Below are 40,616 nucleotides of genomic sequence, written 5' to 3'. Positions count from 1 at the left end.
GTGGAATTTAGGGCTAATCTACGTCAGCCCCAAAAAGAAAACCATACACGCTTCAATAACAAAAAGATGCCGGATTGGGAAAATCCAGTTGGTTACAAAAAATTAATAAAAATATCCATATCCAATTGGCTTAACTTTAAAATAAAATATATGCCGTCTGAAAATTAAAAAGAATAAGGAAATGCAATATGTGGAATCTAATCAACGCCCCCGAAACTGAAATCTTCGGCATTGCCATTGCGCTGATGGTTTTGCTCGGTGTATTTGAAATCATTTCCATGCTGGCAGGCGGTATCAGCGACTGGTTGGACAACCTGTTGCCCGACAGTCTGACCGAAACTGCGCACGCCGAGGTCGGATTGGATGTGGCGGACGCAGGCATATTCGTGCGTTTCCTGAGCTGGCTGTATGTCGGACGTATCCCGGTATTGATGTTGATGGTGGTGTTTCTTGCCGTATACGGATTGACGGGTTATCTGTTTCAGACGGCCTTTGCCACTGTATTCGGCAGTTATCTGAATGGCACGCTGGCAGCAGTCATCGTTTGGTTTCTTTCCCTACCCTTGGTACGCGTAACGGCTGGCGGTTTGTACAAAATTATGCCGAAAGATGAAACCACTGCCGTTTCGCAGGAAAGTTTAATCGGCCGCGTCGGCACAGTGGTGCTGGGCGAAGCTCGGGTAGGCAATGCGGCACAGGTGCGCGTGAAAGATGCTTACGGCCAACAGCATTATGTGATGGTAGAGCCTGACTCTGATGATGTATTGAAACAAGGCGATGCAGTATTGCTGGTGTCGTTGGACGGAAATACATTTAAAGCAATTTTAAATCCGAGCGGAAGCTTGGTGGATTGAGGCCGTCTGAAACTGCTGATTTATCGATACGGGAAAAATAGATACTTTACTGCCCTATCCTCACCATCTGGAAATTTGAAATAACAATTAGAAAAACAACCACCCTATTATTTCAACCCATATTTTTAACCCTTTCAGACGGCCTCTTTCCCTCAAAGCCTTCTGAATCCACCGCCCCCAAAGGCATATTAACAAGAAGAAAGGAAAAACCATGAACTTGGTCTCCATCGGCACCATCGCCGGCGTCATACTCGTCGCGCTAATTGTACTCGGCCTCATCCTGACCCGTCTGTACCGCCGCGCCAGCAAAGAAGTCTCATTTGTCCGTACCGGTTTCGGTGGCGAAAAAGTCATCATGAACGGCGGCGCGATGGTGCTGCCCGTGCTACACGAAATCATCCCCGTCAACATGAATACACTGCGCCTTGAAGTGCGCCGCGCGGCGCAGCAGGCGCTGATTACCCGCGACCGTATGCGCGTTGACGTAATGGCTGAATTTTACGTCCGCGTCAAACCCAGCGCCGAGAGCATTGCGACCGCCGCACAAACGCTGGGTATGAAAACCATGTCCCCCGATGAGCTGAAAGACCTCGTCGAAGGTAAATTCGTTGATGCCTTGCGTGCCGTTGCCGCCGAAATGGCGATGGAAGAGCTGCATGAGAAACGTGTTGATTTCGTTCAGAAAGTACAACAAGTCGTGAGTGAAGACTTGTTCAAAAACGGTCTCGAACTTGAAACCGTTTCCCTGACCGGCCTCGACCAAACCAGCTTTGAGTTCTTCAACCCGCAAAACGCGTTTGACGCGGAAGGTTTGACCAAACTGACCGAAACCATCGAAGGCCGCCGCAAAAAACGTAACGAAATCGAACAAGATACCGACTTGGCGATTAAAACCAAAAACCTCGAAGCCGAGCAGCAACGCCTAAAAATCTCGCGCGAAGAAGAATACGCCAAACTCGAACAAGAGCGTGAGATTGCCGTCCGCCGCGCCGAACAAGAGGCCAGCATTGCCGAACAAGAATCTCAGAAAAAACGTGAGGCGGAAGAAGCAAAAATTGCCGCAGAACGCGAAGTGGATTTGAAACGCATTGCCGCCGAACGCGACATTAAAAACGAAGACATCCGCAAAGCCCAAGCCGTTGAACAGGCAGAGGTTGAACGCCGCAAAGCCATCGAATTGGCCGAGCAAGACCGTGCCATCGCCGTTGCCGAGAAATCGCGTGCCGAATCCGAAGCCAAAGCCGAGGCCGACAAAGCCCGCGCCGCCGCTGTTCGCGAAGAAGAGAGCGTGATTACCGTACGCGAAACCGAACGCGCCGAACGTGCCAAAGCGGTTGAATTGATTGCCGCCGAAGAAGCCGCACAAAAAGACGCGATTTCGCTCACTGTCGCCGCTGAGGCTGAAAAACAAGCTGCACAAGACCGCGCCGAAGCCGTGCGCATTGCCGCTGAAGCAGAAGCTGAGAAACAACGCCTGCAAGCCAAAGGTGAAGCCGATGCCAAAATTCTGTTGGCGCAAGCGCAAGAGCAACAATACAAGGTTGACGCCGAAGGTACCCGCGCCGTCAACGAAGCTGCCAACGTGCTGAGTGTCGAGCAGGTTGAAATGCAAGTCCGCCTTGCCCTCTTGAAACACCTGCCCGACATCATTCGCGAATCCGTCCGCCCAATGGAAAAAATCGAAGACATCAAGATTTTGCAAGTCAATGGTCTGGGTGGTTTTGCCGGTGGTGCAAACGGCGCGGAAGGTGCTTCAGACGGCCAAACCACACAAGCCAGCCTTGCAGACCAAATGGTCAACAGCGCCCTGCGCTACCGCAGCCAAGCCCCGTTGGTTGACGGTCTATTGAAAGAGTTAGGACTGAATGGTGGCGACATCAACGGTCTGACCCAAGGGTTGGATAAAAGCATCGACCAATCATAAACAGATACTGTCATAATGGTTTAAAGGCCGTCTGAAACTTTTCAGACGGCCTTTTGTTTATACAAGAGCTTCCACAAATTCTAATATTTTCAATACTCACCAATTCAGCTCTGTTGCGGTTGCAATAAATTTTAGGAATTATCCACCCTGCTTTTTGTGGTTAAAAAAGATTGAGTGGGTTATTCTTAGCCAAATAACAAGGCTAACTGCTTTGACAATGATCCACCAACAATTGAGTCATAAAAACTGATTCTACCGTTTCGATTTCAAACTTGCCATCTACTCGTCTATCGGTATTTTAATATCAAGCTACTTATCTTCAAGAAAATAAAAAAGCACAACATTTTGTTGTGCTTTTTCTTGATGAACCCACATTACTTGTTTTTTTGCGAACGAAGGTAGTCCAAAGTTTTCAGCTGGGCAATGGCTGCTGCCAATGCTTTGTGCGCTTCGGCCAGAGATTTATCATCTTTGGCTGCCGAAACACCTGCCTCGGCTGCTTTTTTAGCTTCTTCAGCACGCGCCTGATCCATTTCGGTACTGCGGACAGCAACGTCTGCCAATACAGTAATCTTATCAGGCTGTACTTCTAAAACACCGCCGGAAACAGCAACCAGCACTTCTTCAGCTTCACCCGGAACAGTCAAACGCAATGCGCCGGGGCGTACCAAACTCATAATCGGCTCGTGTCGTGGATAAATACCAAGCTCACCTTGAACGGTCGGAACCACCACAAAGCTGGCTTCGCCCGAATAGATGTTTTGCTCGCTACTGACCACTTCAACTTGCATGACGCTCATGCCGACCTCCTTAGTTTAAGGTTTTCGCTTTCTCAACTGCTTCTTCGATGCCGCCTACCATGTAGAACGCTTGTTCAGGCAGATGGTCGTATTCGCCGTTCAAGATGGCTTTAAAGCCGGCAATGGTATCGCGCAGGGCAACATACTTGCCTGGAGAACCTGTAAACACTTCTGCAACGTGGAACGGTTGAGACAGGAAGCGTTGGATTTTACGGGCACGCATTACAGTCAGTTTGTCTTCGTCAGACAATTCGTCCATACCCAGAATGGCGATAATGTCGCGCAATTCTTTGTATTTTTGCAGAGTGGACTGTACACCGCGCGCTACGTCGTAGTGCTCTTGACCCAATACCATCGGATCCAATTGGCGTGAAGTAGAATCAAGCGGGTCAACTGCCGGGTAAATACCCAAAGAGGCAATATCACGGCTCAATACGACGGTTGCGTCCAAGTGGGCGAAAGTTGTCGCTGGAGACGGGTCAGTCAAGTCATCCGCAGGTACATATACGGCTTGGATGGAAGTAATGGAACCGGTTTGGGTAGAGGTAATACGCTCTTGCAAACGACCCATTTCTTCAGCCAATGTCGGTTGGTAACCCACTGCAGAAGGCATACGGCCCAACAGTGCAGATACTTCAGTACCGGCCAGAGTGTAACGGTAGATGTTGTCAACGAAGAACAATACGTCGCGGCCTTTACCGTTTTCGTCTTTTTCGTCACGGAAGTATTCGGCCATAGTCAAACCGGTCAAAGCAACGCGCAGACGGTTGCCCGGAGGTTCGTTCATTTGGCCATACACCATGGCTACTTTATCCAATACGTTGGAATCTTTCATCTCGTGGTAGAAGTCGTTACCTTCACGGGTACGCTCACCCACACCTGCGAACACGGACAGACCGCTGTGCGCTTTGGCGATGTTGTTAATTAATTCCATCATGTTCACGGTTTTGCCCACACCGGCACCACCGAACAGACCTACTTTACCGCCCTTAGCAAACGGACACAGCAAGTCGATCACTTTAATACCGGTTTCCAGCAATTCGGTAGTTGAAGACAACTCGTCGAATTTCGGAGCAGTTTGGTGAATGGCGCGGCTCTTGTCGGTATCGATCGGACCTGCTTCATCAACAGGCGTACCCAATACGTCGACAATACGACCCAATGTACCTTTACCTACCGGCACAGTGATTGGCGCACCAGTATTGCTTACAGACATGCCGCGTTTCAGGCCGTCTGAACTACCCATTGCAATAGTACGGACAACGCCGTCACCCAGAAGCTGTTGAACTTCCAGAGTCAGACCGTTCTCGTCCAATTTCAGGGCATCGTAAACATGCGGGATAGCGTCGCGTGGAAATTCCACGTCAACCACCGCACCAATAACTTGTACGATTTTGCCTTGGCTCATTATCGTATCCTAATTTCCTGTTCAGGCTTCAGACGGCATTAAACTGCCGCTGCACCTGCTACAATTTCTGACAATTCTGTGGTAATCGCGGCTTGACGCGATTTGTTGTACACCAAGCGCAATTCTTTGATGGCATTACCTGCGTTGTCGGTTGCGGCTTTCATCGCTACCATACGCGCGGCTTGTTCAGATGCCATGTTGTCGCTCAATGCCTGATAAACCACAGACTCTAAATAGCGGCGAACCAAATATTCCAATACGGCGATAGGGCTCGGCTCGTAGAGGTATTCCCAAGTAAATGAAGAATGACCTGTTCCGTCGTCAATAACGTTTTCACCGATAGGCAGCAAAACTTCCATACGCGGCTCTTGGCGCATTGTGTTGATAAAACGTGAGTAAACCATATGGATACGGTCTAATTCATGTCTCTCATAACGTTGGAAGATTTCGGTCAAAGGGCCAAGCAACGCTTCCATTTTCGGGGTATCGCCCAAATTGGTTGCACTGGCAATAACGTTCAAACCGATGCTTTGGCATGCAGCCAAACCTTTACTACCCAGGCACACGACTTCGACTTCGATGCCTTGTTCCTGATACTCTTGAACTTGCGCCAAAAACTTTTTCAGTACGTTTGCGTTCAAGCCGCCGCACAAACCTTTATCCGAGGTAATCAAAATGAAACCGGCACGACGCACTTCGCGGTGTGGCTCCAACAATTTGATACCATGATCGGCATTGGTCTGTGCAAGATGGCTCATCACTGTACGCACTTTTTCGGCGTACGGACGCGCTAAGCGCATCCGGTCTTGAGTCTTCCGCATTTTAGAGGTCGACACCATTTGCATCGCTTTAGTGATCTTTTGGGTATTTTGAACACTACGGATTTTGGTGAGAATCTCTTTTCCGACTGCCATTTCAGACTCCTTTCATCTCAATACTTATGCTTGGTAAGCGTAAGAAGATTTGAAAGATTTCATGGCTTCGGTCAATGCTTTTTCGCTTTCGTCAGACATTGCGCCTGATGCATTAATCGCATCCAGAACCTCAGGATGTTGCGTACGTACGAAACTCAGGAATTCTGCTTCGAAAGCCAAGGCTTTGGATACCGGAACATCTGCGTAAGAACCGTTGTTGATCGCCCACAAAGTCAATGCCATTTCGGCAGTGTTCAATGTGCTGAATTGTTTTTGTTTCATCAATTCAGTAACCACTTCACCGTGTTGCAGCTGTTTGCGTGTTGCTTCGTCCAAATCGGAAGCAAATTGGGAGAACGCCGCCAATTCACGGTACTGCGCCAACGCCAAACGGATACCGCCACCCAGTTTTTTGATGACTTTGGTTTGTGCCGCACCACCTACGCGCGATACGGAAATACCGGCATTGATTGCAGGACGGATACCGGCGTTGAACAAGTCGGTTTCCAAGAAGATTTGGCCGTCTGTAATCGAAATTACGTTGGTTGGTACGAATGCTGATACGTCACCGGCTTGGGTTTCAATAATCGGCAACGCAGTCAGAGAACCGGTTTTGCCTTTTACTTCGCCATTGGTCAGTTTTTCAACTTCGTTTTCGCTGACGCGGGCTGCACGTTCCAACAGACGGGAGTGCAGGTAGAATACGTCGCCAGGATAGGCTTCACGACCAGGTGGACGGCGCAGCAGCAGGGAAATTTGACGGTATGCAACGGCTTGTTTAGACAAGTCATCGTATACGATCAATGCATCTTCACCGCGGTCACGGAAGAATTCACCCATGGTACAACCGGAGTAAGGAGCGATGTATTGCAGCGCAGCGGCTTCAGAAGCAGTCGCAGCAACCACGATAGTATGTTCCATCGCGCCATGCTCTTCCAATTTGCGTACTACGTTGGCAATAGAAGATGCTTTTTGACCGATAGCCACATAAATACAGATAACGCCTGTACCTTTTTGGTTAACGATGGCATCCAGTGCTACGGCTGTTTTACCGGTTTGACGGTCACCAATGATCAGCTCACGTTGACCGCGACCAACCGGAACCATAGAGTCAATGGCTTTCAGGCCGGTTTGCATGGGTTGGTCAACCGATTTACGCGCAATCACACCCGGTGCGATTTTTTCGATTGGAGCAGTCAAAGTTGTATTGATTGGACCTTTACCGTCGATAGGACGACCCAATGCATCAACTACGCGGCCAACCAATTCGCGACCGATCGGCACTTCCAAAATACGGCCGGTACAGGTAACTGTATCGCCTTCTTTAATGTGTTCGTACTCACCCAACACTACGGCACCGACGGAGTCGCGCTCCAAGTTCATGGCCAGACCGAAAGTGTTACCGGGGAATTCGAGCATCTCACCTTGCATCGCGTCTGACAAGCCATGAATGCGCACAATGCCGTCTGTAACAGAAACAACGGTACCACGGGTACGCACTTCTGCATTGACGGACAGATTTTCGATTTTGGCTTTAATCAAATCGCTAATTTCAGCAGGATTAAGCTGCATGAAAACTCTCCTAATTTGTCATAGTCGCATACAAAGCATTCAGTTTGCCTTGTACGGACAAATCCAAGACCTGATCACCCACTTCTACTTTGATGCCGCCGATTAATTCAGGGGCAACTTTAGTTACCACATCCAATTTGCTGTTGAAGCGTTTTGTCAGGATATCGGTAACATCGGCCAGCTGCTGAGAACTGAGCTCATACGCGCTGTAAATTACTGCCGATTTCGTATTGTTGTGTATCAAGGTCAAATCTTGATATTGGGCATAAATTTCCGGCAATACCAGCAAACGCTTTTGCTCGGCCAAAACGGTAATAAAATTTGCCAATTCGACATTTTTGATACCGACAAGACCTTTGAGCGTTTCTGCCTTTTCGGAAGCTCCCGTTTCCGGCTGCTCGATGAAAGCAATGACTTTCTCATCCTGAACAACCGCTGCGAGTTCTTTCAGTTCGCCCAACCAAGACTCGATTTGGTTTTTTTCCTGAGCCAGACTAAACAATGCTTTCGCATAAGGTCTGGCAATCGTTGCGAACTCTGCCATAAGATTACAGCTCCTGTTTTAAGGCACTGAGCAGATCTGCATGTTTGGAAGCATCGACTTCTTTACGCAGGATAGATTCCGCACCTTTAACAGCCAATGAAGCGACCTGTTCGCGCAACACTTCGCGTGCACGGTTAACTTCTTGCTCTACATCAGCTTTTGCTTGGGCTGCAATGCGTGCTGCTTCATGAGAAGCTTGCTCTTTGGCTTCTTCTACAATTTTCGCAGCACGTTTTTCGGCGTTGGCAACCATTTCGGTTACCTGATTACGCCCTTCGGCCATAAGTTCTGCAACTTTTTTCTCTGCCTGCTCAAAATCGCTCTTACCGCGCTCGGCGGCAGCCAAGCCCTCGGCGATTTTTGCGGCACGCTCATCCAATGCTTTGGCAATCGGAGGCCATACGAATTTCATCGTAAACCAAACCAAGCCAAAGAAAACTAGGATTTGCGCAAATAAGGTTGCATTAATATTCACGTTACTTAACCTTCGTATCTGGGTTAATCAAACAGACGGCAAGCCTGTATCTGAACGGATCGCTCCGTCTTGATTACGCACCACCAAACGGGTTAACGAAGGCGAACAACAGGGCAATAGCCACACCGATCAAGAAAGCCGCATCGATCAGACCAGCGATCAAGAACAGTTTGGTTTGCAGCGGACCGATCAGCTCAGGTTGGCGAGCAGAAGATTCCAAGTATTTAGAACCAACCATTGCAATACCGATAGAGGCACCCAATGCGCCCAAGGCAACGATCAAACCACATGCGATAGCAATCAAACCCATTTTTAAACTCCTTAAAATAGTAAAGGTTAAACTACAAAAAACAAACTACAAAAAAACTACTTGATTAGTGTGCATCATGCGCCTGTCCGATATATACGAACGCCAACGCCATGAAAATAAATGCCTGCAAGGTGATGACCAAAATGTGGAAAATCGCCCAAGCCAAACCGGCAATCAGGTGGAACACAAATAAAATCGGATCCAAAGTTTCGACACTGCCGGTTGACGCCCATGCACCGCCCAACAGGGCGATCAACAGGAACACCAGCTCACCGGCATACATATTACCAAACAACCGCATACCGTGGGATACGGTTTTGGACAAAAACTCTACCAAGTTCAGCAGGAAGTTGGCCGGAGCAAGCCATGGACCGAAAGGTGCGCAGAACAACTCGTGAATCCAACCGCCAAGGCCTTTGATTTTGACATTGTAGTAAATACAGATCAGCAATACGCCAATCGCCAGAGCCAAAGTCGTATTCAAGTCAGCTGTCGGCACAACGCGCAACAGGGCATGATGATTACCGGTAATGCCTTGCCATGCCATCGGCAGCAAATCAACCGGCAGCATATCCATGGCATTCATCAAGAGAATCCAGACAAACAAGGTCAGACCCAACGGGGCAACGGCTTTACGCGATTGTTCGTTATGGATAATGCTTTTACACATGTCATCCACGAATTCGAACAGAATTTCAACAGCCGCTTGGAAACGACCGGGAACACCAGCCGTCGCTTTTTTGGCACCGCGCCACAAAAGGAAGCTGCCGATTACGCCCAACAGAACGGCAAAAAAGATTGCATCAAGGTTAATGAACGAAAAATCAGCAATGTTTTTCAGTCCTTGACCCTGAGTAACATCCGACATACTGGTCAAGCTTTGCAAGTGGTGCTTGATGTAGTCGGCAGCGGTCATAGTTTCACCTGCCATAGTGTTTTACTCTCAACAATACTAAAAAAACCAAATGACTGACGCCAAGAAACGCCAATAAAAATGGGTAAAATACCAGTGATCGATGCCATATCGCAAAAACGACCAACATAGATACCAGCGACAGCACTACTTTTAAAACCTCTCCGCCGACAAACATCGAGCTTTGCAGATCGGGATTTCGTCGGGAAAACTTTAAAAGTAAAACTGCAACTAGGGTAGGCAAAATGTACGAAAATCCTCCCGCCAAAGCAGAGAGGAAGCCGGGCAATCCGGAGAATAATGCACAAACAACTGAAATTATTAATAATACAATCACTTGCAATGGGACTATCTGATTCATTGTACTTTGTACCCCAAAAAGCAAGGCAGGCTAATATAATCAAGAAGTTTGTTAACGTCAAGCAATATGTTAATCTTTGTGAACCTTTCACAAATAAATGATTAACACATATAAAACAAATCTTTGCTGGAATGGAGTTTAACACAAATTACATGTTGTTACATAGATTTTACAGAAGATTTTGATTTGTATTGTAAACATTTATACGCTCTACGCTTTTTCAAAAATTGAGGCCGTCTGAAAAGCTTTTTTTCAGACGGCCTGTTCTATTTATAAAGCCGTTAGAACGCTTGATTGATGCCCAACTGCTTCAGCAAATATTCGAATGTTTCCGGCGTATCAAAATGCAGCACGATTTTGCCTTTTTTCTGATTGCTGGTTTTGACTTCGGCATTAACGCCCAAATGCTCGGTCAATGCATCATTGATGCGGCGGATATCCGGGCTGATGGTTTTGGCTGCTTCGGGCTTGGCTTTTTGATGCGCCAATTGGCTGCGGCGTTCTACTTCGCGCACCGACCAGCCGTTTTTGACGGCTTTTTGCGCCAACTCCAATTGATCGACCACATGCAAGGTCAGCAACGCACGGGCATGACCCATTTCCAGACGGCGTTGGTAAAGCATTTCTTGAACCGGCTCAGGCAGGCTCAACAGGCGCAGGCTGTTGGAGATGGCGCTGCGGCTTTTACCGACGGCTTTTGCGATGGTTTCGTGGGTCAGTCCGAATTCGTCGGCGAGGCGTTTCAAACCTTGCGCCTCTTCAATCGGATTGAGGTTTTCACGTTGCAGGTTTTCAATCAAACCCATGGCCAACGCGGTTTCGTCGCTGATGGTTTTGATGACGACGGGAATTTCGGTCAAACCGGCCAACTGGGAAGCACGCCAACGGCGTTCGCCGGCAATCAATTCATATTGAGACAGACCACGTTCGCGTACGATAACCGGCTGGATAATGCCTTGTGCCTTAATAGAATCGGCCAATTCCTGCAAGGCTTCGTCATCCATTTGTACGCGCGCCTGATAGCGGCCGGGCTGAATATCGGCGATGGCAACCGTTGTCAGGCGGTCGCTACTGCTGCTGTCCACCGCATTGGATATCAGCGAATCCAAACCGCGTCCCAATCCACCTTTTGCTTTTGCCATATTGTTTTCCCTTTCAGACGGCCTCAATGTTGAAATGACGTATTCTATCGGATATTGCCGATTTACGACAATTTGAATCACGATGATTTGACTATTGCCATTTATTTACGGAGCGAAACCGCAAACACGCCCCTTAAAGCATTGCTCAAGCGGATTTCTTCCGCATTTTCCAACATAGAACGCGAGATGTGGGTTTCTTTGATTGTATCCGCACCTAAAAGCTGAGGCTGCTTCAATACCGCTTGGCGCATCACTCCGTTCAAAATATCCAAATCCAAAGACGGCGTAAGCCATTGTCCCTGATATTTGATAAACACATTGCTTCTTCCTCCCTCCAATAACAGGCCGTCTGAATTGAAAAACAGGCTGTCAAATGCGCCCTGCCCTTCTGCCGTTTTCCACGCCTGGTCAAAAATTTCACGGCGCGTGGTTTTGAAACGGCGCAGATAATCGCGTTGGCTTAATGTGTGCTCACTCAAGATGACGTATTGTTGTTCACTCAATTCAGAAACAGCCGCATGGCTCAATGCAAGGCCGTCTGAAAACAAGGCGGCTTTGACTCTAAACAACCCATTTGGCAACGCATCTATATAATGTTGGATTTGCTCTATTGCGTTTTCAGGCCAAGTCAGGTTGAGCACTTGCGCCGAGCTGTTCAGACGGCCAAAATGCAAATCAAGCAAACGGCATTGTTTGTTTTCCACGCGCATGGTTTCAAAAATACCAAAATCAGGCCGCAATTCATTGAGGAAGCGCGCCTTCCAACCGCACTCGCGATATTCGGCCTCCGGATCGCTATCAATCACAATTCCCGAACCCACGCCATAAACACCTTGATAAAGGCCGTCTGGAACCGGCTTCAGAGATAAAGTGCGGATCACGACATTAAACACGCCTTCAAACCCCAAACCCGTATCACACGGATGCAAAAAGCCGATGCTGCCTGTGTACAAACTGCGCGGTTCGGATTCGAGGGACTCAATAATCTGCATACTCATGCGTTTAGGCGCGCCGGTGATACTGCCGCACGGGAAGGCTGCGCGGAGAATATCGGCAACCGAAACATCAGCCAGCGCCTGCGCTTCGATGGCACTAGTCATCTGCCAAACGCTACCGAAACGGGAAACTTTAAACGGTTCAGGCACGCATACTTTGCCTGTTTGCGCAATTTTGCCGAGGTCGTTGCGCAACAAATCGACAATCATCACATTTTCGGCGCGGTTTTTCGGGTCGTTTTGCAATTCAACGGCGCGGCGTTCATCTTGCCCATCGTGAAGAATCGGCGCAGTGCCTTTCATCGGCTCGGTTGTAATCAGGCCGTCTGAATCGATTTTGAGGAAAAGTTCGGGAGAAAAACACAAAGTCCACGCCTCCTGCCCTGCCCCGTCGGGCAGACAAGACAAAACGGCATACGGCACAGGCTGGCGCAAGCGGCGGTAAAGTTGAATCGGATTGCCGTAAGTTTGCAGGTGCAGGCGTGCGGTGTAATTGATTTGATAGGTATCGCCGCGGCGGATGGCTTCGTGGATTTGACGGATATGCTCGAGATAATCGGCTTCGGATACGGAGAATCGGGGAGTAGAGATGCCTGCCTCAAGGCCGTCTGAATGATTGGCCAGCCAGTTTTCGGCATCGATTTCGGAATAATCGGCAAACCAGTGCAAACGCAGACTGCCACTGCGGCCAGACGGAATATCCATCAGCGGCAACCCGAATTCGTAGTCTGCAAACAACACTGCATGCAAACCCTTTTTCCAGCCGGCTTGCAAAATACTTGTTAACGAATCCAGTTCGTTATGATAAAACCGATGGCTTTCTACATGATTTTGATAGAGTTTTGCTCGGCCGCTCACGGCATCGTCAAACAGGGCGAAATAAGGCATGATTGCTGTACAAATAGGCTGATTATACGCTGCTTTTACATAAGTTAGCAGACAAATTCAAAAAAAGTACTCTAATGTAATTTTATGTAGTCGAACGAGGCATAAAAGGGTAGAATCAAACCATACCACACTATATCATTTAAAACTTAATCGATAAGGAGACTTTATGGCAGACCACCAATTAGAACCGTTCGAGAATGTTGAACTGGGCGAGAAACAAGACCAGCTGCAAGTATTCGAAAAGGCTGTTTTGGAACACGAAGGACGCGGCACTGACGAGGATTCCAGCAGCGCACCGCTTCCTGCCAACTACCCGTACAAACAACGTATGCGCCGTTCTGTTTACGAAAAAGAAAAACAGAAGCTGCAAATCGAATTATTGAAAGTACAAAGCTGGGTTAAAGATTCCGGTCAGCGTATCGTCAGCCTGTTTGAAGGCCGCGATGCAGCCGGTAAAGGCGGTACCATCAAACGTTTTATGGAACATTTGAACCCGCGCGGCGCACGCGTTGTCGCACTGGAAAAACCGACCACTACCGAACGCGGCCAATGGTATTTCCAACGCTACATCCAAAACCTGCCGACCGCAGGCGAAATGGTATTCTTCGACCGTTCATGGTACAACCGTGCCGGCGTAGAACGCGTCATGGGCTTCTGCGAACCTAACGAATACCTGCTCTTCATGCGTCAAACCCCTGAATTGGAACGCATGCTTGTTGCCAGCGGCATCCATCTGTTCAAATTCTGGTTCTCCGTATCCCGTGAAGAACAACTCCGTCGCTTCATCTCTCGCCGTGACGATCCACTGAAACACTGGAAACTGTCCCCTGTGGATATCCAGTCGCTCGACCGCTGGGACGACTACACCGAAGCCAAAAACGCCATGTTCTTCCACACCCACACCGGTGACGCGCCTTGGGTCATCATCCGCTCCGACGACAAAAAACGCGCACGTTTGAACTGTATCCGCTACTTCCTGCACCAGCTGGACTATCCGGGCAAAGACGTGAAAGCCATCGGCAAAGTGGACGATAAAATTGTTTTGATTCCCGACACACGTTACAAAGAAAAAACCGTAGACATCGGACACGATTAATTCTTAAAGCATCAAAGGCCGTCTGAAATTTCATCTTTCAGACGGCCTTTTCTTAATCCTCACGATTCCAATACGTTTTTTGTGCGAATACCAATTTATTGTCAGTAAATTTCACATTATCCAAATTCAACGCCCAAACATCACTTTTCATCACTCGAGCAGCAGGATGCGCTTTGTAAAATAAAGACTGCGCCGCTTTCAAATCCGCTTCATCTTCAATCAAAGCGGCAGTCGCCGCAAACTGAACACCGCTGATTTTCGTGATACTGTCAGGCTGACCGGCGATGGTGCCGGCTACTTTGGCAGAACGGCTCATCAGTCCGCCATGCTTTGTTTTCAAAGAAGTCAGCACAATCAGGCGGGCATTGGCCTCATCAAACACATAAAAACAACAAGCCGCCCAAACTTCGCCGTCTGCCGCAGCGGCAATACTGACGACATGATGATTGCTCAAAAATTTAACAATATTGGTAGGAATCGCTTGCATAATTTTTATCCTCTTTCTCAGTGTATTAAATTTATTTTCAGGCCGTCTGAAACATCAGCCCTGCCAGCGCGGCGCATCGGTTTGAACAATACCGAACAAGTCCAAAGCATGAGACACGCTGTGCGTAATCATATCATCAATGGATTCAGGCTTCTGATACAGAGCCGGAACGGGAGGAAACACAATACCGCCCATCTCCGTTACACGGCGCATATTGTCGATGTGTGCCAAGTTTAACGGCGCTTCACGCACCATCAACACCAGCCTGCGCCGCTCTTTCAACGTTACATCCGCCGCACGGCTGAGCAAATTATCGGCAAACCCGTGAGCAACCGAAGCCAAAGTTTTCATTGAACACGGCGCAATCAACATCCCGTCCGTCAAAAACGAACCGCTGGCAATACTTGCGCCGATATTACGGACAGAATGCACGACATCCGCCAAAGCATAAACGTCTTCTTTGGTGTAATCCGTTTCCAAAGCACGGGTCATCTCCGCCCCTTGCGAAACCACCAAATGCGTTTCTACCTGATGCTCACGCAAAAGCTGCAAAGCCTTCACGCCATACTGAAAACCGCTGGCACCGCTGATGCCGACAACCAAACGCTTCATTGTATTTCCCTGTCTCGGCCTAAAAATAAAGGAAAAGCAGATTCTCAAGACGAAAAAATAACCGCTAAAAAGCGGTTAGATTTTCTAATGTGGTGCCGACAGCGAGATTTGAACTCGCACAGCCTACGGCCACTACCCCCTCAAGATAGCGTGTCTACCAATTCCACCATGTCGGCATAAATCAAATTGTCTTACTGCTGCTGAGGATTCGGAGCAACAGGAGTTGTATTGTTTTGTGCAGGCGTTGCAGGCTTAGGAGCCTGTTGGGTCTGCTTCACATCGCTGAAGTCTAAACCGTGCTTATTGGAGTGGGTGTGAATATACACCATTGCCATGCAGGTCGCAAAGAAAAATGTTGCAGCAACGGCAGTCGAGCGGCTGAGGAAGTTGGCATTACCGGCAGAACCGAATACGCCTTGCGCGCTACCGCTGCCAGAACCGAATGTTGCGCCGGCATCCGCACCTTTACCGTGTTGCAGCAATACTAACACGATTACGAATAGAGCGGAAATAATATTAATAATCCAGATAAGGGTTTTAAAGGCTTCCATATGTTTTCTACGAGGCTTGTGCTGCGTTGATGATGGCGGTAAAGGAGTCATATGATAATGACGCGCCACCAACCAATGCGCCGTCTACATGAGGTACTGCGAAGATGTCGGCCGCGTTATCCGCTTTCACACTTCCGCCGTAAAGAACGCGGATTTTAACATCGCTTCCGCACAAAGACAAGATTTCTTTGTAGATAAATGCGTGCATGTCGGCGATTTGTTCGACAGTGGCGACTTTGCCTGTACCGATCGCCCAAACCGGCTCGTAGGCAACGGCGATGTTTTTGGTGTTCAAACCTTGCAGGATGGAAAGCTGGTGGGCAATGACTTCGTGTTCTTTACCGGCTTCGCGTTCTTCCAAGCTTTCGCCGACGCACAACAATGGAATCAGGCCGACGTTGAGGACGTTTTCCATTTTGCGGCGTTGGATTTCGTTTTTCTCGCCGAAATAAAGGCTGCGCTCGGAGTGGCCGATGAGGACGATGTCTGTACCGATGTCGGCAAGCATTTCGGCGGACACTTCGCCGGTGTACGCGCCGTTATTCGGGAAACGGCTCACGTCTTGCGCACAGGTCAAGATGCGGTTGTTCAAAACAATCTGCATGGCGTTGTGCAATTGCAACAGATAAACGGTCGGAGCGGCGAGGCCGATGAGGACGCGTTCGGCGGTGGGCATGATGCGGAAGCGGTGCATAAGCGCATTGTTGTTTTGGAGTCGGCCGTTCATTTTCCAGTTGCCGATAACCCATTTTTGATCCCACATTCCGATTTGGTGATACATCTTTATTGCTCCGTGTGTTGGTTGTTGCTTGCTGTAGCGTCATGTAATGTGAAAGTTTAGTGGATATATGTGCGCTTGGCAATTATTAACGAGCCTCCGGGCCGTCTGAAAGATGGCACACTCTCCGACAAGGATTTATAATGTATGCTTCGATAAAATTAAGAATTGAACGGAGCACAAATATGGACTTTGAAAAAGCGCGTTTCAATATGGTTGAACAGCAGATTCGTCCGTGGGATGTCTTGGACTTCGACATTTTGGATGCTTTGGAGGAGATCGAGCGCGAACATTTTGTCGGCGAGGCTTTTCAAGGTTTGGCCTATGCGGATATGGAGCTGCCGCTGACCAACGGCCATAAGATGTTGGAACCCAAAGTCGTTGCCCGCCTGGCTCAAGGTTTGAAACTGAAAAAAGACGAAACCGTCTTAGAAATCGGTACAGGCTCAGGCTATGCAACTGCCCTGCTGTCCAAACTGGCCGGCAAAGTCGTCACTGACGACATCGATGCCGAGCAGCAGCAACGCGCCAAAAAAGTTTTGGACGAATTGGGCTTTACCAACGTTGATTATGTGCAAAACAACGGCCTGACCGAAGCATCGCAAGGCGCTCCTTTTGATGCGATTTATGTGGGCGGCGCAGTAGACAGTGTGCCTGAAATTCTGAAAGAGCAACTGAAAGACGGCGGCCGTATGGTGGTCATCGTCGGCCGCAAACCGGTACAACGCGCGCTTTTGCTGACGCGTAACGGCAATGAGTTTTCCGAAAAGGTATTGTTCGACACCGTCGTAGCACACTTGGAAGACAAATCAGCCAATCCGTTCGGCGATTTCGATTTTTAAACAACAGGCCGTCTGAAAGTTCAGACGGCCTCATACTTTTACACCCTACCCTATGACCGACATCATCCAACTCTCGCCCGCCGAATTGAAACAATGGCAGGACGAAGGCCGCGCATTTCATCTGCTCGATGTCCGCACCGATGAAGAACGCGCCATCTGCACCCTGCCCGCTGCCATTCACATCCCGATGAACCTCATCCCACTGCGCCAAAACGAGCTGCCCGACGACGATTTGCCCATCGTCGTTTACTGCCACCACGGCATCCGCAGCCTGCACACGGCAATGTATCTAGAAGATGCCGGATTTGAAAACCTCTACAACCTGCAAGGCGGTATTGATGCTTGGGCAATGCAGGTGGACAGCAAAATGATGCGGTATTGAATCGGTTTTATCAATAAAAGGCCGTCTGAAACTGGGTTTCAGACGGCCTTTGTGATTATTTCACAAACCGTGCATCTGCCATAAACGGCCGTGTAGCCGCCGGTTTGGCAGAATAAAAGCGGGAGAAAGTGCTGTCGATTTTGGTCTGTATCGGTTTACCGTCCAATGTTGCCGATGCTTCCAATTTCACGCCACCGCCACTGGTTTCGCCTAATTTCATATTTGGCAACGTCAGTTTGGCAATATTGAGTTTCACATTTTCCACTTTGGTATCGGGAGACATCAGCTGTTTGCCGACGGGGCGGATTTTCTCACCCTCATCATGAGGCGCGGCACCACTGTTGTCATCAACCACGCCGATATTAATCAATCGGGCAGATGCCAAATCCATCTTGCCGTTTTGAACCGGAATACCGACAAACAGTTTTACGCCGCGATGAATAAACGTATTGTCCCGCCACTGAGTTTGGCCTTCTTTCGGTGGTTTGGTTTCTGCCGCCACCGAATAAGTGCGGCCCATAATCATCAATTTATAACCCGGAATTTTTTTCGCACCCAATCCATCGGTAATGTCTTCGACCAGTTGCGGCGCAGTCAGGGTTTCGTTTGCCAAAATACGGGCTGAAGTTTCTGCCAGATGGGCGGGCTTGCCGTCTATGGTCAATGCCTGTTCATGGCCGAAATCAGATGCAAATGCAGGCACGGCGGCCAGCGCGGCGGCCAATGCTAGAATACGGATGGTTTTCATTGCAGACTCCTGATAAAAATGTAATTGGGTTGATTACCCGATAAAATCCGGGCGATATTGATTGGAGTCGATATTTTTATATAAATGATATAGATTATCAAGAATATTTAACTTTTAAAATTGAAAAGGCCGTCTGAAACCCAGTTTCAGACGGCCTTTTCAATTTGGCTTAAAACCTTCTATCAGTCTTTGAAGCGTTTGAATACCAATGTGCCGTTGGTACCGCCAAAGCCGAAGGAATTGGAGATGGCAACGTCGATTTTCGCGTCACGTGCTTCGTTGGCACAGTAGTCCAGATCGCAACCGGCTTCAACGTCTTGTTCAAAGATGTTGATGGTCGGTGGAGATTTTTGCTCGTGTACCGCCAACACGCTGTACAACGCTTCCACACCGCCAGCCGCGCCAAGCAAGTGGCCGGTCATGGATTTGGTGGAGTTAACGATGACTTTGCGCGCATGATCGCCCAAAGCGCGTTTGATGGCTTTGGTTTCGTTGGCATCGCCCAAAGGAGTCGATGTACCGTGTGCGTTGACGTAATCAACGTCTTCAGGATTCAGGCCGGCATCTTTCAGGGCGCGGGTAACGGCCAATGCAGGACCTTCTTCGTTAGGCGCGGTAATGTGGTAGGCATCGGAGCTCATGCCGAAGCCGACGATTTCGGCGTAAATTTTCGCACCGCGTTTTTTCGCATGTTCCAATTCTTCCAACACCAGCACGCCAGCGCCTTCGCCGATAACGAAACCGTCACGGCCTTTGTCCCACGGACGGGAAGCGGTGGCGGGATCGTCGTTGCGGGTAGAAAGGGCTTTCATCGCAGCAAAGCCGCCCACGCCCAAAGTGCTGATTGCGCCTTCCGCACCGCCGGCAATCATCACATCCGCATCGCCGTATTTAATCAGTCGTGCAGAGTCGCCGATGGAGTGCGCGCCGGTGGTACAGGCAGACACCATGCCGTAGCTCGGGCCGCGGTAGCCTTTAAGGATGGTCACGTGGCCGGAAATCAGGTTGATCAACGAGCCCGGAATAAAGAAAGGATTGATTTTGCGCGCGCCGCCTTCGAGTACGGCTTTGCCGGTCGCTTCAATGCTCGGCAGGCCGCCGATACCGGAGCCGATGTTGACACCGACACGGTCTTTGTCGAGGGTTTCCAAATCGTCCAAGCCTGAATCATTGATGGCTTGCAGGGCGGCGGCGATACCGTAATGGATAAACACGTCCATGCGGCGCGCTTCTTTCGCGCTGATGTATTGGCCGATGTCGAAATCGCGTACTTCGCCGGCGATTTGGCTGTTGATGTCGGATGCGTCAAAGCGGGTAATCCGTCCGATGCCGCTTTTGCCTGCGAGCAGATTGCTCCATGCGGTGGCGACGTCGTTGCCGACCGGTGATACTTGGCCAAGACCTGTGATGACTACTCTTCTCTGACTCATGATAATCTCGCTGTTAGTTGTCGGGATTTTCGCGGCAGACTTGCTCTTTTTCTTCGTGAAAACGGGCAAAACTCATGCCGTCTGAAATTTCAGGGGTTTGATAATAAGGTAAAAGCCTCTATTGCGATGGCGCAGCAGAGGCTGGGTGTTTGAGGCGACCGATTAGCCTTGGTGGGCGTTGATGTAGTCGATAGCCAATTGTACGGTAGTGATTTTTTCAGCGTCTTCGTCAGGGATTTCGCAGCCGAAAGCTTCTTCCAAAGCCATCACCAGTTCCACGGTGTCCAGAGAGTCAGCACCCAAATCGTCTTGGAAAGAAGATTCGTTTTTCACTTCGGCTTCGTTTACGCCCAGTTGTTCAGCAACAATTTTTTTAACTTGTTGTTCGATGTTTGACATAATTAGTCGTTCCTTTTCGCCTTGCGGCAGGTTGTTTAAGAGAAATAATTCGTCGGTATTGTACCGAATTCGGATAGAGTTTTCCATCTAATCCTGCATTTTAGCACAGATTATTCAGTAAAAACCTGTTGTTGCGCATATTAGCATAGGCTGATTTTAACCTACAAGCAGGAAATTGTTTTTATTTGATATCATAGGGTTAAGTTTGATTATCGTGAATCTCGGCCGTCTGAAAAACCGGTTTTCGCCGTTTTTTCTTTCCGTTTTCGCGCGTCTGGCAGGAGTATAAGACGAATCAAAAATGCCTTAAATAAGGCCTCGCAACGCCATCAAACTCGTTTTATTGCCCGCCCTTTCAGACGGCCCGACATAAGCGGGCAAATCAAACAAGGTTCTTTCTACCCCAAAAATTCTTTCAAAAACAGCAACACGCAGGCGAGTTCGTCGGCGGATTCGCGTTGCGTGCCGTTGCCGGTATGGCCGCCGCCGTCAGGCGAGTAGAGCCAAGATTGCGGCGAGGTTTCGCGCAGTTTGGCGTAGAACTTGAGCGCGTGGGCGGGATGGACGCGGTCGTCGCTGAGGCTGGTGGTAATGAGTGCGGGCGGATAATCGATGCCGTCTGAAAGATTGTGATACGGCGACAATTCGCCAAGCCAGCGTTTGCAGACTTCGTATTTCTGCGGATTGCCGTATTCGTCCGTCCAGCTTGAACCGGCGGACAGCAGCGGATAACGGATCATGTCGGTCAGCGGCACTTCGCACACCAGCGCACCGATGCTTTGCGGTTCGCGCACGAAGGCGGCGGCGGTAATCAGGCCGCCGTTGCTGCCGCCCTGCAAACCGATGTGTTCGGGCGAACTCATGCCGCGTTCGGACAAATCGCGCACGACTGCCAGCAAATCGTCGACGCTTTTATGTTTGCTTACGCCTTGCGCCGCCTGATGCCAGCGCGGGCCGAATTCGCCGCCGCCGCGTATGTTCGCCAACACGAAGGCGTTGCCCTCTTCCAGCCAATATTTGCCGACGCTGCCCAGATAATGCGGTAATTCGGGAATGCCGAAACCGCCGTAGGCATAGACTAAGGTCGGCGTGTCGGGGGCGGCGTTTTTGCCGACGTGGAAATAAGGAATGCGCTCGCCGTCGGCCGAAGTCGTCCAAAACTGCTGCACGTTGATGCCGTCTGAATCAAACTGTTGCGGCTGGCGGCGCATGACGGTCAGTTCCATCACGTTCAAATCCAGCGCAAACAGTGTCAGCGGCGTGGTGAAATCGCTGGCGGCAAGGTAAACCACGTCTCCGCCCCACGGCTGGTCGGTCATTTCCAACGCGCCCGAAGGCAGGCGCGGCAACTCGACTTCCTGCCATTTACCATCGGTAAAACGCCATGCTTTCAGACGGCCTTGTACGTTTTCCAACAGGCTCGCCACCACAAAACGCTTGGTCGTTTCCACGCTTTCCAATGCCTGCGTTTCATCTGGCGCAAACAAAAGCTGCGCCGCGCCCAATTCGCCCCGATTCAGCTTCACCGCCACCAGCGCGCCGCTCGGATAACTTTGATTCGCACGGTTCCAGTCTTTGCGCAACGTCAGCAAAAGATGCCCCGCCAGATAGCCGACCACATCGCAATCATTGGGCAGGTTTAACGGCTTCGCCTCGCCTTCGGACGACACCTGCAAATAGGTTTTGGTGTAAAAACCGTCCGACGCTTCAATCAAATCAATCGGCGAACCCTGCGGATCGAGATAACGCCACGCGTTCACCATCATCGCGCCTTTATCGATTTGATACACCGGCAGGCTTTCCTCGAAACTTTTGCCGCGCTCCACCAGCCACACTTCGCGCGGATAGCCAGATTCGGTCAACTGGCGTTCGTCCCAAGCCGGACACACCCAAACGCTGTTTTCATCGCGCCACGACACATGGTTTTTGCCTGCCGGAAAGTGAAAGCCGCCTTCTACCAATTCCCCTGCTTCCAAATCCACTTCCAGCGTATAAGCCGTATCGCCGCCCGATTTGCTCAGTGTTAACAACGCGCGGTTGGGCTGCTCTACCAAGTGCGACACACCGCCCAAATACACATCGTCGCCGAGCAATTCGTCGAAATCCGCCACTGAAAACAGGATTTTCCACTCAGGATAGCCGGAACGATAAGTCGCCGCCGTGCACACGCGGTACACGCCCTTCGGATATTCCGCGTCCTGATGGAAATGGTACATCCGCGCGCGGTGTTCCTGACAAAACGGAATCTGCCGCGTGTCCTGCATCTGCGCCAAAATGCCGTCAGACAATTCGCGTGCTTTGTCGTTTTCTAAAAAACGCGCACGCGTTTCGGCATGCGCCGCGGCGGCAAAATCTTGCGTTTCGGGGGCGTCGAGGTTTTCAAAATGGAGATAGGAATCGGGGTAGGATTTCATAAAAAAAGGCCGTCTGAAAGATTGGGAAACGGAATTATAACGGCAAAATCAAAAAGGCCGTCTGAAACCTGCGTTTCAGACGGCCTAAGTATGATTCAACTCAACGCCCGTATATTTTCCACAAACCTTCCTGCAAACCAAACGCAGGCTCGCCGTCTTTCGGCTGGGTGCGGACATAGCTGCCGTCAGGCTGCATCAGCCAAGCCTGGGTATTGTCTTCCAAAGCCATTTCCAAGCCTTCGCGGATCACGCGCTCTTTGAGTTCGGGCGTGGTAATCGGCGTGGCGACTTCAATGCGGCGGAAGAAGTTGCGACCCATCCAGTCGGCGCTGGAGATAAAGGTATCGTCTGCACCATTGTTATGGAAGCAATACACGCGCGAGTGTTCGAGTTGGCGGCCGATGATGGAGCGGACGCGGATGTTTTCGGACAAGCCTTTGACACCCGGGCGCAAGGTACACATACCGCGCACAATCAGGTCGATTTGCACGCCTGCCGCGCTGGCTTGATACAGCGCATCAATCACACTCGGCTCGATGAGTGAATTCATCTTGGCGGTAATCCGTGCCGGTTTACCGGCTTTGGCGTGTTCTGTTTCCTGCTTGATGCGGTCGATGACCATTTTGTGCAGGGTAAACGGGCTTTGATAGAGCTTGTTCAGACGGCCCGGCTTGCCCAAGCCTGTGATTTCCATAAACAGAATGTTCACATCGGCAGTGATTTGTTCGTCGGCGGTAATGATGCCGAAGTCGGTGTAAATGCGCGATGTGCCTTGGTGGTAGTTGCCGGTACCGAGGTGGGCATAACGCTTGAGCACGCCGTCTTCGCGACGGATAACCAAAGCCATTTTGGCATGGACTTTGTAGCCGAATACGCCGTACACGACGTGCGCGCCCGCCTCTTCCAGCTGCTTCGCCCAGTTGACGTTGTTGGCTTCGTCAAAACGCGCCATCAGTTCGACCACGACGGTAACTTGTTTACCCGCCAGCGCGGCCTTCATCAATGCGCGCACAAGCTCGGAATTGCTGCCGGTGCGGTAGATGGTCATTTTGACGGCCAATACATCCGGATCGGCCGCAGCCTCGCGTATCATTTGGACAACCGGATCAAACGACTGATACGGATGGTGCAGCAAAATCGGCGACTGTTTGACCAGTTTGAACACGGAGCCATTTTTGCGCAAGGCTTTCAGACGGCCTGCATTGCGCGGCGGAAACTTCAAATCTGGCCTGTCCACCAAATCGGGAACGGCATTAAGGCGCACCAAATTGACCGGCCCTTTGACCTGATACAGCTCGGTAGAAGTCAGTTTGAACTGGGCGAGCAGGAAATCGTGAATGTATGCCGGGCAAGTATCCGCCACTTCCAAGCGCACGCCGTCGCCGTATTCACGGTCGTGCAACTCGTTTTGAATCGCGGCACGCAGGTTTTTCAAATCTTCTTCATCAACCGTCAAATCGCTGTCGCGCGTGAGGCGGAACTGATGGCAGTCTTTAACCTTCATGCCGGGAAAGAGTTTGCCGACATGGGCGTGCAAAATAGACGATAAGAACACAAAGCCTGCATCACCGCCGCAAATTTCAGACGGCATGGGAACGACGCGCGGCAAAATGCGCGGAGCCTGCACAATCGCCATACCGGACGGACGGCCGAACGCATCCGTGCCTTCGAGTTCGACGGCGAAGTTGAGCGATTTGTTTAACGGGCGAGGAAACGGGTGTGACGGATCAAGGCCGATGGGCGTGAGAATGGGCAACAGCTCGTTGTCGAAATAGTTTTCGATCCATTTTTTCTGCGCGGCCGTCCATTTGTGGCGGCGATAGAAATGAATGCCGGCGCGGCTGAGTGCAGGCTGCAATACTTTGTTAAACAGGTCGTACTGCTCGCGAATCAAGGCCTGCGCCTCTTTCGCCACCGCTTCGATGGTTTCGGCTGCGGTTTTGCCGTTGTCGAGCAGCTGATGCGGGCGCAATTTGTTTTCGCGTTTCAGCCACGCCATGCGGACTTCAAAAAATTCGTCCAAATTAGAAGACACGATGCACAGGAAACGCAAACGTTCCAACAAAGGAACTTTCGTATCCTGCACCTGAGCCAGTACACGGCGGTTAAACGCCAACAGGCTGAGTTCTCGGCAGAGAATGCGGTTTTGCTCGGGCATAGTTCACTCCTGAAACATCGGTCATTAAGACTATCAAGTATAACGTTTTGACGCTGTTCCGTCAGGTTTCAGACGGCCTTAGCAGACAACCTCATCCCTATTTGAGGCAAGACAAAGGGTTATCCGTTTTTTTCTATGCCGAAACAGCGGTTTTTGCTATAATGCGCAGTTTAATGCAACCGCAATACCACTGCTAAAGGATAAGAAAATGGGCTTTTTGCAAGGCAAAAAAATTCTGATTACCGGCATGATCTCCGAGCGTTCCATCGCTTACGGCATCGCCAAAGCCTGCCGCGAACAAGGCGCGGAATTGGCATTTACTTATGTTGTCGACAAACTGGAAGAGCGCGTCCGTAAAATGGCGGCCGAACTCGGCTCCGAACTCGTGTTCCGCTGCGACGTTGCCAGCGATGACGAAATCAACCAAGTTTTCGTTGATTTGGGCAAACACTGGGACGGCTTGGACGGCCTCGTCCACTCCATCGGCTTCGCCCCCAAGGAAGCCTTGAGCGGCGACTTCCTCGACAGCATCAGCCGCGAAGCGTTCAACACCGCTCACGAAATCTCCGCATACAGCCTGCCTGCGCTGGCCAAAGCCGCACGTCCGATGATGCAGGGCCGCAACGCCGCAATCGTTGCACTGAGCTACTTGGGCGCCGTTCGTGCCATTCCTAACTACAACGTTATGGGCATGGCCAAAGCCAGCCTTGAAGCCGGCATCCGCTTCACCGCCGCCTGCCTGGGCAAAGAAGGCATCCGCTGCAACGGCATCTCCGCAGGCCCGATCAAAACCCTGGCCGCTTCCGGCATCGCCGATTTGAGCAAACTCTTGGGCCACGTCGCTTCCCACAACCCATTGGGCCGCAACGTTACCACTGAAGAAGTCGGCAACACCGCCGCCTTCCTGCTGTCCGACCTCGCTTCCGGCATTACCGGCGAGATTACCTACGTTGACGGCGGTTACAGCATCAATGCGCTGAACGACGAAGAGAACTAAACGGTTTACACACCAAACGCACTTTCATGATGAAAGTGCGTTTTTTATGGCCATTACATTATGGTTTGAATAACTGCATGACAAAAAAGGCCGTCTGAAAGTCAAATACGGATACGAAACATTACCTTTACAGGCTTTCAATGATTATGTTTTCAACATTATTATATTATCATTCTACCTCAATTTAAAATTCCGATAGAGCATTGATTCTAAAGATAACATTCATGTTATCTGATACTTAACCGCTGATAAAAAGTGGTGCAAAAAAGTAACAGAAAAAATTTAGACGGCCTGTTTTTCATACAGAAAGCATAGAAGCCGGGCATTTTTAGCATAAAATACAAAATTTAACATTAATGAATTTTTTCTTAACCGATAAAGCGTTAATATGCCTGCCGTTTTATTGAACTACATCTGATTTTGACTCAAACACATACAGGAGATTAATTATGTCAATCGCTTCAGAATTTAAAGAATTTATTATGCGTGGCAACGTTGTCGACCTCGCAGTCGGTATGGTTGTCGGTACAGCATTCAGCGGCATCGTCAAATCATTGGTTGATGATGTAATCATGCCTCCTATCGGTCTGCTGATCGGCGGCGTTGATTTCTCCAACCTGTTCATTACCCTGAAAGACGGCGCACAAGCCGCTCCTGCTGAAGGTTACGCCAACCTGGCAGCCGCTCAAGCAGCCGGTGCCGTTACCCTGAACATCGGTCTGTTCATCAACACCGTGATCAGCTTCCTGATCATCGCCGCTGCCATCTTCTGCGTGGTTAAAGCCATCAACTCTGTGAAAAAAGCCGAAGCTCCTGCTGAAGAAGCACCAGCAGAGCCTAGCGAAGAAGTTCTGTTGTTGCGCGAAATCCGTGACTCTCTGAACAAAAAATAATCACAATACCCAAACATACACACAAACCAAGGCCGTCTGAAACCATTTCAGACGGCCTTTTCTCATACTAATTTGGTATGCCTGTTAAGCCCTTCCGATTGAAAGAATTACGCCCTTCCCTTTCTCAGCAATCTATCCTGCTTTTTCAACCATGAAGCAACCCCTCATAGCAAACACAAAGAAAATGAGCAGCGCACCTCCTTGCCAATAAAAAAGCCCGATGCGTTCAACATCGGGCTTTTAACTGGAAAACCAATCTTAATCTTTGCGTGTTTCCACCAAAATCATTTCGACTGCTACGTCTTCCACTTCTACTTTAGGCACATCCGAACGGCGTGTTTTAGCAACCGGTTCAGGTTGTGGCTGCGTGGCAAAAGCGGCAACGGCTTGCGGATCGGTTTCAACGAAGATCAAATCGCCTAAGCTCTCAGGTACAACGATTGCAACAGGCGCTGCTTCAGCTACGGCTTCAGCTACGGCTTCAGTTTGTGTGGCAACAGTTTCGGTTGGTACTTCTGCTGGTGCAACAGTAGCCGTTTCATTCGGAGATAATACCGCAGAAATGGCTTCTTTGACGTTGCTGACTGCAGAAGCAAGCAGGGCTTGTTCAGCATCAGCGCCTTCAGTTTGCACTACGGCAGGCTCGTCTTCGCTTTCAATCGCAAATACGAATGGCTCTGCGCTGGCAACTTCAGGCTCGGATACCACAATCACCAGCGGCTCGGCATGATCATCTTCCTGCGGCAAAGGTACATTTTCAGCTTCAACCGTTTCGTTCAAACCTAAAACATGCGCTACGGCAAAGAGGACTTTGTCGGCAGTGTCGGTAATGTTCAGGTATTGCTCGATTTTTGCTGAAGACGGAATATTGCGTTTTTTGCTGTTGGAACGGCGGTCGTTGCGATTGTTGCGCTGACGGTTGTTGCGCTCGCGTCCTTGACGGCCGTTGTTTTTCACACCCTCTTCGCTGCGGGCGTTGTCGTCCGCTTCGACTTGCGCCTGTTCGCCATCGGCTTGAACGTTCGCATCCTCAATACGGTTTTCCGCATATTGGTTACGGTTGCGCTCGTTACGGCCGTTGTTGCGGCGGCGTTTATTGCCGTTTTGTTCCGCTTGGTTTTCAGACGGCATCTCAGCCAGTGCGGCCACTTCTTGAACGTTTACGTCTTCAACCGTTTCCTCAACACGGTTACGCTCGTTGTTGCGCTCATCGCGGCGGTTGTTGCGGTTGCGGCTGCGGCGGCTTTCTTTACGCTCGTCGTTGCGGCTTTCGCTTGATTTGTTTTCTTCAAACTTGCTCTCGGCAGCTTCGGCATTCACTTCGCGCACTTCAACTTTGCTGCCGTCGTTTTTGTTGTTGCGGCGTGGATTTTGACGGCGGCTGTTTGAACGGCGGTTGCTGTTTTGGCTGCGGTTGGTTGTAGTGCGTTTTTCGGCAGGCTCTTGAGCAACTGCCGCAGGTGCAGGCTCGCCGCCGAAAATGCGTTTCAACCAGGCTTTGAAGCTGTCCCACCAAGAGGCTTTTTTCTCAGGGGCGACAGTCGGTGCAGGCTGGGTATGGCGCACGCCTTTGACGGCAGGCTCAGGACGGGAAGCTTTGGCTTTTTCGCTGCCGAAAGGTTTGGCGGATTCGTCTTCTTCCGGCTCGGCAACGCGTTTGTAGCTCGGTTCGCCGTCTTCTTCTACGTCATCGATGCGGATGCGGTTGATTTCGTAGTGCGGATTTTCCAAGTGGATGTTTGGAATCAGGACGACGTTCACATCCAAACGTTCTTCCATCGCAAACAGCTCGGCGCGTTTTTCGTTCAACAGGAAGGTGGCGACATCGACAGGCACCTGTGCGCGTACTTCGCCGGTGTTGTCTTTCATTGCTTCTTCTTGAATGATGCGCAAAACGTGCAGGGCGGTGGATTCGATACCGCGGATAACGCCGGTACCGGCGCAGCGCGGACACGCAACATGGCTGCTTTCGCCCAAAGCCGGTTTCAAACGTTGGCGGCTCAATTCCAAAAGGCCGAAACGCGAAAGTTTGCCCATTTGCACGCGGGCGCGGTCTTTTTTGAGCGCGTCGCGCAGGACGTTTTCAACATCGCGCTGGTGTTTCGGATTTTCCATGTCGATGAAGTCGATGACGACCAAGCCGCCCAAGTCGCGCAGGCGCATTTGACGGGCGACCTCTTCGGCGGCTTCCATATTGGTTTTGAACGCGGTGTCTTCAATGTCCGAGCCACGTGTGGCGCGCGCAGAGTTGACGTCGATGGAAACCAGGGCTTCGGTGTGGTCGATCACAATCGCGCCGCCTGACGGCAAGCTGACGCTGCGTGAGAACGCGCTTTCGATTTGGTGTTCGATTTGGAAACGGGAGAACAGCGGCGTGTGGTCTTGATAGAGTTTCAGACGGCCTACATTGCTCGGCATGACGTAGCTCATGAACTCGGCAACTTGGTCGTAAACTTCTTGATTGTCCACCAAAATCTCGCCGATGTCGGGACGGAAATAGTCGCGAATCGCACGAATCAGCAGCGAGCTTTCCATAAAGAGCAGGTAAGGGTCATGATGCGCTTTGCCTGCTTCTTCAATGGCTTGCCAGAGCTGTTTGAGGTAGTTCAAGTCCCATTCCAACTCTTCCGCGCTGCGGCCGATGCCGGCGGTGCGGGCGATGATGCTCATGCCGTTCGGAATGTCGAGTTCTGCCATGGCGGCTTTCAACTCTTGGCGCTCTTCGCCTTCGATACGGCGGGATACGCCGCCGCCGCGCGGATTGTTCGGCATCAATACCAAATAGCGGCCGGCCAGGCTGATGAAGGTAGTCAGCGCCGCGCCTTTGTTGCCGCGCTCGTCTTTTTCGACTTGGACGATGACTTCCATGCCTTCTTTGAGCACGTCTTGAATACGCGCCCTGCCGCCTTCGTAGTCGCGGAAATATGAGCGCGACACTTCCTTAAACGGCAAAAAGCCGTGGCGGTCGGTTCCGTAATCGACGAAACACGCTTCCAGCGACGGCTCGATGCGGGTAATGATACCTTTGTAGATATTGCCTTTACGCTGTTCTTTGCCCAGCGTTTCGATGTCCAAGTCCAAAAGGTTTTGGCCATCGACAATGGCAACGCGCAGCTCTTCGGCCTGCGTTGCGTTGAATAACATTCTTTTCATAGTCACCTCGTGAACAGCGGCCGTTTGATTTGTGAATATCTTTTTCAGACGGCCTGTCTGTCCGGTTGGCACTCTGCAAAGGCAAGATGGGAAAATCCCCGTGTAACCAGTATTTGATTTGAAATCCGCAAGGTTGCATGCTTGAACTCAAGCCATGTGCGGACGGATTCGGATAAAGAAGGAAATAAAGAACAATGCGGCGGAAAGGTTGATGGTTCCGCTGCCGTCCGAATGCTGATGTTTCGGACAAAATGAAGGCAGCCTACATCTTCTTATTATCGTAGCGCCGGTAATTTCGGACGGTGCTGCGCGGACTGCGTCTTACGCCCGGCCGGACGGCAGGTTCAATTCAAACTTAATTACGGGATTGCGTTTGCCGGCTTTGAACAAACACAAGGAAATGCTTTGCGGAGTGCGTTTTTAATATAAAATCTCGTTTTAACAATAAATCCGTTTCAGACGGCCTGCGACGGCAGGTTCAAGTCCCGAAACGGACGTTTGGGATTATAGAGAAAATGCACGCAATACGCAAAGATTCAGTCAGCCTGATTGCCGTTGCCGAACACGAGGAAGGCCAACGCCTTGATAACTATCTGATAAAAATCCTCAAAGGCGTCCCGAAAAGCCATATCCACCGCATCATCCGCGCCGGCGAAGTGCGGCTGAACAAAAAACGCTGCAAACCCGACAACCGCATTCAGGCAGGCGATACCGTCCGCATTCCGCCGATACGTACCGCCGAAAAACAAAGGCCGTCTGAAAGCCAGGCCGCGCCCGCGCGCGAATTTGACATCGTTTACGAAGACGATGCGCTTTTGGTCATCAACAAACCGTCCGGCGTTGCCGTCCACGGCGGCAGCGGCGTGAGCTTCGGCGTCATCGAACAAATCCGCCGCGCCCGTCCCGAAGCGCGTTATCTCGAACTCGTCCACCGCCTCGACAAAGACACCAGCGGCCTTTTGATGATAGCCAAAAAACGCAGCGCCTTGGTGAAACTGCACGAAGCCATCCGCAACGACCATCCGAAAAAAATCTATCTCGCACTGGGTGTCGGCAGGCTGCCGAACGACCGCTTCCACGTCAAGCTCCCCCTGTTCAAATACACCGGCGCACAAGGCGAAAAAATGGTGCGTGTCAGCGAAGACGGCCAATCCGCCCACACCATCTTCCGCGTGTTAAACCGTTTTTCAGACGGCCTTTTGCACCAAGTCGGCCTATCCGACCTGACCTTTGTCGAAGCCACCCTGAAAACCGGCCGCACCCACCAAATCCGCGTCCATCTGCAATCGCAAGACTGCCCCATTGCCGGCGACGAACGCTACGGCGACTATCAAGCCAACAAACGCCTGCAGAAACTCGGTTTGAAAAGAATGTTCCTGCACGCTTCCGAGCTGCACCTCGCCCATCCGCTGACCGGCGAAAAACTGATTCTGAAAGCACCCCTGCCGCAAGAATTGGCGCAATTCGTTTTAATGTTGGAAAATCAGGAAAAGGCCGTCTGAAAGGAAACCCATGAAACCCAAACTCATTATTTTCGACTGGGACGGCACGCTTGCCGACACCACCAATCCCATCATCCACACCTTCCAACAAAGCTTTGCCGATTGCGGCCTGCCCGTTCCCGAAGCCGACCAAATCCGCCCGCTCATCGGATACAGCCTCTCCGGCATCATCCGCCGCCTTGCCCACAACGTCAGCGAACACGTTCAGGAAACCCTGATTGAGACCTATGCCGCGCACTACCTTAATCCCAACAACCGCAACATGACCCTGTTCCCCGAAGCCCTGCCCTGCCTGCAACGCTTGAAGCAACAAGGTTATTGGCTTGCCGTAGCGACCGGCAAAGGCCGCAGCGGACTGGATAGGTCCATCGAGCAAACCGGCACCCAAGCCTTTTGGCTGGAAACCGCCTGCGCTAGCGAATATCCGTCCAAACCCGCGCCCGATATGGTACTCGCCCTCTGCGACCGACTGGGGATTGAGCCGGAAGAGGCCGTCGTCGTCGGCGACACCACCCACGACCTAGAAATGGCCGCCAACGCCAAAATCCGCGCCATCGCCGTTACCACCGGCGCGCACACCGCCAAACAGCTTTCCGCCCTGCCCCATGTCGCCATGCTCAACAGCCTGGCCGAATTGCCTGACGTATTGGAAACCTTATAAAAAGCTATGCAACATCTATATTAAAGGCTGTCTGAAACCTATTTTCAGACGGCCTTGAATTTGTTTTATCGATCCGAACGCACCCTGACAAATGTTGCAAATTTCGGCGTTCCTTTTTGCGTAAAACCACGATAACGGTAAGTAATCAGCGCACCGATTTTCGGCGGATGATCGCGGTCCTTATCCTTAAAACCGCTACCGATACGAAACTCGCCATATCGGTTTTTACACCCGATCGCACCCAAACGCCCGACATTGCGCCCTTTGCCCTCATAATGACGCGTTACCGTACATTCATCATCATATTCACTTTTCAGCTTCAACAGCTGCCCATTTCTACCGCTTGCATAACGGGCTTCAGGTTGACGCAGCATCACCCCTTCCCCACCCAGCGCTTCAACTTGTTTCAAAAAATCCAAAGCATGCTGTTTGTCGCGCACCTTGATTTGCGGAATAACCGTAAACCGTGCCGACGGGTGTGATTTCAGCCATTTCGAAGCCGTTTCCAGCCGCTGATACAGATTACCCTGCGCCTGTGGCACATCAAAAACATGCAAACGAATGCCGTCCCAAGTTCCCGAGGCAGAACGCACCGTCGCGGAAATTTGCTCAAACCGCCCTCGTCCGCTGTACAACTCGCCATCCATCGGAAACGGCGGAAAACCTGCTGTAAAACCTTTGGGCGGTGTAAACGCATAGCCCTGACGACTGACCAGCTGCCTGCCGTCCCAATACGCGCGTACGCCATCTAACTTTTCGCTCATGGCCCAACCGGCAATATCTTGATTTTTATATTCCTGCGCCAACAACAAATCCGCACCAAACGCCGCAGAGATGAAAGAAGCCGCAAAAATCGGTATCATGGTTCGCATTACATTATTCATAAGACACTTTTCCAGATTTGCTTTTTATTATATATGCATAATAACAAAAGGCCGTCTGAACCGTAAACAAACATTAAATAAGCCTTTCCGTAGGAACATCCATGGCACTCCAATTTGAAATCAACGCCGTTACCCCCTTCCGTCAAAACTGCACGCTGATTTGGGATGACGAAACCAAAGAAGCCGTTTTGACCGATGTCGGCGGCGACGTACCCTATTTATTGCAACAAGTCCAAAACAAAGGCCTCAAGCTGACCGCCATTTGGCTGACCCACGGCCATCTTGACCACGCAGGCGGCGTGGTTGAGCTTTTGAAAACCTGCGACGTACCCGTTCTCGGCCCGCACAAAAACGACGAATTCCTGCTCCAAGCCCTTCCGCAAACGACGGCGCAATACGGTTTCCCCGTTTCTCCGTCATTCACGCCGACGCGCTGGCTGGAAGAAGGGGAAACGCTCAAGGTCGGCAACTACAGTTTCCAAGTCCTCCACATTCCCGGCCACACCCCCGGCCAAGTCGTTTTTTACAACGCTGAAAACGGACTTTTAGTCGCAGGCGATGTTTTATTTTATGAGACCGTTGGTCGCACAGATTTTCCGCGCGGCAATCATGATGACCTCATAAACAATATCCGCGCTAAACTATTAACCCTGCCCGAAAACACGCAAGTTATCGCCGGACACGGCCGCATGACCAGCATCGGGCATGAGAAAAGGTACAATCCGTTTCTGGTTCGTTAATATGAATGTTGTATAAAGCCAACATTCTGACATACTCAAATTATGCGTATAAAGGAAAACTGGCATACAATTTGCAGGGATAACACCCGAAAGATTAAGTACCTAATCTCCGGCAAATGCCAAAAAGAACTAAAGCACAAAGATAACAAGGTATTACGCAATACAACCTGATTTATCGAAAACCGGACATCTCTAAACCCCAAGCCTGACTCGCAGTGAAATTGTTACAAAGTGACAATAAATGTCAGTCAGGCCGTCTGAACGGTTCTGCCGACTCAGGCGGATACAACGGAGATGAGGCGCAATGCCCTGCCGGAATGTGCCGATGTTCTGTTTGTCAAACCGTCGGGTACATCTTTAAGAAGCACAACATTATTTGGGTAAACCGGCAAACTCGCTGCCGGCACTAACAGGCCGTCTGAAAAGTTCGGCTGGTAAAATCAATAAAAGGATTATCAAATGAAAAAAATCGCAAAAGTGGGCTTTGCCCTGCTGGCTACCGGCCTGCTGGCCGCCTGTGCTACTAAGAGTAAAATCACTCCTGAAGGCACTACCGACGAGCCTCGCTTCCCTAAACCTTACTCCCTGACCTTCAACAATGACCGCGGTACATTCCCGACTTTTGACGAGTTGGATCAAATGCGTCCTGGTCTGACCAAAGACGACATCTACAAAATCCTCGGCCGTCCTCACTACGACGAAGGCATGGTTGGCGTGCGTGAATGGGACTACTTGTTCCACTTCTACACCCCGGGCGTAGGCGTTGACCCTGAAAACACTTCCGGCGTTGAAGGCATCACTACTTGCCAATACAAAGTGATCTTCGACAAAGACAAATTTGCACGCAGCTTCTTCTGGAATCCAGTATTCCCTAAAGATGCCGTATGTCCTCCTCCAGCACCTAAACAAGAGCCTCAAGTGATCATCCGCGAGATCATTAAAGAAGCTCCTAAACGCATCCGTCAATAAGGACAAATTTGAAACGGATCCTATTGGGTATAGCCTTGGCAGCAGGCCTGAACTCTTTGGCCGCTGCCGATGCTGTCAGCGACTATATCCAACGCAAAAAAGTCGTGGTCAATACAGCTAAGGCGGAGCTTTGCTTTGCCGATGACGGTCAGTGCCATCCGGTACTGATTGGCAAGACCACGCCGAAAGGCAAGTTCAATATGACGCCGATGATGACCAGCAAACCGGGTTACGGTGGCGAGGTTATCGGCTTCAAAGAAGAAAATGACTTTCTGTTTGCGTTACACCGGGTATGGACGCTCAAGCCGCAGGAAAGGCGCATGGAACGCATCGCTTCTCCCAATGTGGCCGACCGCATCATAACCAATGGTTGTATCAACGTACAAAATAATGTGTACGAAAAACTGCGTCAGTATTTCATTTTGGAAATCATCTGATGTAAGTCAGTCAAACAAAGGCCGTCTGAAACTTTTCAGACGGCCTTTCTTCTCAAACGAAAATTCAACGGCAATTTGCTTGCTCCGTCAGCGCCAAACGCCAAACGAAGAATATTTGGCCGCTTCATTCTCTACTCATCCTCAAGCCATATCACTTTTTACCATATCCAAAGAACCAACGGTTATTTATGCCGTTTTCCGCCCAATGCTAGAATCGCGCGTTTATATATCGGCCCGCCGAGAAATCAAATAAAGAATATAGCGGCAGGAATAGTTTTATTCCCTGCCCCTTACACACACAAACATCATGACCGATTCTTCTGCCAAATTACCCAATTTGTGGCTGCTGATTGCCGCTGCCGCCTCCATCCTGCTGATTACCATCGGCATGAGGATGACTTTAGGGCTTTTTGTCCTGCCCGTCGTCAACTCAACCGAATTGAGCATGACCCAGTTCAGCCTGATTATTGCCGTTTTCCAATTGATGTGGGGCATATCGCAACCCTTGTCCGGCGCGTTGGCCGACCGTTTCGGCGCGTTTAAGGTTTTAGCCAGCGGTACGGTTCTGTTGATTGCCGCCTGTCTGATGGTGCCGCAAATGCCGACTTATTGGGGGCTGATGCTAGGTATAGGTTTATTGTTGGCATTCGGTACGGGCTCGGGCGGATTTTCCATCATTATGGGACAGGTCGCTGCCAAAACGCCGCTTCATCGGCGCGGCTTGGCTTCCGGCCTGGTCAATGCAGGCGGGTCCGCAGGGCAATTTTTGTTCGCGCCGCTTGTTCAAGGTTTGATTGCCCTGCCCCACGTCGGCTGGACGGGGACATTTTATGTTTGGGCAGTCATTGCCATCTTGATTTTGCCGATTTCTTGGTGGCTGGCCGGCGGCAAACATGCTGCTCATACCGTCCACACAGACGACGGCGGCCAAACCCTGAAGCAGGCCGTCTGTAAGGCTTTCGCCAACCGCAGCTATATCTTGCTACATTTGGGTTTCTTTACCTGCGGTTTCCACATCGCCTTTTTGGTTACCCACCTGCCGACCGAAATTTCACTTTGCGGCCTCCCCGCTACGGTCGCTTCGACCTCCATTGCCATTATTGGTTTGGCAAACATCGCCGGCTGTATTTTTTCAGGCTGGTGTACCGGCAGATTTTTGGGCAAATACGTCCTCTTCGGTTTATATGCTTCGCGTGTCGCCATGATATTGATTTATCTGGCCGCACCTAAAACCGATTTGAACTTCTATCTTTTCGCTGCCGGACTCGGTTTCACTTGGCTGGCAACCGTCGCCCCCACCGCCGCCATCACCGGCAAACTTTTCGGCACGCGCTACTTGGCCACCCTCTTCGGGTTGACCATGTTGAGCCACCAAATCGGCGGCTTTTTGGGTTCGTACATCGGCGGCATCGTCATCACGCGCTTCAACGATTACGGCTGGATGTGGTACGCCGACGCAGTCTTGGCAGGTGCGGCAGCCCTGTTGAATTTACTAATTCATGAACGGAAAGCGGCTGCCGCCTGACACTGAAACCTTGGCATTTCAAGGCCGTCTGAAACGTTTCAGACGGCCTTTGCCTTATTCCATTTTTTGTGTTTTATCCACAATCGATATTCCTATCCATTATTTAACACTCCCTTACAAACCCGTTAAAATACTGCCTTTATTATGCTGATTGTCTGACTCTGATGAACTGGTCTTACCTGATCGATGCCATCCCCAAATTCGTCGATGCGGCAAAGCTGACGCTGGAATTGTCGGTATATGGCGTCGTTTTGTCGTTGCTGTTCGGCCTGCCCGTTGCCGTGGTTACGGCATACCGCATCCGCCCCTTCTACGCATTGGCACGCGCCTATATCGAGCTGTCGCGCAATACGCCCCTGCTGATCCAATTGTTTTTCCTGTATTACGGCCTGCCGAAAATGGGCATTAAATGGAACGGTTTCACCTGCGGCGTAATCGCACTGGTTTTCTTGGGCGCAAGCTACATGGCGGAAGCCATCCGTGCCGGTATTCTGGCCGTCCCCAAAGGGCAGATCGAAGCGGGTAAGGCCATCGGTTTGAGCCGCTTTCAAGTGTTCCGCTATATCGAATTACCTCAGGCATGGGCGGTCGCCGTTCCCGCCATCGGCGCAAACGTATTGTTTTTGATGAAAGAAACATCTATCGTCAGCGCGGTCGGCATTGCAGAATTGTTGTTCGTTACCAAAGACATCATCGGCATGGACTATAAAACCAACGAAGCCTTGTTCCTGCTGTTTGCCAGCTACCTGATCATCCTTCTGCCCGTTTCGCTTCTGGCGCGCTGGGCAGAAAACCGCGTACGGAGTGCAAAATATGGTGTTTGACTGGCTGTTTGAAGGACAAAACGCGGCACGCTTGGGCGAAGGCCTGTTGCTGACAGCGCAGATTTCCCTGGCCTCCGTTGCCGCTTCCTGCGTATTGGGTACGCTGTTCGGCTTGGTTTTGCGTTCGCGCAACCGGCTCATCCGCTTTATCGGACGGTTTTATCTCGAAACCATCCGAATCGTGCCGATTTTGGTGTGGCTGTTCGGCCTGTATTTCGGCCTATCCGTCTGGACAGGCATCCACATCGACGGATTTTGGGTCTGCGTCTGGGTATTTACCATGTGGGGCATCGCCGAAATGGGCGATTTGGTCCGCGGCGCATTGGAATCGATTGAAAAACACCAAGTCGAATCAGGCCTGGCACTCGGCTTGAGCCGCGGGCAGGTATTCCGCTACATCGAGCTGCCGCAAAGCATCCGCCGCGTATTGCCCGGTGCCGTCAATCTGTTTACGCGCATGATCAAAACCAGCTCGCTCGCCTCCCTTATCGGCGTCATCGAAGTCGTCAAAGTCGGCCAGCAAATCATCGAAAACTCGCTGCTGACGCAACCCAATGCTTCATTTTGGGTTTACGGCCTGATTTTTATGCTGTATTTCTTCTGTTGCTGGCCGCTGTCGCTGCTGGCGGCAAAACTTGAACAAAAATGGGAACACTGACATGACTTTACTGAGCATCCGCAACCTGCACAAACAATACGGCAACGTAACCGCCATTCAATCCTTGGACTTGGACTTGGAAAAAGGCGAAGTCATCGTACTGCTGGGCCCGTCCGGCTGCGGCAAATCCACCCTCCTGCGCTGCGTCAACGGTTTGGAGCCGCACCAAGGCGGCAGCATCGTGATGGACGGAGTCGGCGAATTCGGCAAAGACGTTTCCTGGCAAACCGCCCGGCAAAAAGTCGGCATGGTCTTTCAAAGCTATGAACTGTTTGCCCACATGACCGTCATCGAAAACATCCTCTTAGGCCCGGTGAAAGTACAAAACCGCAACCGTGCCGAAGCAGAGGCACAAGCCGACAAACTGTTGGAACGCGTCGGCTTGCTCGACCGCAAAAACGCCTATCCGCGCGAACTCTCCGGCGGCCAGAAACAACGCATCGCCATTGTCCGCGCCCTGTGCCTGAATCCGGAAGTCATCCTGCTGGACGAAATCACCGCCGCACTCGACCCTGAAATGGTGCGCGAGGTCTTGGAAGTGGTTTTAGAACTCGCCCGCGAAGGCATGAGCATGCTCATCGTAACCCATGAAATGGGGTTTGCCCGCAAAGTTGCCGACCGCATCGTCTTCATGGACAAAGGCGGCATCGTCGAATCGTCCGACCCCGAAACCTTCTTCTCCGCCCCCAAAAGCGAACGCGCCCGCCAATTCTTGGCAGGCATGGACTACTGATTTTATTTTCAGGCCGTCCGAACCCTTTTTCAGACGGCCTCCACTTTCAACCAAACATTTGAAAAGGAAACACTCATGCAATTGAACGCCAAATTCAAAGCCCTCCTCGCCTCCGCCGCCATCGCCGTCGGCCTGACTGCCTGCGGGGGCGGCTCCGGCGATGCCCAATCTTCACAAAGCAGCGGCGCGGCAACCGTTGCCGCCATCAAAGAAAAAAGCGTTATCCGTATCGGCGTATTCGGCGACAAGCCTCCGTTCGGCTATGTTGACGCCAACGGTAAAAACCAAGGCTTTGACGTTGAAATCGCCAAAGACCTGGCCAAAGACCTGCTCGGCAGCCCCGACAAAGTCGAATTCGTCCTGACCGAGGCCGCAAACCGCGTCGAATACGTCCGTTCCGGCAAAGTCGACCTCATCCTCGCCAACTTCACCAAAACACCCGAACGCGCCGAAGCCGTCGATTTCGCCGATCCTTACATGAAAGTGGCCTTAGGCGTGGTTTCCCCCAAAGACAAACCGATTACCGACGTTGCGCAATTGAAAGACCAAACCCTGCTGGTCAACAAAGGCACCACCGCCGACGCCTTCTTCACCAAAAGCCATCCTGAAGTCAAACTGCTGAAATTCGACCAAAATACCGAAACCTTCGACGCACTGAAAGACGGCCGCGGCGTAGCACTCGCCCACGACAACGCCCTGCTATGGGCATGGGCAAAAGAAAACCCGAATTTTGAAGTCGCCATCGGCAACCTCGGCCCTGCCGAATTCATCGCCCCGGCTGTTCAAAAAGGCAACACCGACCTCCTGAACTGGGTCAACGGCGAAATCGCCGCCATGAAAAAAGACGGCCGTCTGAAAGCCGCCTATGAAAAAACCCTCTTGCCCGTGTATGGCGAGAAAGTCAAACCGGAAGAATTGTTGGCGGAATAAACTGACTATTTTCTCGGCAAAAAGTCACTTTCCCGTATTTCAGCCATTCGATTTGTGATTCATTTAAACAAATATCATATCCAACGACAGGCCGTCTGAACGTGTTATCGATACCTTCAGACGGCCTGTTGTTTAAAAACGAATAACATGATAACCTTTTAATAACGGATGAAATAATTCGTCCGATATTTCTACAAAGCAAAAAGGACTCTATCTTATGAACCGTCGTCAATTTATCGGCAGCGCTGCTGCTGTCTCTCTCACCGCCGCCGCTTCTTTTGCTCGCGCTCACGACCATGCTGGCCATGCACACCATGCCGGTCACGCACATTCTGCACCGCGCGCCTACGAAGCCGCGCGCAAAGCAGCCGCACATTGCGTTGAAGCCGGTCAAATCTGCCTGGCACACTGCATCGCCCTGTTGAGCGAAGGCGATACCTCCATGAAAGACTGCGCAGCCGGCGTCAATCAAATGCTGGCACTGTGCGGCACCTTGCAAAACCTCGCCGCTCAAAATTCACGCCTGACTCCGTCTTTGGCAAAAGTGTGCATCGAAGCCTGCAAACAATGTTCCGCCGCCTGCAAAGAACACGCCGGCCACCACGCAGAATGCAAAGCCTGCTACGAATCTTGCTTGGCCTGCATTAAAGAATGCGAAAAAATTGCCGCTTAATCAATATTAAAAAAGGCCGTCTGAAATCTTTCAGACGGCC

General features: G+C 50.8%; 40 protein-coding genes and 1 tRNA gene. 18 read left to right on the top strand and 23 right to left on the bottom strand.

The features are described from left to right. Positions 1 to 188: 188 nt before the first annotated feature. A complete protein-coding gene (locus HMPREF2661_RS07825; RefSeq protein ID WP_003748116.1) occupies positions 189 to 854 on the top strand; it encodes a YqiJ family protein in 666 nt (221 codons plus the stop codon). A gap of 211 nt (positions 855 to 1,065) precedes the next feature. Next, the gene (locus HMPREF2661_RS07820) at positions 1,066 to 2,778 is read left to right on the top strand and encodes a flotillin family protein (RefSeq protein WP_049323103.1); all 1,713 of its coding nucleotides are present in this window, start codon (positions 1,066 to 1,068) and stop codon (positions 2,776 to 2,778) included. 374 nt (positions 2,779 to 3,152) lie between these two features. On the opposite strand, the gene HMPREF2661_RS07815 is transcribed toward HMPREF2661_RS07820, so the two are convergent. The 11 genes from HMPREF2661_RS07815 to HMPREF2661_RS07770 form a co-directional block, all read right to left on the bottom strand. After that, on the bottom strand, positions 3,153 to 3,578 hold the full coding sequence (locus HMPREF2661_RS07815) for a F0F1 ATP synthase subunit epsilon (RefSeq protein WP_036492070.1): 426 nt from the start codon (positions 3,576 to 3,578) through the stop codon (positions 3,153 to 3,155). 10 nt (positions 3,579 to 3,588) lie between these two features. Then, entirely contained in the window at positions 3,589 to 4,986 is a 1,398-nt protein-coding gene (gene atpD, locus HMPREF2661_RS07810) for a F0F1 ATP synthase subunit beta (protein ID WP_003748111.1), read from the bottom strand. A gap of 38 nt (positions 4,987 to 5,024) precedes the next feature. Beyond that, entirely contained in the window at positions 5,025 to 5,900 is an 876-nt protein-coding gene (gene atpG / locus HMPREF2661_RS07805) for a F0F1 ATP synthase subunit gamma (RefSeq protein ID WP_049323104.1), read from the bottom strand. 24 nt (positions 5,901 to 5,924) lie between these two features. Further along, positions 5,925 to 7,472 (bottom strand): F0F1 ATP synthase subunit alpha, encoded by a 1,548-nt coding sequence (gene atpA / locus HMPREF2661_RS07800; RefSeq protein ID WP_036492075.1) that lies wholly within the window; start codon positions 7,470 to 7,472, stop codon positions 5,925 to 5,927. Positions 7,473 to 7,482: 10 nt separating this feature from the next. Then, positions 7,483 to 8,016: a F0F1 ATP synthase subunit delta gene (locus HMPREF2661_RS07795; RefSeq protein WP_003683778.1), complete on the bottom strand. Its 534-nt coding sequence runs from the start codon at positions 8,014 to 8,016 to the stop codon at positions 7,483 to 7,485. A gap of 4 nt (positions 8,017 to 8,020) precedes the next feature. Continuing rightward, entirely contained in the window at positions 8,021 to 8,491 is a 471-nt protein-coding gene (locus HMPREF2661_RS07790; RefSeq protein ID WP_003708446.1) for a F0F1 ATP synthase subunit B, read from the bottom strand. A gap of 73 nt (positions 8,492 to 8,564) precedes the next feature. Beyond that, positions 8,565 to 8,801 carry a F0F1 ATP synthase subunit C gene (atpE, locus tag HMPREF2661_RS07785; RefSeq protein WP_003748101.1) on the bottom strand — a complete coding sequence of 79 codons (237 nt, stop codon included), beginning with the start codon at positions 8,799 to 8,801 and terminating at the stop codon, positions 8,565 to 8,567. A 64-nt stretch (positions 8,802 to 8,865) separates the two neighbouring features. Beyond that, positions 8,866 to 9,732 carry a F0F1 ATP synthase subunit A gene (gene atpB / locus HMPREF2661_RS07780; RefSeq protein ID WP_003748099.1) on the bottom strand — a complete coding sequence of 289 codons (867 nt, stop codon included), beginning with the start codon at positions 9,730 to 9,732 and terminating at the stop codon, positions 8,866 to 8,868. Then, positions 9,722 to 10,075: an ATP synthase subunit I gene (locus HMPREF2661_RS11240; RefSeq protein ID WP_049323105.1), complete on the bottom strand. Its 354-nt coding sequence runs from the start codon at positions 10,073 to 10,075 to the stop codon at positions 9,722 to 9,724. The genes atpB and HMPREF2661_RS11240 overlap by 11 nt, the downstream gene beginning before the upstream one ends. A 281-nt stretch (positions 10,076 to 10,356) precedes the next feature. Further along, on the bottom strand, positions 10,357 to 11,217 hold the full coding sequence (locus tag HMPREF2661_RS07775) for a ParB/RepB/Spo0J family partition protein (RefSeq protein ID WP_049323106.1): 861 nt from the start codon (positions 11,215 to 11,217) through the stop codon (positions 10,357 to 10,359). Between the two features lie 101 nt (positions 11,218 to 11,318). Beyond that, positions 11,319 to 13,100, bottom strand: coding sequence for a bifunctional chorismate-binding protein/class IV aminotransferase (locus HMPREF2661_RS07770; RefSeq protein ID WP_049323107.1), 1,782 nt, complete (start codon positions 13,098 to 13,100; stop codon positions 11,319 to 11,321). A gap of 166 nt (positions 13,101 to 13,266) precedes the next feature. Here HMPREF2661_RS07770 and ppk2 point away from each other — a divergent pair, with 166 nt between their 5' ends. After that, entirely contained in the window at positions 13,267 to 14,196 is a 930-nt protein-coding gene (ppk2, locus tag HMPREF2661_RS07765) for a polyphosphate kinase 2 (RefSeq protein WP_036492084.1), read from the top strand. 52 nt (positions 14,197 to 14,248) lie between these two features. On the opposite strand, the gene HMPREF2661_RS07760 is transcribed toward ppk2, so the two are convergent. The 5 genes from HMPREF2661_RS07760 to tpiA all read right to left on the bottom strand — a co-directional run bounded on the left by HMPREF2661_RS07760 (position 14,249) and on the right by tpiA (position 16,627). Beyond that, positions 14,249 to 14,683, bottom strand: a complete 435-nt coding sequence (locus tag HMPREF2661_RS07760; RefSeq protein WP_070615650.1) for a PNPOx family protein — start codon at positions 14,681 to 14,683, stop codon at positions 14,249 to 14,251. Positions 14,684 to 14,737: 54 nt separating this feature from the next. Continuing rightward, the gene (locus tag HMPREF2661_RS07755) at positions 14,738 to 15,295 is read right to left on the bottom strand and encodes a UbiX family flavin prenyltransferase (RefSeq protein ID WP_070823165.1); all 558 of its coding nucleotides are present in this window, start codon (positions 15,293 to 15,295) and stop codon (positions 14,738 to 14,740) included. A 90-nt stretch (positions 15,296 to 15,385) separates the two neighbouring features. Then, positions 15,386 to 15,471 (bottom strand) — tRNA-Leu (locus HMPREF2661_RS07750). 15 nt (positions 15,472 to 15,486) lie between these two features. After that, positions 15,487 to 15,846, bottom strand: a complete 360-nt coding sequence (secG, locus tag HMPREF2661_RS07745; protein WP_036492092.1) for a preprotein translocase subunit SecG — start codon at positions 15,844 to 15,846, stop codon at positions 15,487 to 15,489. Between the two features lie 7 nt (positions 15,847 to 15,853). Beyond that, entirely contained in the window at positions 15,854 to 16,627 is a 774-nt protein-coding gene (tpiA, locus tag HMPREF2661_RS07740; protein ID WP_004464448.1) for a triose-phosphate isomerase, read from the bottom strand. Between the two features lie 182 nt (positions 16,628 to 16,809). On the opposite strand from tpiA, the gene HMPREF2661_RS07735 reads away from it, so the two are divergent. Together HMPREF2661_RS07735 and HMPREF2661_RS07730 are read left to right on the top strand one after the other, a co-directional pair. Then, positions 16,810 to 17,466 carry a protein-L-isoaspartate O-methyltransferase family protein gene (locus HMPREF2661_RS07735; protein WP_049323112.1) on the top strand — a complete coding sequence of 219 codons (657 nt, stop codon included), beginning with the start codon at positions 16,810 to 16,812 and terminating at the stop codon, positions 17,464 to 17,466. A 52-nt stretch (positions 17,467 to 17,518) separates the two neighbouring features. Further along, positions 17,519 to 17,848: a rhodanese-like domain-containing protein gene (locus HMPREF2661_RS07730; RefSeq protein ID WP_049323114.1), complete on the top strand. Its 330-nt coding sequence runs from the start codon at positions 17,519 to 17,521 to the stop codon at positions 17,846 to 17,848. Positions 17,849 to 17,903: 55 nt separating this feature from the next. Here the strand turns inward: HMPREF2661_RS07730 and HMPREF2661_RS07725 are convergent, their stop codons facing one another. The 5 genes from HMPREF2661_RS07725 to ppk1 form a co-directional block, all read right to left on the bottom strand. Beyond that, a complete protein-coding gene (locus HMPREF2661_RS07725; protein ID WP_049323115.1) occupies positions 17,904 to 18,596 on the bottom strand; it encodes a hypothetical protein in 693 nt (230 codons plus the stop codon). A 182-nt stretch (positions 18,597 to 18,778) separates the two neighbouring features. Next, positions 18,779 to 20,026 carry a beta-ketoacyl-ACP synthase II gene (fabF, locus tag HMPREF2661_RS07720; protein WP_049323116.1) on the bottom strand — a complete coding sequence of 416 codons (1,248 nt, stop codon included), beginning with the start codon at positions 20,024 to 20,026 and terminating at the stop codon, positions 18,779 to 18,781. Positions 20,027 to 20,188: 162 nt separating this feature from the next. Beyond that, positions 20,189 to 20,425, bottom strand: a complete 237-nt coding sequence (acpP, locus tag HMPREF2661_RS07715) for an acyl carrier protein (RefSeq protein WP_003679644.1) — start codon at positions 20,423 to 20,425, stop codon at positions 20,189 to 20,191. Between the two features lie 398 nt (positions 20,426 to 20,823). Beyond that, on the bottom strand, positions 20,824 to 22,839 hold the full coding sequence (locus HMPREF2661_RS07710; protein ID WP_049323117.1) for a prolyl oligopeptidase family serine peptidase: 2,016 nt from the start codon (positions 22,837 to 22,839) through the stop codon (positions 20,824 to 20,826). A gap of 100 nt (positions 22,840 to 22,939) precedes the next feature. Then, complete coding sequence (ppk1, locus tag HMPREF2661_RS07705; protein WP_070823157.1) at positions 22,940 to 24,997, bottom strand: polyphosphate kinase 1; 2,058 nt, start codon at positions 24,995 to 24,997, stop codon at positions 22,940 to 22,942. Between the two features lie 208 nt (positions 24,998 to 25,205). Between ppk1 and fabI the strand changes: the two genes are divergently transcribed. After that, the gene (gene fabI / locus HMPREF2661_RS07700) at positions 25,206 to 25,994 is read left to right on the top strand and encodes an enoyl-ACP reductase FabI (protein ID WP_003748060.1); all 789 of its coding nucleotides are present in this window, start codon (positions 25,206 to 25,208) and stop codon (positions 25,992 to 25,994) included. Between the two features lie 449 nt (positions 25,995 to 26,443). After that, positions 26,444 to 26,887, top strand: coding sequence for a large conductance mechanosensitive channel protein MscL (gene mscL / locus HMPREF2661_RS07695; RefSeq protein ID WP_063076767.1), 444 nt, complete (start codon positions 26,444 to 26,446; stop codon positions 26,885 to 26,887). 258 nt (positions 26,888 to 27,145) lie between these two features. Here the strand turns inward: mscL and HMPREF2661_RS07690 are convergent, their stop codons facing one another. Continuing rightward, positions 27,146 to 30,040: an Rne/Rng family ribonuclease gene (locus tag HMPREF2661_RS07690; protein WP_070823154.1), complete on the bottom strand. Its 2,895-nt coding sequence runs from the start codon at positions 30,038 to 30,040 to the stop codon at positions 27,146 to 27,148. 515 nt (positions 30,041 to 30,555) lie between these two features. Between HMPREF2661_RS07690 and HMPREF2661_RS07685 the strand changes: the two genes are divergently transcribed. Then, on the top strand, positions 30,556 to 31,542 hold the full coding sequence (locus HMPREF2661_RS07685; protein WP_070823151.1) for an RluA family pseudouridine synthase: 987 nt from the start codon (positions 30,556 to 30,558) through the stop codon (positions 31,540 to 31,542). Between the two features lie 10 nt (positions 31,543 to 31,552). Beyond that, complete coding sequence (locus HMPREF2661_RS07680) at positions 31,553 to 32,203, top strand: HAD-IA family hydrolase (protein WP_070823148.1); 651 nt, start codon at positions 31,553 to 31,555, stop codon at positions 32,201 to 32,203. A gap of 65 nt (positions 32,204 to 32,268) precedes the next feature. Here the strand turns inward: HMPREF2661_RS07680 and HMPREF2661_RS07675 are convergent, their stop codons facing one another. Further along, positions 32,269 to 33,075, bottom strand: a complete 807-nt coding sequence (locus HMPREF2661_RS07675; RefSeq protein WP_070823145.1) for a DNA ligase — start codon at positions 33,073 to 33,075, stop codon at positions 32,269 to 32,271. A 113-nt stretch (positions 33,076 to 33,188) separates the two neighbouring features. On the opposite strand from HMPREF2661_RS07675, the gene HMPREF2661_RS07670 reads away from it, so the two are divergent. From HMPREF2661_RS07670 to HMPREF2661_RS07630, 9 genes are all read left to right on the top strand, one after another. Continuing rightward, entirely contained in the window at positions 33,189 to 33,827 is a 639-nt protein-coding gene (locus tag HMPREF2661_RS07670) for an MBL fold metallo-hydrolase (protein ID WP_070823143.1), read from the top strand. Between the two features lie 459 nt (positions 33,828 to 34,286). After that, on the top strand, positions 34,287 to 34,796 hold the full coding sequence (locus HMPREF2661_RS07665; protein ID WP_036492125.1) for an outer membrane protein assembly factor BamE: 510 nt from the start codon (positions 34,287 to 34,289) through the stop codon (positions 34,794 to 34,796). A gap of 8 nt (positions 34,797 to 34,804) precedes the next feature. Further along, positions 34,805 to 35,233, top strand: a complete 429-nt coding sequence (locus tag HMPREF2661_RS07660) for a hypothetical protein (protein ID WP_036492127.1) — start codon at positions 34,805 to 34,807, stop codon at positions 35,231 to 35,233. 307 nt (positions 35,234 to 35,540) lie between these two features. Further along, positions 35,541 to 36,758 carry an MFS transporter gene (locus HMPREF2661_RS07655; RefSeq protein ID WP_070823140.1) on the top strand — a complete coding sequence of 406 codons (1,218 nt, stop codon included), beginning with the start codon at positions 35,541 to 35,543 and terminating at the stop codon, positions 36,756 to 36,758. Positions 36,759 to 36,922: 164 nt separating this feature from the next. Next, the gene (locus HMPREF2661_RS07650; protein ID WP_070823138.1) at positions 36,923 to 37,582 is read left to right on the top strand and encodes an amino acid ABC transporter permease; all 660 of its coding nucleotides are present in this window, start codon (positions 36,923 to 36,925) and stop codon (positions 37,580 to 37,582) included. After that, positions 37,572 to 38,240: an amino acid ABC transporter permease gene (locus HMPREF2661_RS07645; protein ID WP_049344971.1), complete on the top strand. Its 669-nt coding sequence runs from the start codon at positions 37,572 to 37,574 to the stop codon at positions 38,238 to 38,240. Before HMPREF2661_RS07650 ends, HMPREF2661_RS07645 begins: the two co-directional genes overlap by 11 nt. A 1-nt stretch (position 38,241) precedes the next feature. Beyond that, positions 38,242 to 38,973, top strand: a complete 732-nt coding sequence (locus tag HMPREF2661_RS07640) for an amino acid ABC transporter ATP-binding protein (RefSeq protein ID WP_070823135.1) — start codon at positions 38,242 to 38,244, stop codon at positions 38,971 to 38,973. A 75-nt stretch (positions 38,974 to 39,048) separates the two neighbouring features. Continuing rightward, positions 39,049 to 39,903: an amino acid ABC transporter substrate-binding protein gene (locus tag HMPREF2661_RS07635; RefSeq protein ID WP_070823132.1), complete on the top strand. Its 855-nt coding sequence runs from the start codon at positions 39,049 to 39,051 to the stop codon at positions 39,901 to 39,903. Between the two features lie 217 nt (positions 39,904 to 40,120). Then, the gene (locus tag HMPREF2661_RS07630) at positions 40,121 to 40,576 is read left to right on the top strand and encodes a four-helix bundle copper-binding protein (RefSeq protein WP_070823129.1); all 456 of its coding nucleotides are present in this window, start codon (positions 40,121 to 40,123) and stop codon (positions 40,574 to 40,576) included. Positions 40,577 to 40,616: the final 40 nt, after the last annotated feature.

It is taken from the genome of Neisseria sp. HMSC061B04, assembly GCF_001836705.1.
Classification (GTDB): domain Bacteria; phylum Pseudomonadota; class Gammaproteobacteria; order Burkholderiales; family Neisseriaceae; genus Neisseria.
Note: the sequence above shows the minus strand (reverse complement) of the source record. Positions and strands in the feature narration are given on the sequence as shown.

Excerpts from the sequence above, each read along its gene's own strand:
- HMPREF2661_RS07825 (WP_003748116.1), top strand. The coding sequence starts at position 189 with ATGTGGAATCTAATCAACGCCCCCGAAACTGAAATCTTCGGCATTGCC.
- HMPREF2661_RS07820 (WP_049323103.1), top strand. The coding sequence starts at position 1,066 with ATGAACTTGGTCTCCATCGGCACCATCGCCGGCGTCATACTCGTCGCG.
- HMPREF2661_RS07815 (WP_036492070.1), bottom strand. The coding sequence starts at position 3,578 with ATGAGCGTCATGCAAGTTGAAGTGGTCAGTAGCGAGCAAAACATCTAT.
- atpD (WP_003748111.1), bottom strand. The coding sequence starts at position 4,986 with ATGAGCCAAGGCAAAATCGTACAAGTTATTGGTGCGGTGGTTGACGTG.
- atpG (WP_049323104.1), bottom strand. The coding sequence starts at position 5,900 with ATGGCAGTCGGAAAAGAGATTCTCACCAAAATCCGTAGTGTTCAAAAT.
- atpA (WP_036492075.1), bottom strand. The coding sequence starts at position 7,472 with ATGCAGCTTAATCCTGCTGAAATTAGCGATTTGATTAAAGCCAAAATC.
- HMPREF2661_RS07795 (WP_003683778.1), bottom strand. The coding sequence starts at position 8,016 with ATGGCAGAGTTCGCAACGATTGCCAGACCTTATGCGAAAGCATTGTTT.
- atpE (WP_003748101.1), bottom strand. The coding sequence starts at position 8,801 with ATGGGTTTGATTGCTATCGCATGTGGTTTGATCGTTGCCTTGGGCGCA.
- atpB (WP_003748099.1), bottom strand. The coding sequence starts at position 9,732 with ATGGCAGGTGAAACTATGACCGCTGCCGACTACATCAAGCACCACTTG.
- HMPREF2661_RS11240 (WP_049323105.1), bottom strand. The coding sequence starts at position 10,075 with ATGAATCAGATAGTCCCATTGCAAGTGATTGTATTATTAATAATTTCA.
- HMPREF2661_RS07775 (WP_049323106.1), bottom strand. The coding sequence starts at position 11,217 with ATGGCAAAAGCAAAAGGTGGATTGGGACGCGGTTTGGATTCGCTGATA.
- HMPREF2661_RS07770 (WP_049323107.1), bottom strand. The coding sequence starts at position 13,100 with ATGCCTTATTTCGCCCTGTTTGACGATGCCGTGAGCGGCCGAGCAAAA.
- ppk2 (WP_036492084.1), top strand. The coding sequence starts at position 13,267 with ATGGCAGACCACCAATTAGAACCGTTCGAGAATGTTGAACTGGGCGAG.
- HMPREF2661_RS07760 (WP_070615650.1), bottom strand. The coding sequence starts at position 14,683 with ATGCAAGCGATTCCTACCAATATTGTTAAATTTTTGAGCAATCATCAT.
- HMPREF2661_RS07755 (WP_070823165.1), bottom strand. The coding sequence starts at position 15,295 with ATGAAGCGTTTGGTTGTCGGCATCAGCGGTGCCAGCGGTTTTCAGTAT.
- secG (WP_036492092.1), bottom strand. The coding sequence starts at position 15,846 with ATGGAAGCCTTTAAAACCCTTATCTGGATTATTAATATTATTTCCGCT.
- tpiA (WP_004464448.1), bottom strand. The coding sequence starts at position 16,627 with ATGTATCACCAAATCGGAATGTGGGATCAAAAATGGGTTATCGGCAAC.
- HMPREF2661_RS07735 (WP_049323112.1), top strand. The coding sequence starts at position 16,810 with ATGGACTTTGAAAAAGCGCGTTTCAATATGGTTGAACAGCAGATTCGT.
- HMPREF2661_RS07730 (WP_049323114.1), top strand. The coding sequence starts at position 17,519 with ATGACCGACATCATCCAACTCTCGCCCGCCGAATTGAAACAATGGCAG.
- HMPREF2661_RS07725 (WP_049323115.1), bottom strand. The coding sequence starts at position 18,596 with ATGAAAACCATCCGTATTCTAGCATTGGCCGCCGCGCTGGCCGCCGTG.
- fabF (WP_049323116.1), bottom strand. The coding sequence starts at position 20,026 with ATGAGTCAGAGAAGAGTAGTCATCACAGGTCTTGGCCAAGTATCACCG.
- acpP (WP_003679644.1), bottom strand. The coding sequence starts at position 20,425 with ATGTCAAACATCGAACAACAAGTTAAAAAAATTGTTGCTGAACAACTG.
- HMPREF2661_RS07710 (WP_049323117.1), bottom strand. The coding sequence starts at position 22,839 with ATGAAATCCTACCCCGATTCCTATCTCCATTTTGAAAACCTCGACGCC.
- ppk1 (WP_070823157.1), bottom strand. The coding sequence starts at position 24,997 with ATGCCCGAGCAAAACCGCATTCTCTGCCGAGAACTCAGCCTGTTGGCG.
- fabI (WP_003748060.1), top strand. The coding sequence starts at position 25,206 with ATGGGCTTTTTGCAAGGCAAAAAAATTCTGATTACCGGCATGATCTCC.
- mscL (WP_063076767.1), top strand. The coding sequence starts at position 26,444 with ATGTCAATCGCTTCAGAATTTAAAGAATTTATTATGCGTGGCAACGTT.
- HMPREF2661_RS07690 (WP_070823154.1), bottom strand. The coding sequence starts at position 30,040 with ATGAAAAGAATGTTATTCAACGCAACGCAGGCCGAAGAGCTGCGCGTT.
- HMPREF2661_RS07685 (WP_070823151.1), top strand. The coding sequence starts at position 30,556 with ATGCACGCAATACGCAAAGATTCAGTCAGCCTGATTGCCGTTGCCGAA.
- HMPREF2661_RS07680 (WP_070823148.1), top strand. The coding sequence starts at position 31,553 with ATGAAACCCAAACTCATTATTTTCGACTGGGACGGCACGCTTGCCGAC.
- HMPREF2661_RS07675 (WP_070823145.1), bottom strand. The coding sequence starts at position 33,075 with ATGCGAACCATGATACCGATTTTTGCGGCTTCTTTCATCTCTGCGGCG.
- HMPREF2661_RS07670 (WP_070823143.1), top strand. The coding sequence starts at position 33,189 with ATGGCACTCCAATTTGAAATCAACGCCGTTACCCCCTTCCGTCAAAAC.
- HMPREF2661_RS07665 (WP_036492125.1), top strand. The coding sequence starts at position 34,287 with ATGAAAAAAATCGCAAAAGTGGGCTTTGCCCTGCTGGCTACCGGCCTG.
- HMPREF2661_RS07655 (WP_070823140.1), top strand. The coding sequence starts at position 35,541 with ATGACCGATTCTTCTGCCAAATTACCCAATTTGTGGCTGCTGATTGCC.
- HMPREF2661_RS07650 (WP_070823138.1), top strand. The coding sequence starts at position 36,923 with ATGAACTGGTCTTACCTGATCGATGCCATCCCCAAATTCGTCGATGCG.
- HMPREF2661_RS07645 (WP_049344971.1), top strand. The coding sequence starts at position 37,572 with ATGGTGTTTGACTGGCTGTTTGAAGGACAAAACGCGGCACGCTTGGGC.
- HMPREF2661_RS07640 (WP_070823135.1), top strand. The coding sequence starts at position 38,242 with ATGACTTTACTGAGCATCCGCAACCTGCACAAACAATACGGCAACGTA.
- HMPREF2661_RS07635 (WP_070823132.1), top strand. The coding sequence starts at position 39,049 with ATGCAATTGAACGCCAAATTCAAAGCCCTCCTCGCCTCCGCCGCCATC.
- HMPREF2661_RS07630 (WP_070823129.1), top strand. The coding sequence starts at position 40,121 with ATGAACCGTCGTCAATTTATCGGCAGCGCTGCTGCTGTCTCTCTCACC.